The sequence below is a fragment of the Pantoea sp. SJZ147 genome (genome assembly GCF_007828605.1).
GTDB lineage: Bacteria > Pseudomonadota > Gammaproteobacteria > Enterobacterales > Enterobacteriaceae > Pantoea > Pantoea allii.
Window position 1 is genome coordinate 315,195 of record NZ_VIVB01000003.1, and the last position, 57,064, is coordinate 372,258.

Here is a 57,064-nt window from a genome sequence, read left to right on the forward strand (position 1 = left end):
GAAGCAGGAAGAGCAGGAAGAGAAGATGTGGCGAAGCCGCGCTTCGCCACAGGGAATTAGCGGTGACGCCTGATAAAGGCGATCAGCCCGGCCAACAGGGTGGCTAACCATACCGGCCAGATACCGGCTCTGGAATAGGGGGTTTCACCGCGGGTGGGCGTTACCTTGTCCACTAAAACATCCCGGGTGAACTGCGGCAGAACTTTCTCCACATCGCCATCGGCATTCACCACGGCAGTCACACCGTTATTCGTGCCGCGCAGCAGTGGCCTGCCTAGTTCAAGTGCGCGCATGCGCGCCATCTGGAAATGCTGCCAGGGGCCAATCGAGTGACCAAACCAGGCATCATTCGAGACGGTTAACAGAAAGTTGGTATCCGGACGGAAATTGGCGCGCACCTGCTCCCCTAAAACGATCTCATAGCAAATGGCCGTCGTCAGATGATAATTTGCCACGTTGAGCTGAGGCTGCAGATAAGCGCCGCGACTAAAGGCGGACATCGGCAAATCAAAGAAAGGGGCCAGCGGTCGCAGCAGGTCAGCCATGGGAACGAATTCACCAAAGGGCACCAGGTGGTGTTTCTGATAGCGGTTGGTGCTGAAGTAGTTATAAGGCTTCGGTCCGCCCAGAACGATTACCGTGTTGTAGTCATGGTAGCGATTCTGCTCCAGACGCGAATCCACGATACCGGTGACCAGCGAACTGCCGCGCGCGCGTAATTCATTATCCAGCGAACGCAGGAAAGGTTGCTGATTACTTTCCAGATCGGTAATGGCCGACTCCGGCCAGATAATAATGGGGGCTTTGCCCATTAGTGGCTGGCTCAGATCGCTGTAAATACGCAGGGTATTCAGCAGCTGTTGCGGGTCCCACTTCATTGACTGAGGAATGTCGCCCTGCACCAGCGCCACATTGACTGCCCGCGCTGGCAGCGGTTGATACCACTGCAGATAGCGTAATGGCCAGCACAGGGCCAGTAATGCCAGCGCACCCACCAAGCTTTTAATATTGCGCTGCTGCAGGGCGTACACCAGTAACCCGGCAACGATCATCATCAGGAAGGTGATGCTTTCCACACCCGCCAGAGGCGCAATACCTTTCAACGGGCCGTTGATCTGGCTATAGCCAAACTGTAACCACGGAAATCCGGTTAATATCCAGCCGCGTAAAAACTCCGTGACCTGCCATAATGCGGGGGCCGCCAGTGCCAGCCGCCACAAGGTGGTTCGTGGCCAAATGCGGTTAAGCACCCCGGCAAACAGGGCCGGATAAATCGCCAGATACGCCGCCAGCAGCACGACCAGGAATACGTTAACCGGCCCCGGCATTCCGCCGAAGGTAGCAATACTGACATAAACCCAGTTGATACCGCTGCCAAAAAGGCCAAATCCCCAACTGAAACCGATGGCGCTGGCTTGTGGGCTGGTACGGTTTAAGGTCAGGATTTGCAACCCGCAGAGCGAGAGCAGAGCAGCAGGCCAGAAATCATAAGGGGAAAAGGCAAGCGTGCCACAGGCGCCGCTGAGTAAAGCCAGCAGCAGACGTACCCGCTGCCGCTGGTAAAGAGAGGCTAATGCCATAAAATTATTCGTCATCCAGTTGAGGTAGCGCCGAATTTTCCGGAATTTTTACATGAACCTGGATGATACGACGGCTGTCAGCCATGGCAACTTTGAACTGGTAACCATCGATGTCGATGCTTTCGCCACGCGCCGGTAGATGACCAAAGCCCTGCATGACCAGCCCGCCAATGGTGTCCACTTCATCATCGCTGAACTGGGTGCCAAACACTTCGTTGAAATCTTCAATCGGCGTGAGTGCACGAACGGTATAGGTCTGACGGTTAAGCTGACGGATATCACGATCTTCTTCATCGTCATATTCGTCTTCGATTTCGCCAACGATCAGCTCCAGAATATCTTCAATCGTGACCAGCCCGGACACACCACCAAACTCATCAATCACAATCGCCATATGATAGCGCTGCGAGCGAAACTCTTTCAGCATGCGATCAACACGCTTGCTCTCAGGGACAACCACCGCCGGACGCAGGACTTTTTCCACGCTGAAAGGTTCAGATTCACTGCTCATAAACGGCAGCAGATCTTTCGCCATCAGGATGCCTTCAACATGGTCTTTGTCTTCGCTGATCACCGGAAAGCGAGAGTGTGCTGAATCGATAATTACACTCAGGCACTCTTCCAGGTTCTGATTTCGTTTTAGCGTAATCATCTGGGAGCGTGGGATCATGATGTCCCGCACGCGCTGTTCTGCAATATCCAGCACGCCCTCGAGCATGTCCCGGGTATCCTGATCAATCAGGTCTTTTTGATTGGAGTCACGGATAAGACCCAGTAGCTCATCACGGTTTTTAGGTTCACCGTGGAACAGTTGGTTGATTAGTAGGGAAAAAAATCCCTTTTTACTACTGGGTGCATCGCTGTTTTGAGAATGGTCGTCGCTCATGGCGGTTTTTAAAGATCTCTCTGGTAAGGAAATTACGCTGCCGGCCTGTTCGCCAGCAGCAGGATGGCCTGAATCACAGCTTCAGGTGTTTTCTTTCTCCGAAATGTACGGATCAGGATAACCAAGAGCAAGCATTATCTCTGTCTCGATACCTTCCATCTCTTCGGCTTCGCCGTCTTCAATGTGATCATAACCCAACAGATGCAGCGTGCCATGGATCACCATGTGCGCCCAGTGGGCTTCTGTGGTTTTTCCCTGTTCCTGCGCTTCCTGCTCAACCACCTGACGACAAATGATCAGGTCGCCTAGCAGCGGTAATTCGATGCCGGGCGGGGCTTCGAAGGGAAATGACAGCACGTTGGTCGGCTTGTCTTTGCCACGGTAGGTCAAATTAAGCTCATGACTTTCGGATTCATCCACCACACGAATAGTCACTTCACTTTCCGGCTGAAAGGGCATGACTGCCGCTTCCAGCCAGTGTTGAAACTGACTTTCCGTCGGTAAATTATCGGTCTGCTCGCAGGCCAGTTGCAGATCGAGGATCACGTCGCTCATGAATTCTCCTGGGCGCTGTGTTGGGCCGCAAGGGCGTCGCGTTTACGCTCTTCAGCTTGCTGGTCACGACGTTTTTGATCGGCTTCTTCCCAGGCTTCATAGGCGGTAACAATACGTGCCACAACCGGGTGACGCACGACGTCTTCGCTGTGGAAGAAGTTGAAGCTGATCTCTTCAACCTCGGACAGCACCTCTATTGCATGGCGTAAACCGGACTTGGTATGGCGCGGCAGGTCGATCTGCGTCACGTCACCGGTAATGACCGCTTTAGAGTTGAAACCAATACGCGTCAGAAACATCTTCATCTGTTCGATTGTGGTGTTCTGGCTTTCATCCAGAATAATAAACGCGTCATTCAGCGTACGACCACGCATGTAAGCCAGCGGAGCCACTTCAATCACGTTGCGCTCCATCAGTTTCTCAACCTTTTCGAATCCCAGCATCTCAAACAGGGCGTCGTAGAGGGGGCGCAAGTACGGGTCCACTTTCTGGCTCAGGTCGCCCGGCAGAAAGCCGAGTTTCTCACCCGCTTCTACGGCAGGGCGCGTGAGAAGGATGCGGCGAATCTCCTGCCGTTCCAGCGCATCGACCGCGGCTGCCACCGCCAGATAGGTTTTACCGGTACCCGCAGGACCGACACCAAAGGTAATGTCATGGTCGAGGATATTCGCGATGTACTGTGCCTGATTCGGCGTGCGCGGCTTAATCACGCCACGTTTGGTCTTAATGTTGACCGCTTTGCCGTAGTCCGGCACGCTTTCCGCTGTTTGTTCCAGCACCCGGCTCTCTTTGATGGCCAGATGAATCTGTTCAGGTTCGATATCCGGGATCGCGCCGCGTACGGGCGCGGTATCGACATAGAGCGTTTTCAGGATATCAACGGCGGCATTCACACACAGCACCCGACCAACCAGTTTGAACTGGTTGTCGCGGCGATTAATCTCAATGCCAAGACGACGTTCCAGCTGTTTTACATTGTCATCAAACGGACCACACAGGCTCATCAGACGGCGGTTATCAGCCGGTTCAAGGGCGATTTCACGGGTTTCAATATTCAAACGAATCCTTTGGGTCACTCAGGGCCAGTTGAGAGGGTTTGCTGCTGCATCAAACGCCTTAAGCGGATGCATCGTAACGAAATTATTTATGCGGTAGCGCCGGGGCGCAAGCGTATGAAGTGATATTTGGGCGGCACAGGCAGAAACCAAGTGCAAAACAGCAGAATGTGCGGCAGCCAGTGCTGCGCCGCCGCACATAACGAGGGATCAGGGCTGGAAGACCCCGACGCCGATGTCATTTTCTTTACGGGTACGGGCAATAACAGACGCAGGGCTTTCCGCAACGCGTAAACCGAGTTCATCTTCCGTGCGAATCAGCTTCCCACGTAAGGAGTTGGTATACACGTCCACGATTTCGACGTCGGCAAATTTGCCAATCATCTCTACCGACCCTTCAAAGTTCACCACGCGGTTGTTTTCGGTCCGGCCTGTCAGCTCCATCACGTTTTTACGTGAGATGCCTTCCACCAGAATCCGCTGCACGCTGCCCATCATGCGGCGGCTGATCGCCATCGCCTGCTGGTTAATGCGTTCCTGCAGAATGTAGAGACGCTGCTTCTTCTCTTCTTCGCTGACGTCGTCAGGCAAGTCCGCCGCTGGCGTGCCGGGGCGCGCTGAGTAGATAAAGCTGTAGCTCATATCAAAGTTGATGTCGCCAATCAGCTTCATGGTTTGCTCAAAGTCCTGCTGGGTTTCACCCGGGAAGCCAATGATAAAGTCAGAGCTGATTTCAATATCAGGACGCGCCGCACGCAGTTTACGGATAATGGCTTTGTATTCCAGCGCGGTATGGGCGCGCTTCATCAGCGTCAGAATACGGTCAGCGCCGCTCTGTACGGGCAGATGAAGGAAGCTCACCAACTCTGGTGTATCGCGATAAACTTCAATGATGTCGTCAGTGAATTCAATCGGATGGCTGGTGGTGAAGCGAATACGGTCAATGCCGTCAATGGCCGCGACCAGGCGCAACAGTTCAGCAAAGGTGCATACGTCGCCATCGAAGGTTGCGCCACGATAGGCGTTAACGTTCTGACCTAACAGATTGACTTCGCGTACGCCCTGCGCGGCAAGCTGCGCGATCTCCAGCAGAATATCGTCGGAGGGACGGCTGACTTCTTCACCGCGGGTGTAAGGCACCACGCAGAAAGTACAGTATTTGTTGCAGCCTTCCATGATGGAGACAAACGCGGTAGGCCCATCGGCGCGCGGTTCAGGCAAACGGTCAAATTTTTCGATTTCCGGGAAGCTGATATCGACAACCGGACTTTTGCTGCCGCGCACGGTGTTGATCATTTCGGGCAGACGGTGCAGGGTTTGTGGACCAAAGACAATGTCCACGCAAGGCGCACGCTGGCGAATATGATCCCCTTCCTGCGACGCGACGCAGCCGCCAACACCGATGATCAAATCCGGGTTGTGCTCTTTCAGTTTTTTCCAGCGCCCCAACTGGTGGAAAACCTTCTCCTGCGCTTTCTCGCGGATAGAGCAGGTGTTGAGCAGCAGAATATCCGCCTCTTCAGCTTCCTCTGTCAGGGTGTAGCCGTGCGTGCTGTTCAGCAGGTCAGACATCTTAGATGAATCGTACTCATTCATCTGACATCCCCAGGTTTTGATATGCAGTTTTTTTGTCATCGAGCTAGCCATTAAATCAGTGCAGTGAAGTGCTGGGGGCGTATTGTAATGCTTTGCTGCGGATGTGACCAGCCTGAGGGCTTTTCTGATCGTGCCTGATTTTTCCGGTACACTTTGCAGTAAGACAACCGCGCTGAAAAGTGACGGCATATGAGAGGGATACAAGTTATGCAGGATAACCAGTTTGATGTGGTGATTGTGGGCGGTGGCATGGTCGGTGCCGCGCTGGCATGTGGGCTAATGCAGCACAAGTTCCGTGTGGCGGTCGTGGAGCGGGCAACGCCGCCGCCTTTTGATCCACACAGCCTGCCCGATGTGCGTATCTCCGCTGTCGGTTCCTCTTCTGTGGCACTCCTGAAGCAACTGGATGTCTGGCAACGTGTTGAAGCGATGCGCTGTGCGCCTTATCGCAAACTTGAAACCTGGGAGTGGCAAACGGCGCAGGTGAACTTTGACGCCGAGTCGCTGGGGCTGCCTGAACTGGGCTATATGGTTGAAAATAACGTGTTGCAACGCGCCCTGTGGGAAGAAATGGAGCAGCGCGGGGTTACGTTACTCTGTCCGGCGACCATGGACGATCTCCAGCCCTGCAATGGCGGCTGGACGTTGTCTTTAAGCGATGGGAACGCGGTGACGGCAGCGTTGGTGGTGGGCGCAGACGGCGCTAACTCGCAGGTGCGACAGATGGCCGGCATCGGTATTCATGGCTGGCGCTATGCGCAGTCCTGTTTACTGATCAGTGTGACCTGTGAACATCCTGCGGGTGACGCCACCTGGCAGCACTTTACCCCTCAGGGCCCTCGCGCTTTTCTGCCGCTGTTTGGTCATCATGCTTCTCTGGTGTGGTATGACTCTGCTGCACGCATTCGTCAGTTGCAGGCCATGCCGATGCCGCAGTTGGAAAAAGAGATCGCCAGCCACTTCCCGGCACGGCTGGGGCGTTTTCAGGCGCACGCAGCAGGCGGCTTTCCGCTGGTCCGTCGTCACGCCTTGCGCTATGTCTTGCCAGGGCTGGCTTTAGTGGGCGATGCCGCGCACACCATTAATCCGTTAGCAGGGCAGGGCGTGAACCTGGGTTATCGGGATATCGACGCACTGATGGATGTGCTGATTGACGCGCGTGGCAAAGCAGAAGCCTGGTCATCGGAACGGGTGCTGCTGCGTTATCAGCGCCAGCGTCGCAACGATAACCTGCTGATGCAGAGCGGGATGGACCTGTTCTATTTTACCTTCAGTAACCGCCTTGGGCCGTTAAAGCTGGTACGTAATCTGGGATTGATTGCCGCTGAACATTCGGGCGTGCTGAAGCGTCAGGTATTACGATACGCATTAGGATTGTAAGCGCTCGCCACGCGTTGCACTGACGTGATGCGTGGCTGTATCAGCAGATGCCAGATGCCAGATGCCAAAAACAACAAAGCCCGCAAAAGCGGGCTTTGTTGTTTAATTTGGCTGGGGTGCAGGGATTCGAACCCCGGAATGCTGGTATCAGAAACCAGTGCCTTACCGCTTGGCGACACCCCAATGGTGTCAAATCAAATTGTCTTAAAATGGCTGGGGTGCAGGGATTCGAACCCCGGAATGCTGGTATCAGAAACCAGTGCCTTACCGCTTGGCGACACCCCAAAAAAATGGTGGCTACGACGGGAATCGAACCTGTGACCCCAGCATTATGAGTGCTGTGCTCTAACCAGCTGAGCTACGTAGCCAAATTGTACTGCCTTTCGATGATGGCTGGGATACCTGGATTCGAACCAGGGAATGCCGGTATCAAAAACCGGTGCCTTACCGCTTGGCGATATCCCATTCGTCCCACTCGCAGCCACGAGATTCATCGAAATTGGCTGGGGTACCTGGATTCGAACCAGGGAATGCCGGTATCAAAAACCGGTGCCTTACCGCTTGGCGATACCCCATCCATGCTGCCGAATCATGAAATGGTGCGGGAGGCGAGACTTGAACTCGCACACCTTGCGGCGCCAGAACCTAAATCTGGTGCGTCTACCAATTTCGCCACTCCCGCAGAAAAAAGATGGTGGCTACGACGGGAATCGAACCTGTGACCCCAGCATTATGAGTGCTGTGCTCTAACCAGCTGAGCTACGTAGCCATCTTTTTTTCGCGCAACCTTCATCGGCGTTGCGGGGCGCATTATGCGGAGTTGACTACACAGCGTCAACAAGTTTTTTGCCGTTTTTTGCCTTCAAACGCCTGTTTGTCTGGCTTATAACCAGGCTGATGCTTTATTCGGCAATTTTTCAGTGAATACAACGCCAATAACAAAAAAAATGGGCCGTATTCGGCCCATTACGCACTCAGTATAGCACTTATTTATAAGCGGACTGGTGCACGCCTACGGCGCGTCCTGACGGGTCATCCATGTTTTTGAATGCCTCATCCCACTCAATGGCTTTCGCCGATGAACAGGCAACAGACGGGCCGCCCGGGACGCATTCAGCCGCGCTCGGCAACGGGAACAGTTCTTCAAAGATTTCGCGATAAAGGTAGGCTTCTTTTGAGCCCGGCGTGTTGTGTGGGAAACGGAAGTGCGCCGTCGCCAACTGCTGATCACTGACCTGTTTCGCCGCCACTTCTTTCAGTGTGTCGATCCAGCTGTAGCCAACGCCGTCGGAGAACTGCTCTTTCTGGCGCCATGCCACACTTTCTGGCAGGTAGGACGAGAAGCATTCACGCAAAATGTGTTTTTCCATCTTACCGTTACTGCCGCACATCTTGTCCTGTGGGTTGATGCGCATAGCCACATCAAGGAATTTCTTATCCAGGAAAGGCACGCGGGCTTCAACGCCCCAGGCCGACATGGCTTTGTTGGCGCGTGCGCAGTCAAACATGTGCAGGGCCAGCAGTTTGCGAACGTTTTCCTCGTGGAACTCTTTCGCGTTCGGTGCCTTATGGAAGTACAGATAACCGCCAAAGACTTCGTCAGCACCTTCGCCTGACAGCACCATTTTGATGCCCATCGCTTTGATTTTACGCGACATCAGGTACATCGGCGTGGAGGCGCGAATCGTCGTCACATCATAGGTTTCGATGTGGTAAATCACGTCACGAATGGCATCAAGGCCTTCCTGCACCGTGAAATGAATTTCATGGTGGACCGTACCTAAATGCTCGGCCACCAGCTTTGCAGCTTTCAGGTCCGGTGAGCCTTCCAGGCCGACGGCAAAGGAGTGCAGCTGCGGCCACCAGGCATCGCTCTTATCCTGATCTTCCACTCGCTTAGCGGCAAAACGCTTGGTCACCGCTGAAATGATGGAGGAGTCCAGACCGCCTGACAGCAGCACACCATAAGGCACATCTGACATCAGGTGGCTTTTTACGGATTCTTCCAGCGCATGTTTCAGCTCGGCTGCATCAGTCACGTTGTTTTCAATATTCTGGTATTCCATCCAGTCACGCTGCCAGTAACGACGGATTTCACCCTCGGTGCTGGAAAGGTAGCTTCCTGGCGGGAATTCTTTGATTGAACGACACACCGGCACCAGCGCTTTCATTTCTGAGGCGACAAACAGGTTACCGTGCTCATCGTTGCCCATATAAAGCGGGATGATGCCAATATGGTCACGGCCAATCAGATAGGTGCGTTTTACGCTGTCATACAGGATAAAGGCAAACATGCCTTCCAGTTCGTCAAGGAAATCGACGCCTTTCTCCTGATACAGCGCCAGAATCACTTCACAGTCTGAACCGGTCTGAAAAGCATAACGATCGCTTAATTTTGCGCGCAGAGCCTGATGGTTATAGATCTCGCCATTCACTGCCAGTACGTGGGTGTGGTCAGCGTTATACAGCGGCTGTGCACCGTTGTTCACGTCAACAATTGAGAGGCGCTCATGAGCAAGAATGGCATGATCGTCAGCGTAAACGCCTGACCAGTCCGGCCCACGGTGACGCATCAAACGTGAGCTTTCCAATGCTTTTTTGCGTAACTCAACGGGATCGCTTTTCAGATCCAGCACACCAAAAATAGAACACATATCTGACTCCTGAACTCACCTGCGGCGATGTAATTTTACGTTTGTCCGGCAGCCTGTCGCTGCGTAATGTATAAGAAAATGCGTTATTTCCCACCCTCAATGCAAGAGGAATCGTCTTTTGCTGATGAAAATGTTGGTGGCGAGCGACTAATATTGAATTTCATCTAATGAAATAAGGTTTTTATTGCTGGATCGGCAATGAAATGGAATTTCAGCACGCTTTTTGAACGCTGATAATGGCTTTAACGGGCCAGAAAGGGGAGACGCACCGCCTGTTTTGCCAGTGCGTCATAAGAGAAAGGCATTAAAACAGGTCGATATCTGCGACAGACGGGAAGATCCAGTCAGGGCGGAAAGGCATGGCATCGATATCGGTAAGGGTAGAAACCCCTGAAAGCACCAGAATCGTTTCCAGACCGGCCTGAAAACCGGCCAGGATATCGGTGCGAAGATTATCGCCCACAATGACCGTTTCCTCTGAATGGGCCTGCATCTTGTTCAGCGCGGCACGCATAATATAGGGGCTGGGTTTCCCGACATAAAACGGCCTGCGACCGGAGATTTTCTCAATACCGGCACAAAGTGCGCCGCAGGCTGGCACGAAGCCCCGGGCATGGGTATCCGGGTTCGTTGCGATGAAACGCGCACCGTTTGCCACGAAGAAGGCCGCCTTATGCATCATATCCCAGTTAAATGAGCGGGTTTCGCCGACAATCACGAAGTCCGGGTTGACATCAGTGATGGTAAAACCGGCTTTATACAGCTCGTGTACCAGCGCGCCCTCGCCAATCACATAGGCTTTTTTGCCTTCCTGCCGACGCAGAAAGTCAGCCGTAGCCATGGCGGAGGTGTAAAACACCGAATCCGGTATTTCAATGCCTGCCGAGGAAAACCGGTTCGCTAAATCGCGCGCCGTCTGTGAAGGATAATTAGTCAGCACCACCAATGGCATATCTTTCGCCAGAATGCGCTGCAAAAACTCCTGCGCGCCGGGTACCGCCGTATTGTCGTGCATCAGCACGCCATCAATGTCACAAATTACATTTTTAATCGTCATAAATGGGTTCCGATGCGCGCAGCTATGCGTCAGGCTGCGCTTAGTCTTCCAAAAGATGTTGCAGCAGAATGCCGTTTAACATCGCCCGTTTTGCCAGGGCAAATGCGCCGATGGCGGAGCGATGATCAAGTTGAGAACGCACCACAGGCAGATTTTTACGAAAGGCTGCCAGCGCCTGCGTATTAATGCAACTTTCAATGGCCGGCAGCAACACGCGTTCAGCTTCAGTAATTTCGCCGGCCAACACAATTTTTTGCGGATTAAACAGGTTAATGGCAATGGCAATGGCTTTACCCAGATAGCGACCGACATGCTCAATGACCTCACTTGCCAGCGCATCGCCCTGATTAGCCGCCTGACAGATTTGTGGCATCTGGCAGGCGTCCTGCGTCAGTACACTGGGATAACCTTTATTCAGCAACTCTCTGACGCGGTGTTCGATGGCGCCGTTAGCCGCGAGGGTTTCGAGACAGCCAAAGTTACCGCAATGACAGCGCTCGCCCAGCGGATCGACCTGAATATGACCGATTTCACCGACGTTGCCATTACTGCCCAGAAAAATCTGTCCATTGGCAATAATCCCCGCGCCGGTTCCCCGATGCAGCCGCACTAATATCGAGTCGGCGCAGTCACGCGTTGCCCCAAAATAGTGCTCAGCCAACGCCAGACTGCGGATATCATGCCCAACAAAGCTGGTAACGTTAAAGCGGTTTTTCAGGTTTGCCACCAGGGGCCACTGATCCACATTAATGTGCGGCATATAGCGAATAACGCCATTAAGGGGATCGACCAGGCCTGGCAGGATCACTGAAATGGCGATCAGCTCACGAATTTTGGCTTCGCTCTGCTGAATAAAATGCGCGATGGCCTCGAACAGCGCCAGCTCCAGCGTTTCCTGCGTGGTTTGCGGCAGGGGATAATCCTGCTGAGCCAGTGATTTACCGCTCAGATCGAACAGCGTTAAGGTCGCATCGTTGCGGCCAAGGCGCACACCAATGGTATGGAAGTGACGGGTTTCAGTGACGATGGAAATGGCGCGGCGACCGCCGGTGGATGCCTGTTGCTCCACCTCTTTGATCAGGCCGCGCTCAATAAGCTGGCGAGTGATTTTCGTCACGCTGGCGGGAGCGAGTTGGCTGAGATCCGCAATCTGAATGCGTGAAATCGGTCCCTGTTGATCGATTAACCGATAGACGGCTGCGCTGTTCAGTTGCTTGACAAGATCGACATTTCCAATTTGTGTCTGGCCGCCAGTGGTCATTCAGTGCTTACTCGCTCAGGACGTTATCTCCATTGACTAACGTCTTTATAATTTTAAAGTCGCGTGTAAAGACGGTCAGGTTGGCGATTTTTCCTGCCTGAAGGGAGCCTGACTGCTTTTCTACGCCCATTGCCCGTGCCGGATAAAGTGAGGCCATACGCAGCGCTTCATCCAGTGGAATGCCGGCATGCTCAACGCTGTTTTGCACGGCTTCGATCATGGTCAATGCTGAACCGCTCAGCGTGCCATGCTCATCAACGCATAATCCATCACGATAATATATTGTTTTACCAGCAAAAATAAATTTATCGATTGCGGCACCTGCGGGGGCAGTGGCATCGGTCACCAGAACCAGCTTGTCACCCTTGATGCGCTTGGCATTACGAACGTTAGCGTAATGGACATGTAAACCGTCTGCAATAATGCCGCAGTATACATCAGGCGCATCAAACAGCGCACCGATAAGGCCGGGTTCACGTCCTGCAAAGGTCGGCATAGCATTATAAAGGTGCGTGGCAAAGCGAATACCGGCAGCAAAACCCGCCTTGGCTTCTTCAAAGGTAGCATTGGAATGGCCCGCTGAAACCACAATGCCGGCTTCGCTGAGTTGACGAATCACGGCGCTTCCGACAACTTCCGGTGCCAGCGTAACCTTACTAATCACATCAGCATTGTCACACAGGAAATCCACCATTCGCGGATCTGGCTTACGGATGAGCGCAGGATTGTGCGTTCCCTTTTTGACCACATTCAGCCAGGGACCTTCCAGATGTAATCCCAGCAGATGGTGGGGATATTTCTGCAAAAAGGCGCGCATGGTTTCCACGGCGCGCACCATCAGTTCATCACTGCTGGTAATCAGCGTCGGCAGAAAACTGGTGCAACCGGACTTAACGTTGGCCCGGTGCATGGTTTCCAGCGTTTCCACGCTAATGGCATCGATGTCGTCATTAAACTGCACGCCTCCGCAGCCGTTGAGCTGCAGATCAATAAAGCCGGGCGCGATAATTGCGCCTCCGACATCCTGCTGTTCAATGCCTGGCGGCAACGCTGCCAGCGGGCAAACGCGCTCAATTTTGCCGTCAGCGATGACCACGGCATGATTATCAAAAATGTCATCGCCGCTATAGATACGGCCGTTCACTAATGCGTACATCTTATTCTCCCGGCTTGCCTGCCGTTAATGCGTCTAACCGCAGGTGGCGTAATGACTGTATTAAACGCCCTGCATATTTTCCGCTTCCATTTCACGGAAGTATTTCACCGTTTTGACTTTCAACTCCATGGTGGCGGGTTCATCACAGACCACCACGGATTTAGCATGAAGCTGGAGGCAGCTGATCGTCCACATGTGGTTGACATTACCTTCCACGGCTGCCTGCAGCGCCTGGGCTTTAACATGACCCGTGACCAGGATCATCACTTCTTCGGCATCCAGCAGCGTGCCAACGCCTACGGTAAGCGCGTACTTTGGCACCTGATCGACATCACCGTTGAAAAAGCGCGAATTTGCTACGCGCGTATCGTGAGTCAGGGTTTTGATTCGGGTCCGGGAAGACAGAGAGGAGGCCGGTTCATTGAACGCAATATGTCCATCATTGCCAACGCCACCCATAAACAGGTGAATTTTACCCAGTGTCCGAATTTTGTCTTCATAACGGCGACATTCTGCGTCAATATCTGGCGCATTACCATTCAGCAGGTTGATATTTTCTGGTTGTATATCAACGTGGTCAAAGAAATTACGGTACATAAAACTGTGGTAGCTTTCCGGGTGCTCTTTAGGCAAGCCAACGTACTCATCCATATTGAAGGTCACGACGTGTCTAAAGCTAACCTGGCCCGATTTATGCATGTCAATCAGGTGTTTATAGGCTTCAAGTGGGGTTCCGCCGGTTGGCAATCCCAGGATAAAAGGCTTGTCAGCGCTCGGATTAAACGCATTAATACGATTCACAATATGGCGCGCTGCCCATTTGCCGACCTGCGTGGGTGTGGATAAAGGAATCAGTCTCATGTTGCACCTCGAATGTGAGTTAATGATCTGACGCGCAGTAAACATGTGGGTGAAGCCTAAAAGGCAGGCTCAAAGGCAGAGGAATCAGCGCGTCTTGATATTTCGCATCATAAAATAAGTCGGTCTTTAAAGCCAGTAAGAACGTCCTTAAAAATCGATTTTTGGTGATAATTGTCACAGATAGCAGCTATTAATTTGTGAAGCGAATTAAATTATTATTACACTCTACAGCATTGAGTGTAATGCCGTCAGAGGCTTGCTGCTGACATAACAACATTAAGCGGCAGCAAAGCTATAAAGTCAGTTTAAAGGGGGATGGGTCAATGTTAAGTTACTTACAACGAGTGGGGCGGGCGCTAATGGTGCCGGTCGCCACTTTGCCTGCTGCAGCAATATTGATGGGGATCGGCTACTGGATAGATCCGGACAGTTGGGGGGCGGGCAATGCCTTTGCCGCACTGCTGATCAAGTCCGGTGGTGCGATTATCGAAAACATGTCGGTCCTGTTCGCGATTGGCGTGGCGTATGGCATGTCAAAAGACAAAGACGGCGCGGCCGCGCTCACTGGCTTTGTCGGCTTCCTGGTGGTCACCACGCTGTGTTCACCTGCTGCTGTGGCGATGATCCAGAAAATACCGGTGGCTGAGGTACCGCCTGCCTTCGGTAAAATCAGTAACCAGTTTGTCGGTATTCTGGTCGGGGTGCTGTCGGCGGAAGTGTATAACCGCTTTAGCCATGTTGAACTGCCGAAAGCGTTCTCGTTCTTCAGTGGTCGTCGCCTGGTGCCCATCCTTGTGTCTTTCCTGATGATCCTGGTGGCGTTCATCCTGATGTATATCTGGCCATTAATTTTTAATGGTCTGGTCAATTTTGGTGAGCACATTCAGAAGCTGGGATCGGTGGGCGCGGGGGTTTACGCCTTCTTTAACCGCCTGTTAATTCCGGTTGGCTTACACCATGCGTTGAACTCCGTTTTCTGGTTTGACGTGGCAGGGATTAACGATATTCCTAAGTTCCTCGGCGGCGCTCAGTCGCTGGCGAATGGTACGGCAATACCTGGGATCACCGGTCGTTATCAGGCAGGTTTCTTCCCAATCATGATGTTCGGTTTGCCTGGTGCCGCGCTGGCGATTTACCACTGCGCGCGTCCTGAAAATCGGGTGAAAGTCGGGAGTATTATGCTGGCTGCGGCCTTCGCCTCGTTTTTCACCGGTATTACCGAGCCGCTGGAATTCTCCTTTATGTTCGTTGCACCCGTGCTGTATGTGATTCATGCCGTGCTGACAGGCATTTCCGTGTTTATTGCGGCCAGCATGCACTGGATTGCAGGCTTTGGCTTCAGCGCGGGGCTGGTGGATTTGGTGCTGTCTACCCGGAACCCACTGGCAACCCACTGGTACATGCTGATTCCGCAAGGTCTGGTGTTCTTCGTCATCTATTACGTTGTGTTCCGTTTCACCATCAAAAAATTCAATCTGATGACGCCTGGCCGTGAGCTGGCGGTTGCCGGGGATGAAACCGATGGTTATGACGTGAATGTCGACACCACCGATAATGGCGAAAGTGCGACCGAATCGCTGGCGCGTCGTTATATCGGTGCGGTGGGCGGTTCAGAAAACTTAACCGCTATTGATGCCTGTATTACTCGTTTGCGCCTGAATGTGAAGGATGCCAGCCAGGTCAATGAAGGCGTGGCAAAACGCCTTGGCGCATCAGGTGTAATCCGCCTGAACAAGCAGAGTGTCCAGATTATCGTGGGTACGCAGGCGGAAAGCATTGCCATGGCCATGAAAAAAGTGCTGGTGAAAGGTCCGGTCGCGGCAGCAGCAGCCAGTAGCGCCAGCGCGCCAGCAGCGACCAGCGACGTCAAACCGCAGGCCGTACTGAACAGCGAAAAACGCGTTATCGCGACTTTAGTGGCGCCCGTGAGCGGCGAAGTCGTGTTGTTGGATGCGGTACCGGATGACGCCTTCGCCAGCAAAGCGGTCGGCGACGGTGTAGCGATCAAACCGAGCGATAAGCGCGTCGTTGCCCCGATTGCGGGCACGGTGGTGAAAATCTTCAACACCAATCACGCTTTCTGTCTGGAAAGCGAAAACGGCGTAGAAATCGTGGTGCACATGGGGCTGGATACCGTTGCGCTCGGCGGTCAGGGCTTTACCCGGTTAGTGGAAGAGGGCGCTCAGGTGACGGCAGGCCAGCCGGTACTGGAGATGGATCTTGACTACCTTAATGCGAATGCCCGCTCGATGATCAGTCCGGTGGTGGTCAGTAATATCGAAGACTTCTCGGGTTTGACGCTGTTGACCCAGGGCCAGGTCGTAGCAGGCGAAACGCCGCTGTATGAAATAAAAGGCTAATTCGCTGTATCCACAACAAAAGGCAGGAAGCGATTCCTGCCTTTTTTATTTTAAACGCCCAACAAACGGTTGTTTCTCTGCAACGCTTTGTGGATCATACCCGGATATTACGTGGTATAAACCACCCATTCTACGCGTTGAGGATTTTGAGATGAGTGAGGCTGAAGCCCGCCCAACTAACTTTATTCGTCAGATTATTGACGAGGATCTGGCAAGCGGGAAGCACAGCACTGTGCACACCCGTTTCCCGCCAGAGCCAAATGGTTATCTGCACATCGGTCATGCTAAATCAATCTGCCTGAATTTTGGAATTGCTCAAGATTATCAAGGTGAGTGCAATCTGCGTTTTGACGATACCAATCCGGTTAAAGAGGATATGGAATTTGTTGAATCCATCAAGCGCGACGTGCAGTGGTTGGGTTTTACATGGAGCGGCGACGTTCGTTATTCATCTGACTATTTTGATCAGCTTTACCACTATGCGGTGGAACTGATTGGCAAAGGCCTGGCCTACGTAGATGAACTGACCCCGGAAGAAATCCGTGAATACCGTGGCACCTTAACCGCACCGGGCAAAAACAGCCCTTACCGCGATCGCAGCGTGGAAGAAAACCTCGCCCTGTTTGAAAAGATGCGCAACGGTGAATTTGCAGAAGGCAAAGCCTGTCTGCGTGCAAAGATCGACATGGCCTCAAGTTTTATCGTCATGCGCGATCCGGTGCTGTACCGCATTAAGTTTGCCGAACATCATCAAACCGGCAACAAGTGGTGCATCTACCCGATGTACGACTTTACCCACTGTATTTCCGACGCGCTGGAAGGTATTACGCATTCGCTATGTACGCTGGAATTCCAGGATAACCGCCGCCTGTATGACTGGGTGCTCGATAACATCACGATTCCGGTTCATCCGCGTCAGTACGAATTTTCGCGTCTGAATCTGGAATATGCCGTGATGTCAAAACGCAAACTCACGCAACTGGTCAGTGAAAAGCATGTGGAAGGCTGGGACGATCCGCGTATGTTAACGGTATCCGGCCTGCGTCGCCGTGGTTATACCGCGGCTTCGATTCGTGAATTTTGTCGCCGTATTGGCATCACCAAGCAGGACAACATTGTTGAAATGGCTTCGCTGGAATCCTGTATCCGCGACGATCTCAATGAAAATGCACCACGTGCGATGGCGGTGTTGGAGCCGGTGAAGCTGGTGCTGGAAAACCTGCCTGCGGGTCATAACGAAGTGCTCAGCATGCCTAACCATCCGAACAAACCTGAAATGGGTACACGTGAAGTGCCATTCAGCCGTGAGATTTGGATCGATCGGGCCGATTTCCGTGAAGAGGCGAACAAGCAATATAAACGCCTGGTTCTGGGTAAAGAGGTTCGCCTGCGTAATGCCTACGTGATCCGTGCTGAGCGCGTTGCAAAAGATGAAGAGGGCAACATTACCTGCATCTATTGCACCTGTGATGTGGATACGCTGAGTAAAGATCCGGCTGACGGCCGTAAAGTTAAAGGCGTTATCCATTGGGTTTCTGCTGAACATGCGCTGCCTGCAGAGTTTCGTCTCTACGATCGCCTGTTTAGCGTGCCCAATCCCGGTGCGGCTGACGATTTTCTGACCACAATCAATCCGGATTCGCTGGAAATCAAACAAGGTTTTGTTGAGCCAGGCCTGCGTGACGCGGCAGCCAGTGCACCTTACCAGTTCGAGCGTGAAGGCTATTTCTGTGCCGACAGCCTGTATTCCACGCCGGCGCAGTTAGTGTTTAACCGTACCGTCGGTTTACGCGATACCTGGACGAAAATCGGCGAATAACCGACGCGTCATTTTCATCACTGGATAATCAAAAGGGCGACTTATCGCCCTTTTTTGTTATGGATATTTTTTTTAACGCCGACATTTCTTCTGCGCACCTCAACAGCCATTAATTTTATTTTTGTGGAACCGCTCTCAGTTTAATTTTTTTAATAAATTTCCAGATGTTAATTCTTTTTTTTCAGGTACGCTAACCCTCTGAAGTCTCAGTTTGCGGGTTTAAAAGGAAAAAATGACGGTTTTCGCACAGGAAGCTAAACACAGCGTTATCGTGTTGCATCAGCTCATTGAACATATTTTTAATCATCGTTATGACAGTGGTGACAGCTTTCACCTGCTGCTCTCTCACTTTCATCCTGACTTTCGCATGGTCACGCCGCAGGGAAAGCAGCTGAATCTGAATGAGGTCGAAGATCTGTTTCGTCGATTGCAGGGGGCAAGGGAGGGGATGCGCATTGCGACCAGCGAACACGTGATTCTTTCAGAGCATGCCAACGAAGTGACGATTCAGTACCGTGAATTGCAAATGATGAACGGAGAAAACAAAAGCCGTATTTCGCTGGCGATTCTGGATTGCACCACCTCTGTTCCTCGCTGGCGCTATCTGCAGGAAACGCTGGTGGCCTGACTGACAGGCATAAAAAAGCCGATGCAAGCATCGGCTTTTTTACTTCAAAACGGAAAGAGGTTATTTGTCGTGCAGTGTTTCGTCTTCACGGCAGTCGCCCAGTGCACAGTGACCGTACAGGTACAGGCTGTGGTTGGTGAGCTTAATACCGTGACGCGTCGCGATCTCACGCTGACGCGTCTCAATAGATTCATCACTAAACTCAATCACTTTACCGCAATCCAGACAGATCAAGTGATCGTGATGGTGCTGCTGTGTCAGCTCAAACACCGATTTACCGCCTTCAAAGTTATGGCGGGTTACGATGCCTGCATCATCGAACTGGTTAAGGACACGGTAAACCGTGGCCAGTCCGATCTCTTCGCCCATGTCGAGCAGGCGTTTATACAGATCTTCCGCGCTGACGTGATGGCATGCAGGTTCCTGAAGCACTTCCAGAATTTTAAGTCTGGGCAATGTGACTTTCAGGCCAGCCTTCTTTAATGCGGTATTGTTGTCAGTCATGCGGATATTGTCCTGTTACTTTAGTCACTCTTGTGGCACGTAGCCTGTATGTCGATCGACCGCCATTCTCATTTGCGTCTCATTATAGAACTGATGCGCTGAAATGAAAACCGATGCTCCTGCGGTGCGCCAGCGGCGATGTTCGCTGCACATGGCATGGAGAGCGGATGCTGGCATTTCGCGTTTTGTCATCTCAGTTCCAGGGAAATAAGCAGATGATCGATGCGGGTATTCTACAGATTAAATGGGGAAAGTTACAAAAATGTAGCTATTATTTTTATAGGAAAAGACATTCGCCCAGTGTGAACCTGCGTCCACACTGAGCTCAGCGCGATCAGGCTTCAATAATTTCTTTCAGCTGCAGCTCATCAAAAATCTGCTTCACCCATTTCTCAACGCGTTCGTTGGTCAGCTCTGGCTGACGATCTTCGTCAATGGCCAGGCCAAGGAAATGGTTATCGTCTGCCAGACCTTTTGAGGCTTCGAAATGGTAGCCCTCGGTGGGCCAGTGACCCACGATGATGGCACCGTTAGGTTCGATGATGTCACGAATGGTGCCCATGGCGTCACAGAAGTATTCTGCGTAGTCTTCCTGATCGCCACAGCCAAACAGCGCAACCAGCTTACCGTTGAAGTCGATCTCTTCCAGAGTAGGGAAGAAGTCATCCCAGTCGCACTGTGCTTCGCCATAGTACCAGGTGGGAATGCCCAGCAGCAGGATGTCAAAGGCTTCTAAGTCTTCTTTAGTGCTTTTCGCGATGTCGTGAACTTCTGCAACGTCTTTACCCAGTTGTTTCTGGATCATTTTTGCAATGTTTTCGGTGTTACCGGTATCGCTGCCAAAGAAGATGCCTACGATTGCCATGGGTAAAATAACCTCTTAAATCCTGATGATAGAATGAATGCCGAAGCCTATTCAGCAAATAATAGCAGACCGGGCAAACGGGCGGAACGTGTAAAGCCGCGACATTTGTTTCTGTGTGCGGTTTACGCGCGTTAGTCCAGTTTGAGCTGTGCCAACAGCATTTGTTCAATTAATTCGCTGCGGCTGAGATTACGCTGTTCAGCCAGCATGTTCAGCGCTTCCACCGCGTCGCTGTTCATTTTGAGTTCGACACGGCGAAGCCCGCGCCCTTTGTCACGTTTCAGTTGATTGCGTTTGTTGATACGCAGTTGTTCATCGCGCGTGAGCGGACTGGTTTTGGGGCGACCAGGGCGACGCTCGTTAGCGAACAGATCGAGCGTGGTGCGGTCAGTGTGTTCTTTTGCCATGACTTAATACAACTGAATGGGCGCGAACGAGGCGTTTCCGCTGCGCAGATTAAATTATTGACTCTTCCCGCGGGTAAGTTGCCCCACGGCAAAAATTTAGCGCGCCATCATACTCCAGGCTAACCACGGACGCCAATCTTAAACTTTTACAGCCAGTTAAGCCGTTTTAAAGTGCAAAAAAGCGTCGAATACTGCGTAAAACCGCATCCGGTTTTTCAGCGTGCACCCAGTGCCCGGCACCGCCGATAACATGCGCATGGGCGGAGGGAAACTGCCGGAGTATCGCATCACGGTACTGGTTATCCAGATAGGGCGAATCGCCACCGCGAATAAACAGCGCAGGATGGGGCCAGGCCGGCACGTCTTGCCAGCCGGCGATCAACGCATAGTTGTCCCACAATACTGGCACATTAAAACGCCATTCGCCGTTGCTGAAGGATTTCAGGATGAACTGAATCACGCCGTCTTCATGGATATGCGTACGCATGACCTCTGCGGCTTCACTGCGCAAAGTGACGCCCGCCGCCGTGACCGCACGGATAGCGGCAAAGATCTCATCGTGCCGACGTGTCTGGTAATCAACCGGGGCGATATCGATCATCACCATCTGTTCTATGCGCTCCGGTGCCAGTGCGCTCATCGTCATGGCAATTTTACCGCCCATGGAGTGACCGATGACTGAAACCTGAGCGATCCCCTGCGCATCCAGTGTGTCCAGCATATCCTGCGCCATGAGAGTGTAGTTCATCTCGTCAGCGCGCGGCGATAACCCATGATTACGCACATCAACCTGAATCAAGGGGCGATCGTCTTTAAGCCCACGGGCCAGTATGCCAAGGTTATCGAGACTGCCAAACAGACCGTGAATAAGCAGGACAGGCGTGGAATCAGCAGGAGATTGTTCAGTTTGCAGACGGGCATTCAAAATCATAGCAAAGTTCTTAAGTGTGAGACCTGAGCTTAGGTTATCATGGTTTCACCTTTTCAGGCGCGCTGCTTCCAGCGGCATTAGGACATATTCTGACTTTTGCCCATAAACCGTTTGAATGCTATCAGCCTGTCTGAATTTAACTTTATAATCTTCATGTTAGAACCTGCCCCCTTTCTGAAATGCCTGCGAGCACGTCGGGATTTTCAGAAAATCGCTGGTTCTGTCGTGAGCAAAAAAACCGTACGGAATAAGATGAAAACGATCGAAGTTGACGAAGAGCTCTACCGTTATATTGCCAGCCACACGCAACATATTGGTGAAAGTGCATCCGATATTCTGCGCCGTATGCTGAAGTTCACGGCCGGTCAGTCAGCGACTGTGACTGACGCGCAGCCTGTTGCCGCATCGGCACCCTCAAAAGCGGCACAGTCGGCGGGTAATGAATCGCGTCCCCAGGATCGTGTACGTGCGGTGCGTGAATTACTGCTTTCTGATGAATATGCTGAGCAGAAGCGGGCGGTTAATCGCTTTATGCTAATCTTGTCAACGCTCTATCGTCTGGATACGGCGGCGTTTGCCGAGGCGACAACGTCGCTGCAGGGCCGCACGCGCATCTATTTCGCGGGCGATGAACACACGCTGCTACAAGGCGGTACCCATACTAAGCCGAAGCACGTACCCGGCACGCCGTACTGGGTCATCACCAATACCAATACCGGTCGTAAACGCAGCATGGTCGAACACATCATGCTGTCGATGCAGTTCCCTTCGGAACTGACAGAGAAAGTTTGCGGCACCATTTAAACTGAAGCGTCAGGGAGAAGCGCCAATGGCCAATCACCCCCGTGCCGGGCAGCCTGCCCAGCAGAGCGATTTGATTAACGTTGCACAATTAACTTCACAATATTATGTCCTGCAGCCCGATGTGGCGAACCCAGAACATGCGGTGAAATTTGGCACATCAGGCCATCGCGGTAGCGCAGGACGCCACAGCTTTAACGAAAAGCACATTCTGGCGATTGCCCAGGCGATTGCGGAAGAGCGTAGCAAGAACGGGATCACCGGTCCGTGCTACGTAGGCAAAGACACGCATGCGCTTTCTGAACCTGCGCTGCTGTCCGTGCTGGAAGTGCTGGCCGCAAACGGCGTGGACGTGATTGTTCAGCAGGACAATGGCTACACGCCAACGCCGGCGATTTCAAACGCCATCCTTGAGCACAACAAATCGGGTGGTCAGCTCGCGGATGGTATTGTGATTACGCCGTCGCACAATCCCCCCGAAGATGGTGGGATTAAATACAATCCGCCGAACGGTGGACCTGCCGATACCAACGTCACCAAAGTGGTCGAAGACCGCGCCAATCAGCTGTTGAAAGACGGCTTAAAAGACGTCAAACGTCTGCCACTGGACCAGGCCTGGGCCAGCGGTCGCGTGGTCGAGAAAGATTTGATCCAGCCTTACGTTGAAGGGCTTTCACAGATCATCGATTTTCCGGCGATTCAAAAAGCCGGCCTGAAAATTGGCGTCGATCCGCTTGGTGGTTCCGGTATTGCCTACTGGCAGCGTATTGCGGAGCACTACAAACTTGACCTGACGTTGGTGAATGACGCAGTTGACCAGACTTTCCGCTTCATGCATCTGGACAAAGATGGCGTGGTGCGCATGGACTGCTCGTCCGAATGTGCCATGGCGGGCCTGCTGGCGTACAAAGACAAGTTCGATCTGGCCTTTGGTAACGATCCGGATTACGACCGCCACGGTATCGTTACGCCTGCCGGGCTGATGAATCCGAACCATTATCTGGCGGTGGCGATCAACTATCTGTTCCAGCATCGTCCACAGTGGGGCAAAGACGTTGCCGTGGGTAAAACCCTGGTATCCAGTGCCATGATTGACCGCGTGGTTAACGACATCGGCCGCAAGCTGGTGGAAGTGCCGGTTGGCTTTAAGTGGTTTGTCGATGGCCTGTTTGACGGCAGTTTTGGCTTTGGTGGCGAAGAGAGCGCGGGCGCATCCTTCCTGCGCTTTGACGGTACGCCATGGTCAACTGACAAAGACGGCATCATCATGTGCCTGCTGGCAGCGGAAATTACGGCCGTTACCGGCAAGAACCCGCAGCAGCACTATGACGAACTGGCCGCACGCTTTGGTGCACCAAGCTATAACCGTCTGCAGGCATCCGCCAGCTCGGCGCAGAAAGCGGCGCTGTCTAAGCTGTCACCTGAAATGGTCAGTGCGGATACGTTAGCGGGCGATCCGATTACCGCGCGCCTGACGGCTGCGCCAGGTAATGGCGCGTCTATCGGTGGATTGAAAGTCATGACGGAAAACGGCTGGTTTGCTGCCCGTCCATCGGGCACCGAAGATGCGTACAAAATCTATTGTGAAAGTTTCCTGGGCGCAGAGCACCGTGCACAGATCGAAAAAGAAGCGGTAGAGATTGTCAGCGAAGTGCTGAAAAACGCCTGATAAGTCAGTTAAATGAAAAAAGCGCCGCTGGCGCTTTTTTTTATGGCATAAAGCGGTAGCCGATGCCGGTTTCCGTTAACAGATGTACTGGCTGAGTAGGATTCGCCTCCAGTTTCTGTCGCAGGTGTCCCATATAGATGCGCAGGTAGTGGCTGTGCTCGACGGCGTTCGGCCCCCAGACCTGGCTTAACAGCTGACGCTGGGTCAACACTTTACCCGCGTTGTTCAGCAGGGTCGTCAGCAAGCGAAACTCTATCGGGGTGAGATGAACTTCCTCTCCGCCGCGCAGCACTCTGCGCGCCGCAATATCCACGGTGACATCGGCGAAGCTGACTTTTGGATCGGCATGTTGCCCGGCATGGCGACGCAAAGCAACGCGCACCCGTGCCAGCAGTTCACCGATGCCAAAGGGTTTCGTCAGGTAATCATCAGCGCCTGCGTCCAGCGCATCGATCTTATCCTGCTCGTCGATTCGGGCCGACAGAACAATCACGGGCAGCGCGCTCCACTGGCGTAGTTCGCCAATAAAGGTTTTGCCGTCGCCGTCAGGCAGCCCGAGATCGAGAATGACCAGATCGGGTTTTCGCGTCGCTGCCTCGATCAGCCCGCGCTGCAGCGTCTCGGCATCGAAAACCTTCAGGCCTTCACTTTCCAGCGCGATGCGCACGAAGCGGCGAATTTCTTTCTCATCTTCAATGATTAAAACCGTGGTCACACCAAGCCTGCCATTGCCTGAAAAGGGAAAACACACTGTACCAACTTTTCAGTCGTTCGTCCGTGTTGCCATAAACCTGCCTCAAAGATCATCGCTACAACCATTATTTAACCAAAATGTAACTAATTTTCAAATTGCCGCAGGAAGAACAAAAAAGAGTCAAATTTAGTGGTCAGATGAGTAGTAAAATTACACAATCAGGCGTAATATTAGACGCAGATCACATTTAACCCCGATTTCGCGCCAGGAGGAATCCATGTACCGGACCTATTCACGCCATAAAATCATTTTGCGCCGTACGCTGGTTATCCTGTTGGGCCTGCTGGCACTGCCGGTCATGCTGTTTCGCCAGGATCGCGCACGTTTTTACAGCTATCTGCATCGTATGTGGTGTAAAACCAGCGCAAAACCGGTCTGGCTGGCGCAGTCTGAAGCCGCAGCCGGTATTTTTTGGTAAGCAGGCTGCGCTAACCGCATCCATCTGCTCACCGACAGGCCTGTTCCCTTGCTCGACTCGAAGGGAACGGGCTTTTTTTTAGGCGTTATCGCACTCTGCTTCATGGTGAAGGCTGATTTCCGTTATTTTTTGAGCTACACTTAAACCTCTACAAGTTTTCGGAGGTTGTACAAGTATGAGCGAAAAAATTCCGGTTGGAATCAGCGCTTGCTTGCTGGGTGAGAGCGTCAGATTTGATGGCGGCCACAAACGCCTGGCCTTCGCCACTGAGCAACTTACCCCATTCGTGCGTTTTGAACCTGTCTGCCCTGAAATGGCGATTGGCCTTCCTACGCCTCGTCCAGCGCTTCGCCTCGTTAAAACCGGCGATGATGACGATCTTCACCTGTGCTTTAGCAAAGAAGGCGGGGAAGATATCACTGATAAAATGCGCAACTGGTCCGAAAACCGGGTTAAATCTCTCCATCATCTTTGCGGCTACATTCTGTGTGCAAAATCACCCAGCTGCGGGATGGAACGCGTACGCATTTATGAACCAGCCACGAACAATAATCGCAAAGCGGGGACCGGCATTTTTACCGAATTTCTGCAACGTGAAATGCCCTGGTTGCCGCTTGAAGAAGATGGACGCCTGAACGATCCGGCGCTACGCGAAAATTTTATTGGTCGCATCTGCGCGCTCCATGAGTTTTATCAGATGTGGAAAGCGGGCCTGACGCGCCACAGCCTGATTGCCTTTCACAGCCGCTACAAGCTGCTGCTGCTGGCCCATTCGCAAAAAAAATACCGTGAGCTGGGGCCCTTTGTCGCCTCAATGAACCAGTGGGAATCACTGGAGGCTTTTGCCTCTGAGTACCGCAACCGGCTGATGGATTTGATGTCTCAGCCCGCTTCTCGCACCAACCACACCAATGTTTTGATGCACGTTCAGGGATATTTCCGTAGTCAGTTAAGCTCGCCTCAGCGTAAAGAGCTGACGTCGCTGATTGACTGCTACCGCCAGGGAACGCAACCCCTGTTAGCGCCCATCACCATCCTCAAACACTACATGGCGGAATATCCACATCCGTGGCTGACGCAGCAGCGTTACTTCGATCCTTATCCCGAAGCCCTGCGCCTGCGATATGGACAATGATTCAGGAGTATTATGACCACCCATTTAGTCTGGCTGCGAAACGATCTGCGCATTAACGATAATCTGGCACTGCACGCGGCCTGCAATCAACCTGATGCCAACGTGATTGCGCTATTTATCGCAACGCCGGGACAGTGGCAACAACATGAGATGGCACCCCGACAGGCCGCTTTCATTCACCAGAATCTGTGCATACTTCAGTCTTCCCTGGCGGAGCGGGGCATTCCGCTGCATTTTCATCAGTGTGATGATTTTGCGGCCAGCATCGGGTTCCTGGTCGAATTCTGCCAAAAGCAGCAGGTTGATCGGCTGTTTTATAACTATCAGTACGAAGTTAACGAACGTGAGCGGGACGCCAGGGCTGAAAAACGGCTGCATGAAGTGGACGTGGTTTGTCAGGGCTTTGATGACAGCGTACTGCTGTCGCCGGGGAGTATTCAAACCGGTGATGGTGAGATGTACAAAGTGTTTACGCCGTTCAGCCGCGCCTTTCTCCGTCGGTTACAGCAGGGGCTACCTGAGTGCGTACCCGCCCCCAAAGCCCGCGCAGGTGCGCCGCTTAGCGGACAAGAAAGTATCCCGCCTTTCGATTATCCCCACGCCGATATTGACGCGTCGCTGTTTCCGCCCGGTGAACAGGCGGCGATTAAGCGGTTACGCGAGTTCGCCAAAAAAGCGGTTCTCGATTATTCAACGCAGCGCGATCTGCCTGCGCTGGACAGTACCAGTCGTCTGTCGGGCTACCTCGCTGTCGGCGTGCTCTCGCCACGGCAATGCCTGCATCGCATCCTCCATGAACAGCCGAAAGCACTGGATAACAGCCCGGCAACCGTATGGATCAATGAACTGATATGGCGTGAGTTCTATCGCCATCTCATCGTGGCGCACCCGCGTTTGTGTAAACATCAGCCCTTTGTCCACTGGACGCGCAATGTGGAGTGGCAACGCAACAGTGCGCATTTCGAGGCCTGGAAAGCGGGTAAAACTGGTTATCCCATCGTGGATGCGGCCATGCGCCAGATGCATACGCTTGGCTGGATGCATAACCGACTGCGTATGATTACGGCCAGTTTTCTGGTTAAAGATCTGCTTATCGACTGGCGGGAAGGCGAGCGTTACTTTATGCAGCAACTGATAGACGGTGATTTGGCTGCCAACAATGGCGGCTGGCAGTGGGCGGCCTCAACCGGAACGGATGCTGCACCCTATTTCCGCATTTTCAACCCGACCACCCAGGGCGAGCGCTTTGATAAAGCGGGTGAGTTTATCCGCCGCTATCTGCCTGAGCTAAGCGCGGTCCCTGATAGTGATATTCATCAGCCGCATCAATGGGCGCAGAAAAATAACAAGACACTCGATTATCCAGCGCCAATCGTGGAACATAAAGACGCACGTAAAAAGACACTCGACGCTTTTGAGCGCGCGAAGAACGCGGCCTGAGGCGGCAAGGAGCAGAAATGAATCATTATGAGTTAGAAAACATCGTCAACCAGCAACTGGACACCCACAGCTTCAGCGATTACGCGCCAAACGGCCTTCAGGTAGAAGGGCGCGCCGAGGTAAAAACGGTGATTACCGGCGTCACCGCCTGCCAGGCGTTACTGGATGAAGCCGTGGCCCGTCATGCCGATGCGGTGCTGGTGCATCACGGTTATTTCTGGAAAAACGAGCCTGCGGTCATTAAAGGCATGAAGCGCCAACGGCTGCGTACCCTGTTGACTAACGATATTAATCTCTATGGCTGGCACTTACCGCTGGATGCGCACCCTCAACTGGGTAATAACGCGCAGCTGGCTAAACTGCTGGACATCAAGGTGATGGGCGAGATCATGCCGCTGGTGCCCTGGGGCGAATTTACCCAGCCAGTGACAGGTCAGCAACTGGCCCAGCGCATTACCGAGGTGCTGGGGCGTGAGCCGTTGCACTGCGGCGATAATGCGCCTGCTGAAATCCGCCGTGTGGCCTGGTGCAGTGGTGGCGGTCAAGGGTTTATCGACAGTGCAGCTGCCTTTGGGGTGGATGCTTTTATAACGGGTGAAGTGTCTGAGCAAACCATTCACAGCGCACGCGAGCAGGGCCTGCACTTTTTCGCCGCCGGTCATCATGCGACTGAACGGTGCGGCATCCAGGCACTGGGTGAGTGGCTGGCGGCAGAGCATGGCCTTGATGTGACCTTTATTGATATCCCTAATCCTGCCTGATCCTGTGGGTTCTGTATAACGCGACAGAACCCAAATCTGTTGACACATCTCTGTCACTTTCGCATAACTACCTTCTTCAGGCCGCAACACCAGGGCCTGCTTTTGGACGCCAGCATGATGCCTGAGCGCAATCATTCAGTTTACCGGGAGGTGCGTGTTGCAAAAAACACGATGCTATATGCTGGGCGAACGTGCGGTGGTGCTGGAACTGGCACCGCCGGTTTCACTGGAAAGCCAGCAGCGAATATGGCACCTGAGCCACCGCGTGCAGTCACATGATGCGATACGGGACGTGATTCCCGGTATGAACAATCTCACCTTGCTGCTGCACGATGCGCCCGCTGATGCGCAGCAGGCGATCGATCAGCTCAACCACTGGTGGCAGGAAAGTAAGGCACAGGTCATCGAGTCCCGTGTAATGCAGATACCGGTTATCTACGGCGGTGAGGTGGGGCCAGACCTGACGCTGGTGGCGGAAAACGCCGGCATGTCAGTAACACAGGTGGTGGAGTTGCACAGCAGTCGCGATTACGACGTTTTTTTTATTGGTTTCCAGCCAGGATTTCCCTATCTGGCCGGGCTTGATCCTCGTCTGCACATGCCACGCCGTGCGGAACCCCGCGTTGTCGTCCCTGCCGGTTCGGTAGGGATTGGCGGGAGTCAGACGGGGGTTTATCCGTTAGCTTCGCCCGGCGGCTGGCAGCTCATTGGTCAAACCCAGCTGGCGCTCTTCACGCCACAGCAGCAGCCACCCACGTTGCTGCATCCGGGTGATAAAGTCCGTTTTGTTCCGCAAAAGGAAGGCATATGTTAACAATTCTTCGGGCGGGGCTGGCAACCAGTATTCAGGATTTCGGCCGCAATGACTGGCGGCAATACGGTATCGGCGTGAGTGGCGTTCTGGATCAGCCCGCCATGATCACGGCAAATTTACTGGTCGGTAATCCGCCGGGCAGCGCCGTGCTGGAAATTGTCCTGGGTCAGTTCAAAGCAGAATTCAGACGTAATGGCTGGTTCGCCTTAACGGGGGCCGGCTGTCAGGCCGAACTGGATGGCAAGCCCGTCTGGACCGGTTGGCGGCTGCCGGTCAAAAAAGGTCAGGTGCTGGTACTAAAGAAACCGGTCCACGGGATGCGCAGTTATCTGGCAATACAGGGCGGGTTCGATGTGCCGGACGTGCTGGGTTCATGCAGCACGGATTTGAAAGCCGGATTTGGCGGTTTTCAGGGGCGCACCTTGCAGGATGGCGATCGTATTCCTTTAGGCCAGCCGGGGCAGCCTTTCACACATAAAAAAGGTGTAAAGCAGTTGCTGTGGGGCAACCGCATTCGCGCGCTGCCGGGGCCGGAATATCACGAATTCAGTGAAGAGGCCCAGCAAAAGCTGTGGCGAGCGGCATGGACACTCAATCCACAAAGTAACCGCATGGGCTACCGCTTGCAGGGGCCTGCCTTGCAACGTGAAACCTCACGCGAGCTGTTATCCCATGGCCTGGTGCCGGGCATCATTCAGGTGCCGGGTAGCGGGCAACCTATCGTATTGCTGGCCGATGCACAAACGACCGGCGGCTATCCGCGCATTGCCTGCATTATAGAGAGCGATCTCTACCATCTGGCGCAGATCCGTCTGGGGGAACCGATCCATTTTGTGCCCTGTACGCCACAGGAGGCGCGGGTAGCAAAACGGCAACAGCAGCACGCACTGGATCAAATAGCATGGGGACTGGCTAATGAAAATTGACTTAAACGCCGATCTGGGCGAGGGCGGCGACAGCGATCGTGCGCTGTTGCAACTGGTGAGCTCCGCCAATATCGCCTGTGGGTTTCACGCGGGCGATGCACAGACGATGCTGCAATCCGTGCGCTGGGCCAGCGCATTTGGTGTGGCGATTGGGGCACATCCCAGTTTTCCTGACCGTGAGAATTTTGGCCGCAGCGCCATGCAACTGCCGCCCGAAACCGTTTACGCCCAAATTATCTACCAGGTGGGCGCGCTGAAAAGCCTGGCGGAGAGCGAAGGGCAATCGCTGGTCCATGTAAAGCCCCATGGAATGTTGTACAACCAGGCTGCCGCCGACGCCGTGCTTGCGGACGCCATTGCCCGTGCCGTTAAGGCTATCGATGCCGGACTGATTGTCGTGGGGCTGGCGAACAGCGAATCCATTCGGGCGGCGGCCCACTACGGCCTGAAAACCCGCGAAGAAGTGTTTGCCGATCGCGGCTATCTCAGTAGCGGTGCCCTGGTGCCTCGGGGTCAACCTGGCGCGCTAATTGAAGAGGAAGCGCAGGCTATCGACCAGACCCTGGCGATGGTGCAGCAGGGGCGGGTAAAAAGCCTGAGTGGTGAGTGGGTTGCGGTCAATGCTCAAACCGTCTGTGTGCACGGTGATGGGGAACATGCACTGCAGTTTGCGCAACGATTACGTGCCAGCTTCGCCAATAACAATATTGCTGTAACCAGTCAATAAAGCGGCACAGCCGGGCTGATAAGCTCAGGCTTTTTTTCATATCTTACGAGGGGAAAATATGGATAGCGTAGTGAATCTCTGGCCACTCCTGGGCATTGCTGCCATCGTAGTCGGCTTCGTTTTGCGCTTTAATCCGGTGCTGGTGGTGATCGTCGCGGGCTTTGTCACCGGACTTGCCGCCATGATGCCGTTGGGCGATATTCTGCAAAAACTGGGTGAAGGTTTTCTGAATACCCGCAATCTGCCGCTTATCCTGCTGTTGCCGCTGGCGGTGATCGGCTTACTGGAACGCCATGGTTTGAAACAGCGTGCCCAGACGTGGATTGCTCAGATTAAAACCGCGACGGCGGGGCGACTGCTTATCGTCTATCTGTTTGTGCGCGAAATAACTGCGGCGCTGGGGCTGACCAGCCTCGGTGGGCATCCGCAAATGGTGCGGCCATTGCTGGCTCCGATGGCCGAAGGTGCCAGCGAAAGCCGGTACGGCGCGCTGTCTCCTGAGATACGCCACCGCCTGCGTGCCATGTCTGCCGCAACGGATAACGTCGGTTTATTCTTTGGCGAGGACATCTTTGTCGCTTTCGGTGCCATCATCTTCATGCACAATTTTATGCAGGAATCCGCCGGTATTCAGACCGAGCCGCTGCATATCGCTTTATGGGGCATTCCAACGGCTGTCGCTGCCTTTTTGATTCACTCCGCGCGTCTGTTAAGGCTGGATCGTCAACTGGCACGTGAACTGAGCGCTATTAACAGTCAGACCAGCAAAGCCAAAGGAGCTCGCTAATGTTCCAGCAACAGTATTTGATGTGGCTGGCCGGCGTTATCTTGCTGGTGGTGGCCTTGTTGTCCTGGCGCGACAGCGCGAACCCGCGCCGTTTTACTACCGGACTGTTTTGGGGACTGTACGGCCTGATTTTTCTGGTGGGTGACTGGACCACGCGCTGGATGTCACAGCTCATGGGGTCAACAGAGAGCGGTACGCGCACCCTGCATATTACCGTCGGCGTTGCGGTCGTGCTGATGGGGTTGATTGCCGGATGTGGGGGCGTAAAGCTCGGGCGCTATCATCAGCGCAGCGAAGAGGAAAAGCAGGCCAGCGCACAACGCCTCAAAAATAAACTCTTTCTGCCCGCCTTAGCGATTCCTGTCGTAACGGTTATTGGTGTCTTGGCCTTTAATAATATTCATGGTTTACAGAGCGGGTTATTTGGACCAGGCAACCACTCTACGCTGGTCACGCTGTTTTCCATGACGGTGGGCTGCCTGCTGGGTTGGCTGATTGCCATGAAACTGACCCATGAAAAGCCGGTGCAGTCGATGCAGGAAACCCGACGCCTGCTGGATTGTGTGGGCTGGGCCTTTCTTTTACCGCAAATCCTGGCCACGCTGGGGCTGTTATTTACTGCTGCAGGTGTGGGCGGTGCCATTTCCCATATTACCGAACAGTATCTGGCGGTGGACAACCGCTTCATTGCGGTAACCGTTTACGCGGTCGGTATGGCGCTGCTGACAATGATCATGGGGAACGCCTTTGCTGCCTTCCCGATTATTACGGCGGGCATCGGTATTCCCATTCTGGTGCTGCAGCATGGTGGTAATCCGGCGGTGATGGCGGCAATCGGTATGTTTTCAGGCTACTGCGGTACGCTAATGACCCCGATGGCGGCCAACTTTAATATCGTGCCTGCGGCGCTGCTGGAGTTGCCAGATCGTAATGCGGTTATCAAAGCTCAGGTCCCGACCGGTGTGCTACTGTTAATCGTTAACGTTTTTTTACTCTATTTCCTGATGTTTCTGTGAGGCAGCATGAAAACGGTATTAATGACGGCGTTTGAACCCTTTGGTGGCGAATCCATTAATCCATCATGGCAGGCGGTGAGTGCGCTGGAAGGCCAGCAGATTGCCGGTGCGCGTATTGTCACGCGCCAGTTACCGGTCGTGTTCAGCGAGGTGCTGGACGTGTTGTATCAGGCGCTGGATGAGATTAAGCCGGATGCCATTATTTCCGTCGGACAGGCCGGTGGGCGCAGCGATATCACCGTCGAGCGCATTGGCATTAATGTTGATGACGCGCGCATCCCCGATAACGCGGGTCATCAACCCGTGGATGAGCCGGTTGTGCAGGATGGACCGGCTGCCTATTTCTCACGCCTGCCGATCAAAGCCATCGTGGCTGCTGTGCGCAAAGCCGGAATTCCGGCCTCGGTGTCGCAAACCGCCGGCACCTTCACCTGTAACCGGGTGATGTACGGTTTGCTGCACTGGCTGCACCAACACGGCAGTGCGGCACGGGCGGGATTTATCCATATTCCTTACCTGCCTGAGCAAGCAGCGCATCATCCAGGCCAACCCAGCATGGCCGCCGCAACCGTGATCGAGGCGCTGAAAATTGCTGTACACACCACGCTGGAAACCACCCAGGATCTCAAGGAAGCGGGTGGCGCAACCCATTAAGAGGACGAGTGATGCCAGAAGGACCGGAGATCCGCCGCGTGGCGGATCAGCTTGAAGTTGCCATTGTCGGTCAGCCTTTAACCGACGTCTGGTTTGCTTTTCCTGCGCTAAAAACCTACGAGCCAGCATTAGTGGGGGAGAAGGTGGCGTCAATTGAGACGCGCGGCAAAGCGCTGCTGACACACTTCAGCAACGGTCTGACGCTCTATTCTCACAACCAGCTTTACGGCGTCTGGCGCATTGTGCCGCCCGACGTGCAGCCAGAGACCCGGCGACAGTTACGCGTGCGTCTGGCAACAGCAGACCAGGCGATATTGTTGTACAGCGCCTCAGATATTGCGTTGCTGAATGCGGAAACGCTGGCCAGCCATCCGTTTCTCAATCGCATTGGGCCAGATGTGTTAAGCCACGCGCTGACGGTGGAGAACGTCACGCAGCGGCTGCTTTCAGCGCGGTTTCGTCGTCGCCAGTTTAGCGGCTTATTACTGGACCAGGCGTTTCTGGCTGGATTGGGTAACTATCTGCGTGCGGAAATCCTCTGGCTGGCACAGCTGCTGCCGCACCACAACGCGCAGTCACTGACCGGGTCACAGCTTGCTGCCTTCAGTGATGCGTTGCTCTCTGTGCCGCGTCATGCCTATCGTATGCGCGGGACAATGAAAAAGTATCACAGCGAAGCGGCCTTTCGCTTTGAGGTGTTCCACCGTCAGGGTAAGCGGTGTCGGCGCTGCGGTGAGACGATTGAAAAGGGAGTGTTATCCTCCCGGCCGTTTTACTGGTGCCCGGGCTGTCAGATGTAAACGCCAGGCGGGTCTGATCGACAGCGCGGCAGCAAAACGATGGCTCAGGTTAATTCACAGGTTTCTGTTGCAGGACATCACGATGACGCCTGAAATTGTGACTGAACGACTGATATTAAAACCGCTGACATTGCTGGACGCTGACGCGATGCAAGCGACGTTTCCCCGATGGGAAATCGTCCGCTACCTGATCGATTCGGTTCCCTGGCCTTATCCGGACGGGGCCGCCAGAGACTATATCACCAATGTGGCCTTACCCGCCGTCGCCGCGGGAAAAGGCTGGTACTGGACATTACGTCGCCGGGAAGAGGAACAACTGATGATTGGGGCGATCTCCCTGATGGACACGCCGGACAATCATCGTGGCTTCTGGCTGGTACCGGAATGGCAGGGGCAGGGTTACATGACCGAGGCCAGCAATGCCGTTACTGATTTCTGGTTCAATGTGCTGCAAAAAACGGTACTGAGAACACCCAAAGCTGCGCCGAATCAACGTTCGGTCGCTATCTCGGTTAAAAGCGGTATGCGTTGTATCAGAACGGAAAAGCAACACTATGTTTCAGGCGAACATGACTCAGAACTCTGGGAAGTAACGCGCGATGAATGGCGCAAATTCAGAGCGGCTCAGGCTGGCGAAACAGCCGCGAAAAAGTAACATCTTGCCGTGATCCGACAGCATCTTTAGCGATAAGGTTAAACCTGTCCGACCTCAACGGAACCTGCATCCTTTGGGCACAAAAAAACGGCTATGCCTTGTCAGCATAGCCGTTTTGTCGTCGATGGCCCGGTGCGATATTCGCCCAGGCGACGGGCTTATTTATCCAGCTGTGACGTAAAGTCGCGCTCGGTATAACCGGTATACAGCTGACGAGGACGGGCAATTTTCATGCCTTCATCGTGCATCTCTTTCCAGTGGGCGATCCAGCCAACGGTACGTGCCATGGCAAAAATCACAGTAAACATGGAAGACGGAATGCCCATGGCTTTCAGGATAATACCGGAGTAGAAGTCCACGTTTGGATAGAGTTTACGCTCGATGAAGTACGGGTCGTTCAGCGCAATGTGTTCCAGCTCCAGCGCCACTTCCAGCAGGTCATCTTTCATGCCCAGTTCGTTCAGCACTTCATGACAGGTTTCACGCATGACAGTTGCGCGTGGGTCATAGTTTTTGTAAACGCGATGACCAAAGCCCATCAGGCGGAAGGAGTCGTTTTTGTCTTTTGCACGACGTACGAATTCTGGAATGTGCTCAACGGTGCTGATCTCTTCCAGCATGCGCAGACAGGCTTCGTTTGCGCCACCGTGCGCCGGTCCCCACAGGGAGGCGATACCTGCAGCGATACAGGCAAACGGGTTAGCGCCAGACGAACCGGCGGTACGCACGGTAGAGGTGGATGCGTTCTGCTCATGATCGGCATGCAGAATCAGAATGCGATCCATGGCGCGTTCAAGCACAGGGTTAACCTTGTATTCTTCGCAAGGTGTCGCAAACATCATGTGCAGGAAGTTACCCGCGTAAGAAAGGTCGTTACGTGGATAAACGAACGGCTGACCGATTGAATACTTGTAACACATCGCTGCCATGGTAGGCATTTTCGACAGCAGGCGGAACGCGGCGATTTCGCGATGGCGTTCAATGTTCACGTCCAGCGAGTCGTGATAAAACGCCGCCAGTGCGCCGGTCACGCCGCACATCACGGCCATTGGGTGCGAATCGCGGCGGAAGCCGTGGAACAGACGCGTAATCTGCTCATGAATCATGGTGTGGCGGGTAACTGTGACTTTAAAGTCTTCGAACTGTTCCTGCGACGGTGCTTCACCATTCAGCAGGATATAACACACTTCAAGGTAGTTTGAGTGGGTTGCCAACTGGTCGATTGGGAAGCCACGGTGAAGCAGGATACCTTCATCGCCATCGATAAAGGTAATTTTTGATTCGCAGGACGCTGTAGACGTGAAACCAGGATCGAAGGTAAACAGGCCGTTAGAACCCAGTTCGCGGACATCAACGACATCCTGGCCCAGCGTGCCTTGTAACACACTCAGTTCAATAGGCTTTTCGTCGGGTAGGGTTAGCGTCACTTTTTTATCTGTCATTTTCGTCTCCATAGCGCCTTGGGCAGGTAAGGATCTTTCGACACCTGAAACGCGTGCATGTTGCATTTAGGCAGTACTTCACGGTGTCACTCTGCATTATAAGCAGTGAAGGGTACAGAGTGAGAGGCGCGTTCCACAGGAAATGTAAAGCCGTGACATGTGCATATCGCGGTTGTTAAAGATCCGGTCAGGACATAACTTCTTTGTAACCAATAACCTGATGGTTTTAAAAACTGTTACTGGCAATGTTACATAACTTAAGCTTAGGAGAAAGTGTATCCCCATAACTTTTGTGCATCATAGGATTTTATCGGATTAGTTTGTAACTGAATTGTTGAACTATTGTCAAATCAGATAATTAAATTTGTATGAATTGTGAAAAACGTGAGAATGATCACTGTTCTACCCAAAATTCTCCAAAGAGTTTGTAGGGGAATTGTAATCAGAATGTGATCGTCCTATACTTCCGGCCAGGTCTCCGGAATACCCTGACACCAGGAGCCACCCAGCGTTTGTACCACGTCATTTAACACTGGATGTTGCTATTTTGGTGACGGATAAAGTCTGAACAGCGTTGCGGTTCAGGTCTTATGTCCGGAGGAAGCAAAATAAAAAAGAGCTGTGTGGGCAAAACCGTGAAAAAACAAAGACCTGTCAACTTGGATCTCTCGACGATCCGGTTTCCCGTTACTGCAATATCGTCCATTCTTCATCGCGTCTCCGGCGTCATCACTCTGGTTGCTCTCGGCATCCTGTTATGGCTTCTCGGTCTTTCTCTCTCTTCTCCCGAAGGTTTCCAGCACGCAGCGTCTATCATGAATGGCTTCTTTGCGAAGTTTATCATGTGGGGCATTTTAACTGCGCTGGCCTATCATGCAGTGGGCGGGATACGTCATATGTTAATGGATTTTGGTTATCTGGCCGAAACGCTGGAAGCGGGTAAGCTTTCTGCGCAGGTGACGTTTGGTATTACTGTCGTGCTTTCAATTTTAGCAGGAGTCCTCGTATGGTAAGCAATGCATCCGCGTTGGGTCGCAATGGCATTCAGGACTGGCTGTTGCTGCGCGCGTCGGCAATCCTCATTACGCTTTACATCATCTACATCCTTGGTTTCGTGGTGATGACAGACACGCTAACGTATGACATCTGGCGTGGCTTCTTCGCTTCTGCATTTACAAAAGTGTTCACGCTCCTGACGCTGTTTTCCATTCTGATCCACGGCTGGATTGGTATGTGGCAGGTGTTAACGGACTACGTTAAATCAGTGGCGGCGCGTCTGCTGTTACAGTTGGTTATCGTAGTGGCGCTGTTGTCATATGCTATTTATGGATTTGTTGTGGTGTGGGGTGTGTAAATGAGTTTACCAATCAGAGAATTTGATGCCGTGGTAATCGGCGCAGGCGGCGCAGGTATGCGCGCGGCACTGCAAATCTCCCAATCGGGCCAGACCTGTGCCCTGTTGTCTAAAGTCTTCCCGACCCGTTCTCATACGGTATCCGCGCAGGGCGGTATCACCGTTGCGCTGGGTAATACCCATGAAGATAACTGGGAATGGCATATGTACGATACCGTCAAAGGTTCCGACTATATCGGTGACCAGGACGCCATTGAATACATGTGTCACGTCGGCCCGGAAGCGATTCTGGAACTGGAGCATATGGGTCTGCCATTCTCCCGTCTTGATGACGGCCGCGTGTATCAGCGTCCGTTTGGTGGTCAGTCGAAAAACTTCGGCGGTGAGCAGGCGGCGCGAACTGCCGCAGCGGCCGACCGTACTGGCCACGCTCTGCTGCATACGCTGTATCAGCAGAACCTGAAAAATAAAACGACGATCTTTTCCGAATGGTATGCGCTGGATCTGGTGAAGAATGACGACGGTGCGATTGTAGGCTGTACGGCAATCTGCATGGAAACCGGCGAAACGGTCTACTTCAAAGCGAAAGCCACCATTCTGGCGACCGGCGGTGCAGGACGTATTTATCAGTCCACCACGAACGCCCACATCAATACCGGCGACGGTGTCGGCATGGCGCTGCGCGCTGGCGTGCCCGTGCAGGACATGGAAATGTGGCAGTTTCACCCGACCGGTATTGCCGGTGCAGGTGTACTGGTAACAGAAGGTTGTCGTGGTGAAGGCGGTTATCTGCTCAACAAACACGGTGAGCGTTTCATGGAGCGCTATGCCCCTAACGCCAAAGACCTCGCCGGTCGTGACGTTGTGGCGCGTTCGATGATGGTGGAAATCCGTGAAGGTCGCGGTTGTGAAGGTCCATGGGGCCCGCATATCAAGCTGAAACTTGATCACCTGGGCGCGGAAGTGCTGGAATCCCGTCTGCCAGGTATCCTTGAGCTGTCCCGTACCTTTGCTCACGTTGACCCAATTAAAGAGCCGATTCCGGTCATTCCAACCTGCCACTACATGATGGGCGGCGTGCCGACCAAAGTAACGGGCCAGGCGCTGCGCGTTAACGAGCAGGGCGAAGATGAAGTGATCCCGGGCTTGTTCGCCGTGGGCGAAATCGCCTGCGTATCAGTACACGGTGCCAACCGTCTGGGCGGTAACTCGCTGCTGGACCTGGTGGTATTTGGCCGTGCGGCTGGCGTGCATTTGCTTGAGTGCCTGGAAGAGCAGGGCGAACTGCGCGAAGCCAACCAGGAAAACATTGATGCTGCGATGGCGCGCTTCAATCGCTGGGAAAACAACACGACGGGTGAAGATCCGGTTGAAATCCGTAAAGCGTTGCAGCGCTGTATGCAGAACAACTTCTCGGTCTTCCGCGAAGGCGATGCGATGCGTGAAGGGCTTGCTGAGCTGAAAGAGATCCGTGAGCGTCTGAAGTCAGCCCGTCTGGATGACCGTTCACCTGACTTCAATACCCAACGTATTGAGTGCCTTGAGCTGGACAACCTGATGGAAACGGCTTACGCCACTGCTGTGGCGGCCAACTACCGCACCGAGAGCCGTGGCGCACACAGCCGTTTCGATTATCCGGAACGTGATGATGCAAACTGGCTGTGCCATAGCCTCTATGTTCCGCAAACGGAAAGCATGACGCGCCGTGAGGTGAACATGCAACCGAAACTGCGTGCGGCCTTCCCGCCTAAAGCGCGTACCTACTAATTGCGGAGATCATCATGAGACTTGAATTTTCGATCTATCGTTACAATCCGGACGTCGATGACAAACCGCGGATGCAGGACTATACCCTGGAAGCGGAAGACGGCCGTGACATGATGCTGCTGGATGCGTTGATCCGCCTGAAAGAGAAAGATCCTACGCTGGCGTTCCGTCGCTCATGCCGTGAAGGCGTGTGCGGTTCAGACGGTCTGAACATGAACGGTAAAAACGGCCTGGCCTGCATCACGCCGGTCTCGGCACTGGGCAACGGCAAGCAGAAAATCGTTATCCGTCCTCTGCCGGGCCTGCCTGTCGTGCGCGACCTGGTGGTGGACATGGGGCAGTTTTATGCCCAGTATGAGAAAATTAAACCTTTCTTATTAAACGACGGTGAAAACCCGCCAGCGCGTGAGCATCTGCAGTCGCCGGGCGAGCGTGCACATCTGGATGGATTGTATGAGTGCATCCTCTGCGCCTGCTGCTCCACCTCTTGCCCGTCGTTCTGGTGGAACCCGGACAAGTTCATCGGTCCTGCGGGCCTGCTGGCCGCTTACCGTTTCCTGATTGACAGCCGCGACACCGAAACCGATGCGCGTCTGGATAATCTGAGTGATGCCTTCAGCGTTTTCCGCTGTCACAGCATCATGAACTGTGTAAGTGTTTGTCCTAAAGGGCTTAACCCGACGCGCGCTATCGGCCATATCAAGTCGATGCTGCTGCAACGCGGCGCCTAGTTGTACCACCGGGAACCTCAGGTTCCCGGTGTTTTACGGAAGCCTCTGTAAACGCGGTTCCGACCACGTTTACAAAGGTTCCCTTACGGGCCGGGCGCGCGCTGCGCACAGTGCTCGTATCGCTGAACTCACTACGGCTAACCGCGAAAGCGGCAACAAATGAAACCTCAAAAAAGCATAACATTGCTTAAGGGATCACAATGCAGAACAGCGCGATGAAGCCCTGGCTGGACTCCTCCTGGCTGGCCGGCGCGAATCAGTCTTACATAGAGCAACTCTATGAGGATTTCCTGACCGATCCTGACTCTGTGGATGCAGTGTGGCGCTCGATGTTCCAACAGTTACCAGGCACGGGAGTGAAACCTGAGCAGTTCCACTCCGCGACTCGCGAATATTTCCGTCGCCTGGCGAAAGACGCATCTCGTTACACCTCCTCAGTCACCGATCCGGCAACCAACTCCAAACAAGTGAAAGTGCTGCAGCTGATAAACGCGTTTCGTTTTCGCGGACATCAGGAAGCCAATCTCGATCCGCTTGGCCTGTGGAAACAGGACCGTGTTGCCGATCTCGATCCCGCCTTTCACGATCTGACCGACGCCGATTTTCAGGAAAGCTTTAACGTAGGTTCTTTTGCCATTGGCAAAGAAACCATGAAGCTGGCCGATCTGTTCGACGCGCTGAAGCAGACTTACTGTGGCTCTATTGGTGCAGAATACATGCACATCAATAACACCGAAGAGAAACGCTGGATTCAACAGCGTATTGAATCCGGTGCGAGCCAGACCTCATTCAGTGGCGAAGAGAAAAAAGGTTTCCTGAAAGAGCTGACCGCGGCAGAAGGCCTTGAAAAATATCTGGGCGCGAAATTCCCGGGTGCGAAACGCTTCTCGCTGGAAGGCGGTGATGCGCTGGTGCCCATGCTGCGCGAAATGATTCGTCATGCGGGCAAAAACGGCACACGTGAAGTGGTACTGGGGATGGCGCACCGTGGCCGTCTTAACGTACTGATTAACGTACTGGGTAAAAAGCCACAGGATCTGTTTGACGAATTCTCTGGCAAGCACAAAGAGCATCTGGGCACTGGTGATGTGAAATATCACATGGGCTTCTCTTCGGATATTGAAACCGAAGGCGGCCTGGTGCATCTGGCGCTGGCGTTTAACCCGTCTCACCTGGAAATTGTCAGCCCGGTGGTGATGGGATCGGTGCGTGCTCGTCTGGATCGTCTGGCTGAGCCGGTCAGTAATAAAGTTCTGCCTATCACCATTCACGGTGATGCTGCGGTTATTGGCCAGGGCGTCGTTCAGGAAACGCTGAACATGTCACAGGCGCGCGGCTATGAAGTCGGCGGTACGGTTCGCATCGTCATTAACAACCAGGTTGGGTTTACCACCTCCAACCCGAAAGACGCGCGTTCAACCCCGTACTGTACTGACATCGGCAAAATGGTGCTGGCCCCGATTTTCCACGTCAATGCTGACGACCCGGAAGCAGTGGCTTTTGTAACACGTCTGGCGCTGGACTATCGCAATACCTTTAAACGCGATGTGTTTATCGATCTGGTGTGCTATCGCCGTCATGGTCACAACGAAGCGGATGAGCCAAGTGCAACGCAGCCGTTGATGTACCAGAAAATCAAAAAGCATCCGACGCCGCGTAAAATCTACGCCGATCGTCTGGAAGGTGAAGGTGTTGCCTCTCAGGAAGATGCCACCGAAATGGTGAATCTGTACCGCGATGCGCTCGATGCGGGCGAATGCGTGGTGCCTGAATGGCGTCCAATGAGCCTGCATTCGTTCACGTGGTCGCCTTACCTGAACCACGAGTGGGATGAGCCTTACCCGGCACAGGTTGACATGAAACGCCTGAAGGAACTGGCATTACGCATCAGCCAGGTCCCTGAACAGATTGAAGTACAGGCACGCGTTGCCAAGATTTACAACGATCGTAAGCTGATGGCCGAAGGCGAGAAAGCGTTCGACTGGGGCGGTGCAGAAAATCTGGCCTACGCAACCCTGGTTGATGAAGGGATTCCGGTTCGCCTCTCGGGTGAAGACTCCGGTCGCGGTACCTTCTTCCATCGCCATGCAGTTGTTCACAACCAGGCGAACGGCTCAACCTATACGCCGCTGCATCATATTCATAACAGCCAGGGCGAGTTCAAAGTGTGGGACTCGGTCCTGTCTGAAGAAGCGGTGCTGGCGTTTGAATATGGCTATGCCACTGCAGAGCCACGCGTGCTGACCATCTGGGAAGCGCAGTTTGGTGACTTTGCTAACGGTGCTCAGGTTGTTATTGACCAGTTCATCAGCTCTGGCGAACAGAAGTGGGGCCGTATGTGTGGCCTGGTGATGTTACTCCCGCATGGCTACGAAGGTCAGGGCCCGGAGCACTCCTCTGCACGTCTGGAACGCTATCTGCAACTCTGCGCCGAGCAGAACATGCAGGTTTGTGTCCCGTCAACACCGGCTCAGGTGTATCACATGCTGCGTCGTCAGGCGCTGCGTGGTATGCGTCGTCCGCTGGTGGTGATGTCGCCGAAGTCGCTGTTACGTCACCCGCTGGCTATCTCTTCTCTGGAAGAACTGGCGAATGGCAGTTTCCAGCCTGCGATTGGCGAAGTCGACGATCTGGACCCGCAAGGCGTTAAGCGCGTCGTGATGTGTTCCGGTAAGGTTTACTACGATCTGCTGGAACAGCGTCGTAAAGACGAGAAAAACGATGTTGCCATCGTGCGCATCGAACAGCTTTACCCGTTCCCGCATCAGGCGGTACAGGAAGCATTAAAAGCTTATTCTCACGTACAGGATTTTGTCTGGTGCCAGGAAGAGCCGCTGAACCAGGGCGCCTGGTACTGTAGCCAGCATCATTTCCGTGATGTCGTGCCGTTCGGTGCCACGCTGCGCTATGCAGGTCGCCCGGCATCGGCTTCACCGGCCGTGGGTTATATGTCCGTACACCAACAACAGCAGCAAGACCTGGTTAATGACGCTCTGAACGTCAATTAATTAAAAGGAAAGATAATGAGTAGCGTAGATATTCTCGTTCCCGACCTGCCTGAATCGGTTGCAGATGCCACAGTAGCAACCTGGCACAAGAAACCAGGCGATGCAGTAAGTCGCGATGAAGTCATCGTCGAAATTGAAACTGACAAAGTCGTGCTGGAAGTGCCAGCTTCTGCCGATGGCGTGCTGGAAGCGGTGCTGGAAGACGAAGGGGCAACGGTTACCTCCCGTCAGATCCTGGGTCGCCTGAAAGAAGGCAACAGTGCTGGCAAAGAAAGCAGTGCCAAAGCGGAAAGCAATGAATCGACGCCATCTCAGCGTCAGACGGCTTCTCTGGAAGAAGAGAGCAGTGACGCACTTAGCCCGGCTATCCGCCGCCTGATTGCCGAGCATAATCTTGATGCTTCGCAGATCAAAGGCACCGGCGTGGGTGGACGTTTAACCCGTGAAGATGTTGAAAAGCATCTGGCGAACAAACCGCAGGCAGATAAAGCCGCAGCGCCCGCGGCGGCACCTGCTGCTCAGCAGCCAGTGGCTAACCGCAGCGAAAAACGTGTACCGATGACGCGTCTGCGTAAGCGTGTTGCGGAGCGTCTGCTGGAAGCCAAGAACAGCACCGCCATGTTGACGACCTTCAACGAAATCAACATGAAGCCCATTATGGACCTGCGTAAGCAGTACGGCGATGCGTTCGAGAAGCGTCACGGTGTGCGTCTGGGCTTTATGTCGTTCTATATCAAGGCCGTCGTGGAAGCGCTGAAGCGTTACCCTGAAGTCAACGCCTCTATCGATGGCGAAGATGTGGTTTACCACAACTACTTCGATGTGAGCATTGCCGTTTCTACGCCACGTGGCCTGGTAACACCGGTACTGCGTGATGTTGATGCGTTAAGCATGGCTGACATCGAGAAGAAAATTAAAGAACTGGCTTTAAAAGGCCGTGACGGCAAGCTGACGGTTGAGGATCTGACTGGCGGTAACTTTACCATCACCAACGGTGGTGTGTTTGGTTCACTGATGTCTACGCCAATCATCAACCCGCCACAGAGCGCGATTCTGGGCATGCACGCCATCAAAGATCGTCCAATGGCGGTCAATGGTCAGGTTGTGATCCTGCCAATGATGTACCTGGCTCTCTCCTACGATCACCGTTTAATCGATGGCCGTGAATCTGTCGGCTATCTGGTCGCAGTGAAAGAGATGCTGGAAGATCCGGCGCGTCTGCTGCTGGATGTCTGATTCATCACTGGGCACGCGTTGCGTGCCCAACCTCAATACTCTTTTCAGATCTGAATGGATAGAACATCATGAACTTACACGAATACCAGGCTAAACAGCTGTTTGCACGGTATGGCATGCCAGCACCGACCGGCTACGCCTGTACTACACCACGTGAAGCAGAAGAAGCAGCATCGAAAATCGGTGCAGGCCCGTGGGTAGTTAAATGTCAGGTTCATGCCGGTGGCCGCGGTAAAGCGGGCGGTGTGAAGGTGGTTAACAGTAAAGAAGACATCCGTGCTTTCGCCGAAAACTGGCTGGGTAAACGTCTGGTAACTTACCAAACTGACGCCAATGGTCAGCCGGTAAACCAGATTCTGGTTGAAGCCGCGACCGATATCGATCAGGAGCTGTACCTGGGCGCCGTGGTTGACCGTGCGACGCGTCGTGTCATCTTTATGGCATCGACCGAAGGCGGCGTGGAAATCGAGAAAGTGGCAGAAGAAACGCCACACCTGATCCACAAAATGGCGCTGGACCCTTTGGCCGGTCCACAGCCTTATCAGGGCCGTGAGTTAGCCTTTAAACTGGGCCTGACCGGTAAGCAAGTCAGCCAGTTCACTAAAATTTTCATGGGTCTGGCCACCATGTTCCTGGAGCGTGACCTGGCGATGGTTGAGATCAACCCGCTGGTGATCACCAAGCAGGGCGACCTGATCTGTCTGGATGGCAAACTGGGTGCCGATGGCAATGCCCTGTTCCGTCAGCCAGAGCTGCGTGAAATGCGCGATCCAAGCCAGGAAGATCCTCGTGAAGCGCACGCGACACAGTGGGAACTGAACTATGTTGCGCTGGAAGGCAACATCGGTTGTATGGTTAACGGCGCAGGCCTGGCAATGGGTACCATGGACATCGTTAAGCACCACGGTGGCCAGCCAGCGAACTTCCTGGATGTGGGCGGCGGCGCGACCAAAGAGCGCGTAACCGAAGCCTTTAAAATCATCCTGTCTGACGACGCCGTGAAAGCGGTATTCGTTAACATCTTCGGCGGCATCGTACGTTGCGACCTGATCGCAGACGGCATCATCGGTGCAGTAGCAGAAGTGGGTGTTAACGTACCGGTCGTGGTACGTCTGGAAGGTAACAACGCTGAACTGGGCGCTAAGAAACTGGCGGACAGTGGTCTGAACATCATTGCAGCAACCAGTCTGACAGACGCGGCACAGCGTGTTGTTGCTGCTGCGGAGGGTAAATAATGTCCATTTTGATCGACAAAAACACCAAAGTCATTTGCCAGGGATTCACCGGCGGACAAGGGACTTTCCACTCTGAGCAGGCGCTGGCATACGGCACGCAACTGGTTGGCGGCGTTACGCCAGGCAAAGGCGGCACCACGCATCTGGGCCTGCCAGTCTTTAACACCGTACGTGAAGCGGTGGAAGCGACCGGCGCAACGGCAACCGTCATCTATGTTCCGGCACCGTTCTGCAAAGACGGTATCCTGGAAGCCATCGATGCCGGTATCAAGCTGATCATCACCATCACCGAAGGCATCCCGACGCTGGACATGCTGACCGTGAAGATGAAGCTGGATGAAGCGGGCGTACGCATGATCGGTCCAAACTGCCCAGGTGTGATCACCCCAGGCGAATGTAAGATCGGTATCATGCCGGGACACATTCATCAGCCGGGCCGTGTTGGTATCGTATCGCGTTCAGGCACCCTGACCTATGAAGCCGTTAAGCAGACCACCGATATCGGCTACGGTCAGTCAACCTGCGTTGGTATTGGCGGTGACCCGATCCCAGGTTCTAACTTCATCGACATCCTGAAAATGTTCCAGGACGATCCACAGACGGAAGCGATCGTCATGATCGGTGAAATCGGTGGTAGCGCTGAAGAAGAAGCCGCTGCTTTTATTAAAGAGCACGTGACTAAACCGGTTGTCGGCTACATTGCTGGCGTAACGGCCCCGAAAGGCAAACGTATGGGCCACGCTGGCGCCATTATTGCCGGTGGTAAAGGTACAGCAGACGAGAAGTTTGCTGCGCTGGAAGCGGCAGGCGTGAAAACCGTACGCAGTCTGGCTGATATCGGCGATGCCGTTAAAGCCGTCCTGCCAGCCAAATAACAGGCCTGAGTATTATCACAGAGCCACCTTCGGGTGGCTTTTTTACGTCTTTGCATTGAATAATCCACGGCACCGCGTGTTTAATTTTAGTACCGCCCATAAATAACATAAAATAATCTTAAGTATTCCTGTGATGTTTGCTATTATTAATTTGGCTTAGGATTTCATCCTGGCCGCAAAAAAAGTTATTCAATAAGATATAAAGTTAAATATTTATAGAAAAGCAAATTGCCCGATGACAGTTTTTTAACAAAGTCTTCGTGAGAACATATTTCCCATCTCTTTTCATTATTCCAAATCAATTTTCTGTCATTTATAACAAACTTTACTGCTAGCAAAGGATGCGGTTAAGCGCTTAAATTGCGCTGCATCAATCCAGCCTTTTAAAAAAATATTCATACGTTTGTACAAATACGGGAAAGCATCAATTTTTCATTTATTACTCGTTAAACGTTTGAGCCACGCTGCTGCATTGGTGTTTCACAGGTTTCTGTTAACCGTTACGCCCTCATCCCAGGCCGCACACAGATCTGTCCTGTCGATGACAAAACTGGAATCAATAATCAGTCGTTCCTGACTCTTATTCAGTCTGTACGGATACAGAGTTAAGGTGAGGAGCAAGGAGTCATTATGCTAGATATTGTCGAGCTGTCGCGTTTACAGTTTGCCTTAACGGCGATGTACCATTTCCTTTTCGTCCCATTAACGCTCGGTATGGCGTTTTTGCTGGCAATAATGGAAACGGTCTATGTGCTGAGCGGTAAACAAATTTATAAGGATATGACGAAATTCTGGGGCAAGTTATTTGGTATTAACTTTGCGCTGGGCGTGGCAACCGGGCTGACGATGGAGTTTCAGTTCGGCACCAACTGGTCTTACTATTCTCATTATGTCGGCGATATTTTTGGTGCGCCGTTGGCCATTGAAGGATTAATGGCATTCTTTCTTGAGTCTACCTTTGTTGGCCTGTTCTTTTTCGGTTGGGATCGTCTGGGTAAAGTTCAGCACCTGGCTGTCACCTGGCTGGTGGCGCTGGGTTCCAACATGTCTGCACTGTGGATTCTGGTAGCAAACGGCTGGATGCAGAACCCCATCGCCTCTGAGTTTAATTTTGAAACCATGCGCATGGAGATGCTGAGCTTCTCGGAGCTGGTGTTAAATCCGGTTGCCCAGGTGAAATTTGTTCACACTGTCGCGTCGGGTTACACCACAGGTGCGATGTTCATTTTGGGCATCAGCGCATGGTATTTACTGAAAGGGCGAGATCTGGCTTTTGCTAAACGCTCTTTTGCCATCGCCGCCAGTTTTGGTATGGCAGCCATACTGTCCGTCATCGTGCTGGGTGATGAGTCAGGTTACGAGATGGGGGATGTTCAGAAAACCAAGCTGGCTGCCATTGAAGCCGAATGGGACACCCAGCCCGCACCGGCCGCGTTTACTCTGTTTGGTTTGCCCGATCAGGCATCGCAGCAGAATCATTACGCCATTCAGATTCCCTATCTGTTGGGGCTGATTGCTACCCGCTCAACGGATACGCCCGTAACCGGTCTGAAAGAACTGATGGCCCAACATGAAGTGCGCATTCGAAACGGCATGAAAGCCTATGCACTGCTAAACGCGCTGCGCAGCGGCAATACCGACCCGGCTGTGCGTGAGGCGTTTAATCACAGTAAAAAAGATCTGGGTTATGGCCTGCTGTTGAAGCGCTATACGCCAAACGTCTCTGATGCCAGCGAGGCGCAAATCAAACAGGCAACGCAGGATTCCATTCCGCGCGTGGCACCGCTGTATTTTGCTTTCCGTATCATGGTGCTCTGTGGGGTGCTGTTGCTCGGCGTTATCGCGCTGTCGTTCTGGAGCGTCATTCGTAATCGCATCGGCAAAAATCGCTGGTTACTCAAAGCCGCGCTGTATGGCATTCCGCTGCCGTGGATTGCGGTTGAGGCAGGGTGGTTTGTCGCAGAATATGGCCGTCAACCCTGGGCAATAGGTGAGGTGCTGCCTACGGCCGTGGCGAATTCGTCGCTCACCATTGGGGATATTCTGTTCTCAATGGGGCTGATTTGCGGCCTCTATACGTTGTTCCTGGTGGCCGAGATGTATCTGATGTTTAAATTTGCCCGCCTGGGGCCAAGCAGCCTGAAAACGGGTCGTTATCACCATGAGCAGATGGCGAAAAATGTTCAGCCGGTACGTGGATAAGGAGAACCGCCATGTTTGATTATGAAGTTCTGCGCTTTGTCTGGTGGCTGCTGATCGGCATTTTGCTGGTAGGCTTTGCCGTCACTGATGGCTTCGATATGGGCGTCGGCATGTTAACGCGCCTGTTAGGCCGAACGGATACCGAGCGTCGGGTAATGATTAACACCATTGCGCCGCACTGGGACGGCAACCAGGTCTGGTTAATTACCGCAGGTGGTGCGCTGTTTGCTGCCTGGCCGATGGTTTATGCCGCCGCGTTTTCAGGGTTTTATGTGGCGATGATCCTGGTGCTGGCTTCGCTGTTTTTCCGTCCGGTAGGCTTTGATTACCGCTCAAAGATTGAAGACAAGCGCTGGCGCGGGGCCTGGGACTGGGGCATTTTTATCGGCAGCTTCGTGCCGCCTTTGGTGATTGGCGTGGCTTTTGGCAACCTGTTGCAGGGCGTGCCGTTTCACGCCGATGAGTATATGCGCCTTTACTACACCGGAAACTTCTTCCAGTTGCTGAACCCGTTTGGCCTGCTGGCCGGTGTGGTCAGCGTGGCGATGATACTGGCGCAGGGGGCAACCTATCTGCAAATGCGGACAACCGGCGAACTCTATCTGCGTTCACGTACCACCGCACAGATCGCCACACTGGTAATGATGGTGTGTTTTGCGCTGGCTGGTTTGTGGGTGAAGTACGGTATTGCGGGTTATGTGGTGACCAGCACGCTTGATCACTATGCCGCTTCTAATCCGCTGGGAAAAACCGTGGTGCGTGAAGCCGGTGCCTGGATGGTGAATTTCCAGCAGCATCCTGTGTTGTGGCTGTTCCCACTGCTGGGCGTTGTGCTGCCCCTGCTGACGGTGCTGTGCTCACGGATGAACAAAAGCGCATGGGCGTTTGTGTTCTCTTCACTGACGCTTGCCTGCGTCATCATGACGGCCGGTATTGCCATGTTTCCGTTCATTATGCCTTCCAGTACGGTACCGGGCACCAGTCTGACTATGTGGGATGCGACATCCAGTTTGCTGACGCTGAAAACCATGACCTTTGCCGCGATAATTTTTGTGCCCATCATCCTGCTCTACACCAGTTGGTGTTACTGGAAGATGTTTGGCCGCATCACCAAAGAGCATGTTGAAAGCAACAGCAACTCACTGTACTGATTAAGGAGTCAACACATGTGGTATTTTGCCTGGATTCTTGGCACCTTGCTGGCGTGCGCCTTTGGTATCATCACGGCGCTGGCCATAGAGCATATTGAAGACGGCGCGACGTCGGATCGGCAACCCTGATGGGCCGGTTGATTCAGACGGCGTATCGTCTGATGGATAAGGGCCCGTTCCGGGCCCTTTCGCTGATTCTGGCACTCTGGCTGGCGGGATGCCTGTTATGGAATCCCGCACGCTTTGCCAGTGGCTCAGGCGGCATTCTGCTGTGGCAGGGGATGTTGCTTATCTGGGCGGTGTGCACGGGCGTTATTCACGGCACCGGGTTTCAGCCGCGACGATTGCGCTGGCGCGCTTTTTTTACCCCTTTACCTGCCCTGGTGGTACTCTTGTGGGGGGTGAGCCGGTTTTATCTCTGACTGCCTGGCAGTATAACGCGCTGAAACGTGAGTTTACTTCAGCGTCTGGTCAAGAAGCCTCCATTAAAGCCTTCCGGTTGTAACCAACTGATAATTATTTTCTCCTGGCCCTGGCAGCCCATTCCCAACCCCAATTGTCTTGCGTATAGTAGCAACGTTTAAAACGAGGCCGGGATGTAGAGTGAGTACAACGCTGTTTCGCTGGCCGGTTCGGGTCTACTATGAAGATACCGATGCCGGTGGTGTGGTTTATCACGCCAGCTATATCGCTTTTTATGAACGAGCACGTACCGAAATGTTGCGTCAGCATCATTTCAATCAGCAGACGCTGTTAGAACAGCAGATTGCTTTTGTGGTACGGCGCATAACGGTGGACTATCTTTCGGCGGCGCGTCTTGACGATCTTCTGGAAATTCAGAGCGAAGTGACATCAATGACCCGGGCGACGATGACATTCACCCAGCGTATCGTGAATGCAGAAGGCAAAGTGCTCAATGAGGCAGAGGTCCTGATTGCCTGCATCAACCCACACCTAATGAAGCCGATTGCGCTTCCCAAGTCTATTGTCGCGGAGTTCAAGCAGTGACTGACATGAACGTTCTTGATTTGTTCCTGAAGGCGAGCCTTCTGGTCAAACTTATCATGTTGATTTTGATCGGCTTTTCGATTGCTTCATGGGCAATCATCATCCAGCGCACGCGTATTCTGAATGCGGCGGGAAGGGAAGCTGACGCCTTTGAAGACAAATTCTGGTCCGGCGTTGAGCTTTCTCGCCTTTATCAGGAAAGCCAGGCGCGTCGCGAAGAGCTGTCAGGCTCAGAGCAAATTTTTTACGCCGGTTTCAAAGAATTTGCGCGTCTGCATCGAGTCAACAACCATGCACCTGAAGCCGCAGTGGAAGGGGCGAGCAGGGCAATGCGCATTTCCATGAATCGTGAGCTGGAAGCGCTGGAAAACCATATTCCTTTCCTTGGCACCGTCGGTTCCATCAGCCCGTATATCGGTCTGTTTGGTACGGTGTGGGGGATCATGCATGCCTTTATTGCCCTCGGAGCAGTAAAACAGGCAACGTTGCAGATGGTTGCGCCAGGTATCGCAGAAGCCTTGATCGCCACGGCCATCGGTTTGTTCGCGGCGATTCCAGCGGTGATGGCGTATAACCGACTGAACCAGCGCGTGAATAAACTGGAACAGGGCTATGACAACTTCATGGAAGAGTTCACGGCTATCCTGCATCGTCAGGCCTTTTCCAGCGACAGCGCTAAGTAAACAGAGGTAAATGATGGCCCGAGTGCGTGGTCGCGGTCGCCGCGAGCTAAAGTCGGAAATCAACATTGTTCCGCTGCTGGACGTTCTGCTGGTGTTGTTGCTGATCTTTATGGCGACAGCCCCAATCATAACCCAAAGCGTGGAAGTGGATTTGCCGGATGCGACGGATTCTAAAACGGTTTCCAGCGATGATAATCCTCCCGTGATTGTAGAAGTGTCGGGTGTCGGCCAATACAGCATGGTGGTGGATCACGATCGTTTATCGCAGCTACCACCGGAACAGGTGATTAGCGAAGCGCAACGTCGTCTGGAAGCGAATCCGAAAACCGTCTTTCTGATCGGCGGTGCGAAAGAGGTGCCTTATGATGAAATCATTAAGGCGCTGAACCTGTTGCATCAGGCTGGGGTTAAATCTGTCGGTTTGATGACGCAGCCGATTTAAAGTCGAACCGTTTTTGGGAACCGAGTGTGTCGAAGGCAACCGAGCAAAACGAAAAGTTAAAGCGCGCGATAATCATTTCGGTGATTCTGCATATCGTGCTGATTGCCCTGCTGATATGGAGCTCGTTTAATGAGCATATTGAAGCCAGCGGCGGTGGCGGCGGTAGCGATATCGAGGCGGTGATGGTCGATCCCGGTGCGGTGGTTGATCAATATAATCGTCAGCAGAATCAGCAAAGTGACAGTCAGCGCGCGGAACAGCAGCGCCAGAAACAGTCACAGCAGCAGGCCCAAGAGCTACAGCAGAAACAGGCGGCTGAACAGCAGCGGCTGAAAGAGCTGGAAAAAGAGCGCTTACAGGCACAGGAAGACGCGAAACAGCAGGCGAAAGCCCAGGCTGAACAGCAGAAGGCGGCGGAAGCCGCCGCGAAACAGGCCGAGTCACAACAGAAAGCCGCAGAAGCGGCTGCAGCGAAAGCCAAAGCGGATGCTAAAGCGGAAGCCGATGCGCAGGCCAAAGCGGCCGCTGACGCGAAAATAAAGGCTCAGGAAGACGCTAAGCAGGCCGCAGCAGAGGCGAAGAAGCAGGCCGAGCAACAGGCGAAAGCCGCGGCGGCAGAAGCGAAGAAGCAGGCTGAACAGCAGGCCAAAGCCGAAGCGGCCGAGGCCGCTAAACAGGCCAAGGCGGAAGCGGCGAAGCAGGCTAAAGCGGAAGCGGCTAAAGAAGCCAAGGCCGCTGAAGCTAAAGCTGCCGCGGAAGCCAAAGCCGCGGCCGCTCAGGAAGCCAAAGAAAAAGCAGCGAAAGAAAAAGCGGAAGCCGCAGCAAAAGCCAAAGCCGATGCTGCCGCGAAAGCGAAAGCAGACGCGAAAGCCAAAGCGGAGGCCAAAGCCAAAGCCGCAGCGGATGCAGCCAATGACAGCGACGTTGATGATCTGCTGGGCGGCTTAGCGTCCGGTAAGAATGCGCCGAAAAGCGGGGCGTCCGGTGGAGCAGCCGGACAGGGCAACCAGAAAAAAGCGGGTGCCTCTGGGGCCGAGGTGAATGCTTATCTTGGGCAGATTACCAGTGCTATTCAGAGCCGTTTTTACGATGCGGATCTTTATAGCGGTAAAAGCTGTGACTTACGTATTAAACTAGCGCCTGACGGTATGCTGATTGATGTGAAATCAGAAGGGGGCGATCCGGCTCTCTGCCAGGCCGCAATCGCAGCGGCGAAGCAGGCACGTATTCCGAAACCGCCTTCACAAGCGGTGTACGAAGTGTTTAAAAACGCACCGATGCGTTTCAGACCGCAATAATGCAGTAACCTGCGGCAGGTTGATCTATGGTTAGCTTGCCGTACTCTAGTTGTACTCGTGGTTTTCAGGAACAGTGCCAATTATCGCGGACTCAGGTTCAGATAAGGGAGATAAAATGAAGCAAGCTCTTCGCGTAACGTTAGGCTTTTTTATCCTGTTGTGGGCAGCGATGCTGCATGCAGAGGTTCGCATTGAAATCACCCAGGGCGTAAACAGCGCGCGTCCAATCGGTGTGGTTCCGTTCAAGTGGGTTGGCTCAGGCGCGGCACCGGAAGATATCGGTGGCATCGTCGCGGCTGACCTGCGTAACAGCGGTAAATTCAATCCGCTCGACCGCTCTCGTCTGCCACAGCAGCCGACCAGCCCCCAGGAAGTGCAGCCTGCTGCATGGAGCGCGCTGGGTATTGATGCTGTCGTGGTAGGACAGGTTCAGCAAAACGCCGACGGCAGCTATCAGGTTTCTTATCAACTGGTCGATACTGCAGGTGCACCGGGCACCGTGCTGGCGCAAAACTCCTATAAAATCACTAAACAGTGGCTACGCTATGCGGCGCATACCGTCAGTGATGAAGCGTTCCAGAAGCTGACGGGCATTAAAGGTGCGTTCCGTACCCGTATCGCCTATGTCGTGCAGACCAACGGTGGTCAGTTCCCTTACGAACTGCGCGTTGCCGACTACGACGGCTATAACCAGTTTGTCGTGCATCGCTCACCGCAGCCGTTGATGTCACCAGCCTGGTCGCCAGACGGCAGCAAAGTGGCCTATGTGACCTTTGAAAGCGGTAAGTCAGCGCTGGTTATCCAGACGCTCGCTAACGGCGCGGTACGTCAGGTTGCCTCATTCCCACGTCACAACGGTGCACCGGCGTTCTCGCCTGACGGCACTAAGCTGGCGTTTGCGTTATCGAAAACCGGCAGCCTCAACCTGTACGTGATGGATCTGGGCTCGGGTCAGATTCGCCAGATCACCGACGGTCGCTACAACAGTACTGAACCGACCTGGTTCCCGGATAGCCAGACCCTGGCTTACACCTCTGATCAGGCTGGCGCACCACAAATTTATAAGATTGGTATCAATGGTGGTTCACCACAGCGTATTACCTGGGAAGGTGCTCAAAACCAGGATGCTGATGTGGCCAGCGATGGTAAATCAATGGTGATGATTAGCACCAGTGGCGGTGCTCAACACGTCGCCAAACAGGATCTGGTAACGGGAGCCGTTCAAACGTTAACGGACACGTTCCTGGATGAAACGCCGAGCATGGCACCCAATGGCACCATGGTAATCTACAGCTCTACTCAGGGTATGGGTTCTGTGTTGCAGTTGGTTTCTACTGACGGTCGTTTCAAAGCGCGTCTTCCGGCAACTGATGGACAGGTCAAATTTCCTGCCTGGTCGCCGTACCTGTAATGTTTGAGCTTTCTGACATTACAAAAAAATAAACAATAATGGGAATTTTCAAATGCAACTGAACAAAGTACTGAAGGGTTTAATGCTGGCTCTGCCAATCATGGCAGTTGCGGCGTGTAGCTCACACAAAAATAACAACAACGACCAGTCTGGCGCAGGTGCTGATGGCGCTTACGGTGCGAACTCAGGCATGAACGGCAACGGTAACATGTCTTCTGATGAGCAGGCGCGTCTGCAGATGCAACAGCTGCAACAGAACAACATCGTTTACTTCGGCCTGGACAAATTTGATGTTCAGTCTGACTACGCTCAGATGCTGGATCAGCACGCTAACTTCCTGCGTAGCAACCCATCATACAAAGTGACTATCGAAGGTCATGCGGATGAGCGCGGTACGCCAGAGTACAACATCGCCTTGGGCGAACGTCGTGCTAACGCCGTTAAGATGTACCTGCAAGGTAAAGGCGTGTCAGCCGATCAGATGTCTATCGTTTCTTACGGTAAAGAGAAGCCGGCTGTTCTGGGCCACGACGAAGCGGCTTACGCTAAAAACCGTCGTGCCGTACTGGTATACTAAGAGAATCACATGGTTAGTAACTTCAGACATCACCTGTTGAGTCTGTCGTTACTGATTGGCGTAGCGGCCCCCTGGGCCGCTAATGCCCAAGCGTCAATCAGTAGCGTTGGCTCCGGCTCGGTCGAAGACCGTGTCACCAGTCTTGAAAGAATCTCAAATGCCCAGGCACAGCTGATGCAGCAACTGCAGCAGCAGATGAGTGATAACCAGCGGGATATCGACTCATTGCGTGGGGAAATCCAGCAAAATACCTATCAGCTGAACCAGGTTGTTGAGCGCCAGAAGCAGATCTATCAGCAGATCGACAGTCTGAGCAGCAACAACAGCAGTGCCAGTCAGCCAGCCGCCGGTGCCAGCGATAACGCCGGTGCGGGTGCTGCAGCCTCTGGCACGGAGTCTGGTGCAGCGGCAGCCGGTGGTAGTGCGCCGGTCCAGAGCGGCGATGCCAACAGCGATTACAATGCTGCTGTCGCGCTTATTCTGGAGAAAAAACAGTACGACCAGGCGATCACTGCGCTACAGGCGTGGGTGAAGCGCTACCCGGATTCGACGTATCAGCCGAATGCCAATTACTGGCTGGGACAACTGTTTTATAACAAAGGCAAGAAAGACGACGCGGCGTATTATTACGCCACGGTGGTGAAGCAGTATCCAAAATCCCCCAAGGCTGCTGAAGCGTTGTTAAAGGTTGGCGTGATCATGCAGGAGAAAAACGACACGGCGAAAGCCAAAGCCGTTTATCAACAGGTGATCAAACTTTACCCGGATACCGAATCTGCTAAGCAGGCGCAAAAACGTTTGTCTGGTATGTAATTTGTGCAGGTTTGACCGGATATCGTGTGATTTCTGGTCTTGCCGCATGAAAGGTAGGCAATTGAACTCCTTAACAGAAAATAAGGGTTGCGCTACCTCGGTAAATCAGTAATATATGCCGCCGTTGCCGGGACACATTGCAGATGTGTCTGGCAAGCCTGAAGATGGGTCGTTAGCTCAGTTGGTAGAGCAGTTGACTTTTAATCAATTGGTCGCAGGTTCGAATCCTGCACGACCCACCATCTCCCGCAGGACGTTGTTCCCCAAGAGAACCTTCAGTATTGCTTCACAACCATTAAGATGGGTCGTTAGCTCAGTTGGTAGAGCAGTTGACTTTTAATCAATTGGTCGCAGGTTCGAATCCTGCACGACCCACCATCTTAATCTCAGGCATCATTGGTGAATGTGTTTGAGCGGTTGTAAGCCCCGAGCGGGTCGTTAGCTCAGTTGGTAGAGCAGTTGACTTTTAATCAATTGGTCGCAGGTTCGAATCCTGCACGACCCACCAATACAGAAAAGAGCGCCCAATGGGCGCTCTTTTCGTTTCTGCACTCCGATGTCTGGCGTGCAGGATGAGAACCTGCTGCAGGGGCGACTGAATCGCGCAGCGATTCAGGCTGATGCGCCAGCATCACCCGAAGGGCGAGGCCCGAACGGGCCGAGGCAATCCTGCACGACCCACCAATGTTGAAAGGCGCCGCGCCCTAAAGGCTAATGCTGGTCACTTAAGGTGACCAGCCTTTTTTTTATCGGCATATTTCCGGGATCTTATTCGCAGCTCCCGCGGATAACTTCGTTCTCTTCGCCCCGGCAGTATCAGCCATCTCGCCTTTTCATACAGCGTTCTCAGTTCGCCCGGAACCGTGCCCGGCGAAGCCCAGGGTAACGTCATCAGCAGCCGCGATATCTCACTGATGGC

53 protein-coding genes, 10 tRNA genes, 1 other RNA gene and 1 pseudogene are annotated in these 57,064 nt (G+C 53.4%); 41 read left to right on the top strand and 24 right to left on the bottom strand.

Translation table 11 applies throughout. From position 1 onward, the window contains the following. Positions 1 to 56: 56 nt before the first annotated feature. From lnt to miaB, 5 genes are all read right to left on the bottom strand, one after another. A complete protein-coding gene (gene lnt / locus FBY13_RS06790) occupies positions 57 to 1,580 on the bottom strand; it encodes an apolipoprotein N-acyltransferase (RefSeq protein ID WP_109717274.1) in 1,524 nt (507 codons plus the stop codon). A gap of 4 nt (positions 1,581 to 1,584) precedes the next feature. Then, a complete protein-coding gene (gene corC, locus FBY13_RS06795; protein WP_145393797.1) occupies positions 1,585 to 2,466 on the bottom strand; it encodes a CNNM family magnesium/cobalt transport protein CorC in 882 nt (293 codons plus the stop codon). 81 nt (positions 2,467 to 2,547) lie between these two features. Beyond that, a complete protein-coding gene (gene ybeY / locus FBY13_RS06800) occupies positions 2,548 to 3,021 on the bottom strand; it encodes an rRNA maturation RNase YbeY (protein ID WP_063878757.1) in 474 nt (157 codons plus the stop codon). Next, entirely contained in the window at positions 3,018 to 4,079 is a 1,062-nt protein-coding gene (locus FBY13_RS06805; RefSeq protein WP_063878758.1) for a PhoH family protein, read from the bottom strand. The genes ybeY and FBY13_RS06805 overlap by 4 nt, the downstream gene beginning before the upstream one ends. Before the next feature lie 207 nt (positions 4,080 to 4,286). Further along, complete coding sequence (miaB, locus tag FBY13_RS06810) at positions 4,287 to 5,711, bottom strand: tRNA (N6-isopentenyl adenosine(37)-C2)-methylthiotransferase MiaB (RefSeq protein WP_145393798.1); 1,425 nt, start codon at positions 5,709 to 5,711, stop codon at positions 4,287 to 4,289. A gap of 168 nt (positions 5,712 to 5,879) precedes the next feature. On the opposite strand from miaB, the gene ubiF reads away from it, so the two are divergent. Beyond that, positions 5,880 to 7,052 carry a 3-demethoxyubiquinol 3-hydroxylase gene (ubiF, locus tag FBY13_RS06815; RefSeq protein ID WP_145393799.1) on the top strand — a complete coding sequence of 391 codons (1,173 nt, stop codon included), beginning with the start codon at positions 5,880 to 5,882 and terminating at the stop codon, positions 7,050 to 7,052. 108 nt (positions 7,053 to 7,160) lie between these two features. On the opposite strand, the gene FBY13_RS06820 is transcribed toward ubiF, so the two are convergent. The 12 genes from FBY13_RS06820 to nagB form a co-directional block, all read right to left on the bottom strand. Next, positions 7,161 to 7,235, bottom strand: a tRNA-Gln gene (locus FBY13_RS06820). 27 nt (positions 7,236 to 7,262) lie between these two features. Next, positions 7,263 to 7,337: transfer RNA gene (locus FBY13_RS06825), tRNA-Gln, on the bottom strand. Positions 7,338 to 7,343: 6 nt separating this feature from the next. Next, positions 7,344 to 7,420 (bottom strand) — tRNA-Met (locus FBY13_RS06830). Positions 7,421 to 7,442: 22 nt separating this feature from the next. Then, positions 7,443 to 7,517: transfer RNA gene (locus FBY13_RS06835), tRNA-Gln, on the bottom strand. 35 nt (positions 7,518 to 7,552) lie between these two features. After that, positions 7,553 to 7,627 (bottom strand) — tRNA-Gln (locus FBY13_RS06840). Between the two features lie 22 nt (positions 7,628 to 7,649). Further along, positions 7,650 to 7,734, bottom strand: a tRNA-Leu gene (locus FBY13_RS06845). 10 nt (positions 7,735 to 7,744) lie between these two features. Beyond that, positions 7,745 to 7,821: transfer RNA gene (locus FBY13_RS06850), tRNA-Met, on the bottom strand. A gap of 217 nt (positions 7,822 to 8,038) precedes the next feature. Further along, on the bottom strand, positions 8,039 to 9,706 hold the full coding sequence (gene asnB, locus FBY13_RS06855; RefSeq protein ID WP_145393800.1) for an asparagine synthase B: 1,668 nt from the start codon (positions 9,704 to 9,706) through the stop codon (positions 8,039 to 8,041). A gap of 304 nt (positions 9,707 to 10,010) precedes the next feature. After that, complete coding sequence (locus tag FBY13_RS06860; protein ID WP_063878762.1) at positions 10,011 to 10,763, bottom strand: HAD-IIA family hydrolase; 753 nt, start codon at positions 10,761 to 10,763, stop codon at positions 10,011 to 10,013. Between the two features lie 40 nt (positions 10,764 to 10,803). Then, on the bottom strand, positions 10,804 to 12,024 hold the full coding sequence (locus FBY13_RS06865; protein ID WP_063878763.1) for an N-acetylglucosamine repressor: 1,221 nt from the start codon (positions 12,022 to 12,024) through the stop codon (positions 10,804 to 10,806). A gap of 7 nt (positions 12,025 to 12,031) precedes the next feature. Beyond that, entirely contained in the window at positions 12,032 to 13,180 is a 1,149-nt protein-coding gene (gene nagA, locus FBY13_RS06870; RefSeq protein ID WP_063878764.1) for an N-acetylglucosamine-6-phosphate deacetylase, read from the bottom strand. Positions 13,181 to 13,240: 60 nt separating this feature from the next. Beyond that, positions 13,241 to 14,041: a glucosamine-6-phosphate deaminase gene (gene nagB / locus FBY13_RS06875; protein ID WP_063878765.1), complete on the bottom strand. Its 801-nt coding sequence runs from the start codon at positions 14,039 to 14,041 to the stop codon at positions 13,241 to 13,243. A gap of 323 nt (positions 14,042 to 14,364) precedes the next feature. On the opposite strand from nagB, the gene nagE reads away from it, so the two are divergent. The 3 genes from nagE to FBY13_RS06890 all read left to right on the top strand — a co-directional run bounded on the left by nagE (position 14,365) and on the right by FBY13_RS06890 (position 18,848). Then, entirely contained in the window at positions 14,365 to 16,401 is a 2,037-nt protein-coding gene (gene nagE / locus FBY13_RS06880) for an N-acetylglucosamine-specific PTS transporter subunit IIBC (RefSeq protein ID WP_063878766.1), read from the top strand. Positions 16,402 to 16,552: 151 nt separating this feature from the next. Next, positions 16,553 to 18,220: a glutamine--tRNA ligase gene (glnS, locus tag FBY13_RS06885; protein WP_096011903.1), complete on the top strand. Its 1,668-nt coding sequence runs from the start codon at positions 16,553 to 16,555 to the stop codon at positions 18,218 to 18,220. A 232-nt stretch (positions 18,221 to 18,452) separates the two neighbouring features. Further along, positions 18,453 to 18,848, top strand: a complete 396-nt coding sequence (locus FBY13_RS06890; RefSeq protein WP_063878768.1) for a hypothetical protein — start codon at positions 18,453 to 18,455, stop codon at positions 18,846 to 18,848. A 60-nt stretch (positions 18,849 to 18,908) separates the two neighbouring features. On the opposite strand, the gene fur is transcribed toward FBY13_RS06890, so the two are convergent. The 4 genes from fur to ybfF all read right to left on the bottom strand — a co-directional run bounded on the left by fur (position 18,909) and on the right by ybfF (position 21,555). Next, on the bottom strand, positions 18,909 to 19,352 hold the full coding sequence (fur, locus tag FBY13_RS06895; RefSeq protein WP_063878769.1) for a ferric iron uptake transcriptional regulator: 444 nt from the start codon (positions 19,350 to 19,352) through the stop codon (positions 18,909 to 18,911). A gap of 334 nt (positions 19,353 to 19,686) precedes the next feature. Continuing rightward, a complete protein-coding gene (gene fldA, locus FBY13_RS06900) occupies positions 19,687 to 20,217 on the bottom strand; it encodes a flavodoxin FldA (protein ID WP_063878770.1) in 531 nt (176 codons plus the stop codon). A 131-nt stretch (positions 20,218 to 20,348) separates the two neighbouring features. Further along, entirely contained in the window at positions 20,349 to 20,624 is a 276-nt protein-coding gene (ybfE, locus tag FBY13_RS06905; RefSeq protein ID WP_063878771.1) for a LexA regulated protein, read from the bottom strand. A 166-nt stretch (positions 20,625 to 20,790) separates the two neighbouring features. Continuing rightward, positions 20,791 to 21,555, bottom strand: coding sequence for an esterase (gene ybfF, locus FBY13_RS06910; RefSeq protein WP_145393801.1), 765 nt, complete (start codon positions 21,553 to 21,555; stop codon positions 20,791 to 20,793). A gap of 252 nt (positions 21,556 to 21,807) precedes the next feature. Here ybfF and seqA point away from each other — a divergent pair, with 252 nt between their 5' ends. Both seqA and pgm read left to right on the top strand, forming a co-directional pair. After that, positions 21,808 to 22,359: a replication initiation negative regulator SeqA gene (gene seqA, locus FBY13_RS06915; protein WP_063881131.1), complete on the top strand. Its 552-nt coding sequence runs from the start codon at positions 21,808 to 21,810 to the stop codon at positions 22,357 to 22,359. Between the two features lie 25 nt (positions 22,360 to 22,384). Beyond that, the gene (gene pgm, locus FBY13_RS06920; RefSeq protein ID WP_063878773.1) at positions 22,385 to 24,025 is read left to right on the top strand and encodes a phosphoglucomutase (alpha-D-glucose-1,6-bisphosphate-dependent); all 1,641 of its coding nucleotides are present in this window, start codon (positions 22,385 to 22,387) and stop codon (positions 24,023 to 24,025) included. A gap of 40 nt (positions 24,026 to 24,065) precedes the next feature. On the opposite strand, the gene kdpE is transcribed toward pgm, so the two are convergent. Then, a complete protein-coding gene (gene kdpE, locus FBY13_RS06925; protein WP_063878774.1) occupies positions 24,066 to 24,740 on the bottom strand; it encodes a two-component system response regulator KdpE in 675 nt (224 codons plus the stop codon). A 256-nt stretch (positions 24,741 to 24,996) separates the two neighbouring features. Here kdpE and FBY13_RS06930 point away from each other — a divergent pair, with 256 nt between their 5' ends. The 12 genes from FBY13_RS06930 (at position 24,997) to FBY13_RS06985 (ending at position 34,912) form a co-directional block, all read left to right on the top strand. Then, a complete protein-coding gene (locus tag FBY13_RS06930) occupies positions 24,997 to 25,197 on the top strand; it encodes a DUF2517 family protein (protein WP_063878775.1) in 201 nt (66 codons plus the stop codon). A 175-nt stretch (positions 25,198 to 25,372) separates the two neighbouring features. After that, positions 25,373 to 26,332 (top strand): 2-thiouracil desulfurase family protein, encoded by a 960-nt coding sequence (locus FBY13_RS06935; protein WP_063878776.1) that lies wholly within the window; start codon positions 25,373 to 25,375, stop codon positions 26,330 to 26,332. Between the two features lie 12 nt (positions 26,333 to 26,344). Next, positions 26,345 to 27,772, top strand: coding sequence for a deoxyribodipyrimidine photo-lyase (gene phrB, locus FBY13_RS06940; protein WP_145393802.1), 1,428 nt, complete (start codon positions 26,345 to 26,347; stop codon positions 27,770 to 27,772). Between the two features lie 17 nt (positions 27,773 to 27,789). Beyond that, entirely contained in the window at positions 27,790 to 28,533 is a 744-nt protein-coding gene (locus FBY13_RS06945) for a type 2 GTP cyclohydrolase I (protein WP_145393803.1), read from the top strand. A 157-nt stretch (positions 28,534 to 28,690) separates the two neighbouring features. Next, entirely contained in the window at positions 28,691 to 29,347 is a 657-nt protein-coding gene (pxpB, locus tag FBY13_RS06950; RefSeq protein WP_145393804.1) for a 5-oxoprolinase subunit PxpB, read from the top strand. Beyond that, positions 29,341 to 30,273 (top strand): 5-oxoprolinase subunit PxpC, encoded by a 933-nt coding sequence (gene pxpC, locus FBY13_RS06955; RefSeq protein ID WP_145393805.1) that lies wholly within the window; start codon positions 29,341 to 29,343, stop codon positions 30,271 to 30,273. Before pxpB ends, pxpC begins: the two co-directional genes overlap by 7 nt. After that, a complete protein-coding gene (pxpA, locus tag FBY13_RS06960) occupies positions 30,263 to 31,000 on the top strand; it encodes a 5-oxoprolinase subunit PxpA (RefSeq protein ID WP_145393806.1) in 738 nt (245 codons plus the stop codon). Before pxpC ends, pxpA begins: the two co-directional genes overlap by 11 nt. A gap of 58 nt (positions 31,001 to 31,058) precedes the next feature. Then, a complete protein-coding gene (locus FBY13_RS06965; RefSeq protein WP_063878781.1) occupies positions 31,059 to 31,787 on the top strand; it encodes a DUF969 domain-containing protein in 729 nt (242 codons plus the stop codon). After that, the gene (locus FBY13_RS06970; protein ID WP_145393807.1) at positions 31,787 to 32,803 is read left to right on the top strand and encodes a DUF979 domain-containing protein; all 1,017 of its coding nucleotides are present in this window, start codon (positions 31,787 to 31,789) and stop codon (positions 32,801 to 32,803) included. Before FBY13_RS06965 ends, FBY13_RS06970 begins: the two co-directional genes overlap by 1 nt. 6 nt (positions 32,804 to 32,809) lie before the next feature. Beyond that, the gene (gene pcp / locus FBY13_RS06975) at positions 32,810 to 33,457 is read left to right on the top strand and encodes a pyroglutamyl-peptidase I (protein WP_145393808.1); all 648 of its coding nucleotides are present in this window, start codon (positions 32,810 to 32,812) and stop codon (positions 33,455 to 33,457) included. A gap of 11 nt (positions 33,458 to 33,468) precedes the next feature. Then, positions 33,469 to 34,257: an endonuclease VIII gene (nei, locus tag FBY13_RS06980; RefSeq protein WP_096012125.1), complete on the top strand. Its 789-nt coding sequence runs from the start codon at positions 33,469 to 33,471 to the stop codon at positions 34,255 to 34,257. Positions 34,258 to 34,339: 82 nt separating this feature from the next. Continuing rightward, the gene (locus FBY13_RS06985; protein ID WP_145393809.1) at positions 34,340 to 34,912 is read left to right on the top strand and encodes a GNAT family N-acetyltransferase; all 573 of its coding nucleotides are present in this window, start codon (positions 34,340 to 34,342) and stop codon (positions 34,910 to 34,912) included. A 158-nt stretch (positions 34,913 to 35,070) separates the two neighbouring features. Here FBY13_RS06985 and FBY13_RS06990 read toward each other — a convergent pair whose 3' ends face one another. Beyond that, on the bottom strand, positions 35,071 to 36,354 hold the full coding sequence (locus FBY13_RS06990) for a citrate synthase (protein WP_063878786.1): 1,284 nt from the start codon (positions 36,352 to 36,354) through the stop codon (positions 35,071 to 35,073). 590 nt (positions 36,355 to 36,944) lie between these two features. Here FBY13_RS06990 and sdhC point away from each other — a divergent pair. From sdhC to FBY13_RS07105, 23 genes are all read left to right on the top strand, one after another. Next, complete coding sequence (sdhC, locus tag FBY13_RS06995) at positions 36,945 to 37,367, top strand: succinate dehydrogenase cytochrome b556 subunit (RefSeq protein ID WP_162287606.1); 423 nt, start codon at positions 36,945 to 36,947, stop codon at positions 37,365 to 37,367. Next, the gene (gene sdhD / locus FBY13_RS07000) at positions 37,361 to 37,708 is read left to right on the top strand and encodes a succinate dehydrogenase membrane anchor subunit (protein WP_063878787.1); all 348 of its coding nucleotides are present in this window, start codon (positions 37,361 to 37,363) and stop codon (positions 37,706 to 37,708) included. Before sdhC ends, sdhD begins: the two co-directional genes overlap by 7 nt. Then, positions 37,709 to 39,475, top strand: coding sequence for a succinate dehydrogenase flavoprotein subunit (gene sdhA, locus FBY13_RS07005; protein ID WP_063878788.1), 1,767 nt, complete (start codon positions 37,709 to 37,711; stop codon positions 39,473 to 39,475). A gap of 14 nt (positions 39,476 to 39,489) precedes the next feature. Continuing rightward, positions 39,490 to 40,206, top strand: coding sequence for a succinate dehydrogenase iron-sulfur subunit (locus FBY13_RS07010; protein ID WP_063878789.1), 717 nt, complete (start codon positions 39,490 to 39,492; stop codon positions 40,204 to 40,206). 200 nt (positions 40,207 to 40,406) lie between these two features. Further along, entirely contained in the window at positions 40,407 to 43,214 is a 2,808-nt protein-coding gene (gene sucA / locus FBY13_RS07015) for a 2-oxoglutarate dehydrogenase E1 component (RefSeq protein ID WP_063878790.1), read from the top strand. Between the two features lie 15 nt (positions 43,215 to 43,229). Further along, positions 43,230 to 44,450 carry a 2-oxoglutarate dehydrogenase complex dihydrolipoyllysine-residue succinyltransferase gene (odhB, locus tag FBY13_RS07020; protein ID WP_109717171.1) on the top strand — a complete coding sequence of 407 codons (1,221 nt, stop codon included), beginning with the start codon at positions 43,230 to 43,232 and terminating at the stop codon, positions 44,448 to 44,450. Between the two features lie 68 nt (positions 44,451 to 44,518). Then, a complete protein-coding gene (gene sucC / locus FBY13_RS07025) occupies positions 44,519 to 45,685 on the top strand; it encodes an ADP-forming succinate--CoA ligase subunit beta (protein WP_013025065.1) in 1,167 nt (388 codons plus the stop codon). Further along, a complete protein-coding gene (gene sucD, locus FBY13_RS07030; RefSeq protein ID WP_013025067.1) occupies positions 45,685 to 46,560 on the top strand; it encodes a succinate--CoA ligase subunit alpha in 876 nt (291 codons plus the stop codon). Before sucC ends, sucD begins: the two co-directional genes overlap by 1 nt. Positions 46,561 to 47,190: 630 nt before the next feature. Continuing rightward, positions 47,191 to 48,762, top strand: a complete 1,572-nt coding sequence (gene cydA, locus FBY13_RS07035) for a cytochrome ubiquinol oxidase subunit I (RefSeq protein ID WP_145393810.1) — start codon at positions 47,191 to 47,193, stop codon at positions 48,760 to 48,762. An 11-nt stretch (positions 48,763 to 48,773) separates the two neighbouring features. Further along, entirely contained in the window at positions 48,774 to 49,913 is a 1,140-nt protein-coding gene (cydB, locus tag FBY13_RS07040) for a cytochrome d ubiquinol oxidase subunit II (protein ID WP_063878793.1), read from the top strand. A gap of 15 nt (positions 49,914 to 49,928) precedes the next feature. Continuing rightward, on the top strand, positions 49,929 to 50,042 hold the full coding sequence (gene cydX / locus FBY13_RS07045) for a cytochrome bd-I oxidase subunit CydX (protein ID WP_063878794.1): 114 nt from the start codon (positions 49,929 to 49,931) through the stop codon (positions 50,040 to 50,042). After that, complete coding sequence (ybgE, locus tag FBY13_RS07050; RefSeq protein ID WP_096012129.1) at positions 50,042 to 50,335, top strand: cyd operon protein YbgE; 294 nt, start codon at positions 50,042 to 50,044, stop codon at positions 50,333 to 50,335. The genes cydX and ybgE overlap by 1 nt, the downstream gene beginning before the upstream one ends. A 181-nt stretch (positions 50,336 to 50,516) precedes the next feature. Beyond that, the gene (gene ybgC / locus FBY13_RS07055; RefSeq protein ID WP_063878796.1) at positions 50,517 to 50,921 is read left to right on the top strand and encodes a tol-pal system-associated acyl-CoA thioesterase; all 405 of its coding nucleotides are present in this window, start codon (positions 50,517 to 50,519) and stop codon (positions 50,919 to 50,921) included. Next, entirely contained in the window at positions 50,918 to 51,604 is a 687-nt protein-coding gene (tolQ, locus tag FBY13_RS07060; protein WP_063878797.1) for a Tol-Pal system protein TolQ, read from the top strand. Before ybgC ends, tolQ begins: the two co-directional genes overlap by 4 nt. 13 nt (positions 51,605 to 51,617) lie before the next feature. Next, positions 51,618 to 52,046: a colicin uptake protein TolR gene (gene tolR / locus FBY13_RS07065; protein ID WP_014606291.1), complete on the top strand. Its 429-nt coding sequence runs from the start codon at positions 51,618 to 51,620 to the stop codon at positions 52,044 to 52,046. A 26-nt stretch (positions 52,047 to 52,072) separates the two neighbouring features. Next, entirely contained in the window at positions 52,073 to 53,344 is a 1,272-nt protein-coding gene (gene tolA / locus FBY13_RS07070; RefSeq protein ID WP_145393811.1) for a cell envelope integrity protein TolA, read from the top strand. Positions 53,345 to 53,459: 115 nt separating this feature from the next. Next, positions 53,460 to 54,755: a Tol-Pal system beta propeller repeat protein TolB gene (tolB, locus tag FBY13_RS07075; RefSeq protein ID WP_063878800.1), complete on the top strand. Its 1,296-nt coding sequence runs from the start codon at positions 53,460 to 53,462 to the stop codon at positions 54,753 to 54,755. Positions 54,756 to 54,807: 52 nt separating this feature from the next. Beyond that, positions 54,808 to 55,332, top strand: a complete 525-nt coding sequence (gene pal, locus FBY13_RS07080) for a peptidoglycan-associated lipoprotein Pal (RefSeq protein ID WP_063878801.1) — start codon at positions 54,808 to 54,810, stop codon at positions 55,330 to 55,332. A gap of 9 nt (positions 55,333 to 55,341) precedes the next feature. Continuing rightward, the gene (gene cpoB / locus FBY13_RS07085; RefSeq protein WP_145393812.1) at positions 55,342 to 56,145 is read left to right on the top strand and encodes a cell division protein CpoB; all 804 of its coding nucleotides are present in this window, start codon (positions 55,342 to 55,344) and stop codon (positions 56,143 to 56,145) included. Between the two features lie 166 nt (positions 56,146 to 56,311). After that, positions 56,312 to 56,387: transfer RNA gene (locus FBY13_RS07090), tRNA-Lys, on the top strand. 60 nt (positions 56,388 to 56,447) lie between these two features. Continuing rightward, positions 56,448 to 56,523, top strand: a tRNA-Lys gene (locus tag FBY13_RS07095). A gap of 54 nt (positions 56,524 to 56,577) precedes the next feature. Beyond that, positions 56,578 to 56,653 (top strand) — tRNA-Lys (locus FBY13_RS07100). A gap of 43 nt (positions 56,654 to 56,696) precedes the next feature. Then, positions 56,697 to 56,829, top strand: a non-coding RNA gene (locus FBY13_RS07105) — RtT sRNA. Positions 56,830 to 56,866: 37 nt separating this feature from the next. On the opposite strand, the pseudogene FBY13_RS23550 reads toward FBY13_RS07105, so the two are convergent. Next, positions 56,867 to 57,064, bottom strand: a pseudogene (locus FBY13_RS23550) (IS4 family transposase); the annotation flags it as partial.

Excerpts from the sequence above, each read along its gene's own strand:
- FBY13_RS06890 (WP_063878768.1), top strand. The coding sequence starts at position 18,453 with ATGACGGTTTTCGCACAGGAAGCTAAACACAGCGTTATCGTGTTGCAT.
- pxpA (WP_145393806.1), top strand. The coding sequence starts at position 30,263 with ATGAAAATTGACTTAAACGCCGATCTGGGCGAGGGCGGCGACAGCGAT.
- pcp (WP_145393808.1), top strand. The coding sequence starts at position 32,810 with ATGAAAACGGTATTAATGACGGCGTTTGAACCCTTTGGTGGCGAATCC.
- nagB (WP_063878765.1), bottom strand. The coding sequence starts at position 14,041 with ATGAGACTGATTCCTTTATCCACACCCACGCAGGTCGGCAAATGGGCA.
- phrB (WP_145393802.1), top strand. The coding sequence starts at position 26,345 with ATGACCACCCATTTAGTCTGGCTGCGAAACGATCTGCGCATTAACGAT.
- nei (WP_096012125.1), top strand. The coding sequence starts at position 33,469 with ATGCCAGAAGGACCGGAGATCCGCCGCGTGGCGGATCAGCTTGAAGTT.
- odhB (WP_109717171.1), top strand. The coding sequence starts at position 43,230 with ATGAGTAGCGTAGATATTCTCGTTCCCGACCTGCCTGAATCGGTTGCA.
- sdhC (WP_162287606.1), top strand. The coding sequence starts at position 36,945 with ATGTCCGGAGGAAGCAAAATAAAAAAGAGCTGTGTGGGCAAAACCGTG.
- nagA (WP_063878764.1), bottom strand. The coding sequence starts at position 13,180 with ATGTACGCATTAGTGAACGGCCGTATCTATAGCGGCGATGACATTTTT.
- sucD (WP_013025067.1), top strand. The coding sequence starts at position 45,685 with ATGTCCATTTTGATCGACAAAAACACCAAAGTCATTTGCCAGGGATTC.
- ybgE (WP_096012129.1), top strand. The coding sequence starts at position 50,042 with ATGGGCCGGTTGATTCAGACGGCGTATCGTCTGATGGATAAGGGCCCG.
- seqA (WP_063881131.1), top strand. The coding sequence starts at position 21,808 with ATGAAAACGATCGAAGTTGACGAAGAGCTCTACCGTTATATTGCCAGC.
- FBY13_RS06865 (WP_063878763.1), bottom strand. The coding sequence starts at position 12,024 with ATGACCACTGGCGGCCAGACACAAATTGGAAATGTCGATCTTGTCAAG.
- fldA (WP_063878770.1), bottom strand. The coding sequence starts at position 20,217 with ATGGCAATCGTAGGCATCTTCTTTGGCAGCGATACCGGTAACACCGAA.
- cydA (WP_145393810.1), top strand. The coding sequence starts at position 47,191 with ATGCTAGATATTGTCGAGCTGTCGCGTTTACAGTTTGCCTTAACGGCG.
- fur (WP_063878769.1), bottom strand. The coding sequence starts at position 19,352 with ATGACTGACAACAATACCGCATTAAAGAAGGCTGGCCTGAAAGTCACA.
- cpoB (WP_145393812.1), top strand. The coding sequence starts at position 55,342 with ATGGTTAGTAACTTCAGACATCACCTGTTGAGTCTGTCGTTACTGATT.
- lnt (WP_109717274.1), bottom strand. The coding sequence starts at position 1,580 with ATGGCATTAGCCTCTCTTTACCAGCGGCAGCGGGTACGTCTGCTGCTG.
- glnS (WP_096011903.1), top strand. The coding sequence starts at position 16,553 with ATGAGTGAGGCTGAAGCCCGCCCAACTAACTTTATTCGTCAGATTATT.
- FBY13_RS07010 (WP_063878789.1), top strand. The coding sequence starts at position 39,490 with ATGAGACTTGAATTTTCGATCTATCGTTACAATCCGGACGTCGATGAC.
- sdhA (WP_063878788.1), top strand. The coding sequence starts at position 37,709 with ATGAGTTTACCAATCAGAGAATTTGATGCCGTGGTAATCGGCGCAGGC.
- miaB (WP_145393798.1), bottom strand. The coding sequence starts at position 5,711 with ATGACAAAAAAACTGCATATCAAAACCTGGGGATGTCAGATGAATGAG.
- FBY13_RS06965 (WP_063878781.1), top strand. The coding sequence starts at position 31,059 with ATGGATAGCGTAGTGAATCTCTGGCCACTCCTGGGCATTGCTGCCATC.
- ybfE (WP_063878771.1), bottom strand. The coding sequence starts at position 20,624 with ATGGCAAAAGAACACACTGACCGCACCACGCTCGATCTGTTCGCTAAC.
- ybeY (WP_063878757.1), bottom strand. The coding sequence starts at position 3,021 with ATGAGCGACGTGATCCTCGATCTGCAACTGGCCTGCGAGCAGACCGAT.
- FBY13_RS06930 (WP_063878775.1), top strand. The coding sequence starts at position 24,997 with ATGTACCGGACCTATTCACGCCATAAAATCATTTTGCGCCGTACGCTG.
- FBY13_RS06860 (WP_063878762.1), bottom strand. The coding sequence starts at position 10,763 with ATGACGATTAAAAATGTAATTTGTGACATTGATGGCGTGCTGATGCAC.
- FBY13_RS06990 (WP_063878786.1), bottom strand. The coding sequence starts at position 36,354 with ATGACAGATAAAAAAGTGACGCTAACCCTACCCGACGAAAAGCCTATT.
- ybfF (WP_145393801.1), bottom strand. The coding sequence starts at position 21,555 with ATGATTTTGAATGCCCGTCTGCAAACTGAACAATCTCCTGCTGATTCC.
- corC (WP_145393797.1), bottom strand. The coding sequence starts at position 2,466 with ATGAGCGACGACCATTCTCAAAACAGCGATGCACCCAGTAGTAAAAAG.
- tolR (WP_014606291.1), top strand. The coding sequence starts at position 51,618 with ATGGCCCGAGTGCGTGGTCGCGGTCGCCGCGAGCTAAAGTCGGAAATC.
- cydX (WP_063878794.1), top strand. The coding sequence starts at position 49,929 with ATGTGGTATTTTGCCTGGATTCTTGGCACCTTGCTGGCGTGCGCCTTT.
- cydB (WP_063878793.1), top strand. The coding sequence starts at position 48,774 with ATGTTTGATTATGAAGTTCTGCGCTTTGTCTGGTGGCTGCTGATCGGC.
- sucA (WP_063878790.1), top strand. The coding sequence starts at position 40,407 with ATGCAGAACAGCGCGATGAAGCCCTGGCTGGACTCCTCCTGGCTGGCC.
- ubiF (WP_145393799.1), top strand. The coding sequence starts at position 5,880 with ATGCAGGATAACCAGTTTGATGTGGTGATTGTGGGCGGTGGCATGGTC.
- FBY13_RS06935 (WP_063878776.1), top strand. The coding sequence starts at position 25,373 with ATGAGCGAAAAAATTCCGGTTGGAATCAGCGCTTGCTTGCTGGGTGAG.
- tolB (WP_063878800.1), top strand. The coding sequence starts at position 53,460 with ATGAAGCAAGCTCTTCGCGTAACGTTAGGCTTTTTTATCCTGTTGTGG.
- FBY13_RS06985 (WP_145393809.1), top strand. The coding sequence starts at position 34,340 with ATGACGCCTGAAATTGTGACTGAACGACTGATATTAAAACCGCTGACA.
- sucC (WP_013025065.1), top strand. The coding sequence starts at position 44,519 with ATGAACTTACACGAATACCAGGCTAAACAGCTGTTTGCACGGTATGGC.
- pal (WP_063878801.1), top strand. The coding sequence starts at position 54,808 with ATGCAACTGAACAAAGTACTGAAGGGTTTAATGCTGGCTCTGCCAATC.
- sdhD (WP_063878787.1), top strand. The coding sequence starts at position 37,361 with ATGGTAAGCAATGCATCCGCGTTGGGTCGCAATGGCATTCAGGACTGG.
- pgm (WP_063878773.1), top strand. The coding sequence starts at position 22,385 with ATGGCCAATCACCCCCGTGCCGGGCAGCCTGCCCAGCAGAGCGATTTG.
- nagE (WP_063878766.1), top strand. The coding sequence starts at position 14,365 with ATGTTAAGTTACTTACAACGAGTGGGGCGGGCGCTAATGGTGCCGGTC.
- pxpC (WP_145393805.1), top strand. The coding sequence starts at position 29,341 with ATGTTAACAATTCTTCGGGCGGGGCTGGCAACCAGTATTCAGGATTTC.
- FBY13_RS06970 (WP_145393807.1), top strand. The coding sequence starts at position 31,787 with ATGTTCCAGCAACAGTATTTGATGTGGCTGGCCGGCGTTATCTTGCTG.
- asnB (WP_145393800.1), bottom strand. The coding sequence starts at position 9,706 with ATGTGTTCTATTTTTGGTGTGCTGGATCTGAAAAGCGATCCCGTTGAG.
- FBY13_RS06945 (WP_145393803.1), top strand. The coding sequence starts at position 27,790 with ATGAATCATTATGAGTTAGAAAACATCGTCAACCAGCAACTGGACACC.